This window comes from Rhizobium sp. BK602 (genome assembly GCF_014195095.1).
Taxonomy (GTDB): Bacteria; Pseudomonadota; Alphaproteobacteria; order Rhizobiales; family Rhizobiaceae; genus Rhizobium.
This window is the reverse complement of record NZ_JACIBC010000013.1, coordinates 54,398-109,927: the sequence shown is the minus strand read 5'-3', so window position 1 is coordinate 109,927 and position 55,530 is coordinate 54,398. Positions and strand designations below refer to the sequence as shown.

56 protein-coding genes (2 of these 56 only partly in view) are annotated in these 55,530 nt (G+C 63.7%); 20 read left to right on the top strand and 36 right to left on the bottom strand.

The window, feature by feature from the left end; genetic code table 11:
• Window positions 1-108 carry the 3' portion of an MFS transporter gene (locus FHX11_RS28955; RefSeq protein ID WP_184364639.1) on the top strand. 1,230 nt of this gene lie to the left of the window's left edge, so 108 of the gene's 1,338 nt are visible here — the last part of the coding sequence; the start codon falls outside the window, past its left edge; its stop codon occupies window positions 106-108.
• Window positions 109-162: 54 nt separating this feature from the next.
• Here FHX11_RS28955 and FHX11_RS28950 read toward each other — a convergent pair whose 3' ends face one another.
• Window positions 163-867: an LrgB family protein gene (locus FHX11_RS28950; protein ID WP_184364637.1), complete on the bottom strand. Its 705-nt coding sequence runs from the start codon at window positions 865-867 to the stop codon at window positions 163-165.
• Window positions 854-1,261 (bottom strand): CidA/LrgA family protein, encoded by a 408-nt coding sequence (locus FHX11_RS28945; RefSeq protein WP_184364635.1) that lies wholly within the window; start codon window positions 1,259-1,261, stop codon window positions 854-856. The genes FHX11_RS28950 and FHX11_RS28945 overlap by 14 nt, the downstream gene beginning before the upstream one ends.
• A 100-nt stretch (window positions 1,262-1,361) precedes the next feature.
• Here FHX11_RS28945 and FHX11_RS28940 point away from each other — a divergent pair, with 100 nt between their 5' ends.
• The 4 genes from FHX11_RS28940 to FHX11_RS28925 all read left to right on the top strand — a co-directional run bounded on the left by FHX11_RS28940 (window position 1,362) and on the right by FHX11_RS28925 (window position 6,251).
• On the top strand, window positions 1,362-2,246 hold the full coding sequence (locus tag FHX11_RS28940; RefSeq protein WP_184364632.1) for a LysR family transcriptional regulator: 885 nt from the start codon (window positions 1,362-1,364) through the stop codon (window positions 2,244-2,246).
• A gap of 120 nt (window positions 2,247-2,366) precedes the next feature.
• Complete coding sequence (locus FHX11_RS28935; RefSeq protein ID WP_184364630.1) at window positions 2,367-3,383, top strand: iron ABC transporter substrate-binding protein; 1,017 nt, start codon at window positions 2,367-2,369, stop codon at window positions 3,381-3,383.
• Between the two features lie 256 nt (window positions 3,384-3,639).
• A complete protein-coding gene (locus FHX11_RS28930) occupies window positions 3,640-5,193 on the top strand; it encodes an iron ABC transporter permease (protein ID WP_246781192.1) in 1,554 nt (517 codons plus the stop codon).
• On the top strand, window positions 5,190-6,251 hold the full coding sequence (locus tag FHX11_RS28925) for an ABC transporter ATP-binding protein (protein WP_184364628.1): 1,062 nt from the start codon (window positions 5,190-5,192) through the stop codon (window positions 6,249-6,251). The genes FHX11_RS28930 and FHX11_RS28925 overlap by 4 nt, the downstream gene beginning before the upstream one ends.
• Window positions 6,252-6,374: 123 nt before the next feature.
• Here FHX11_RS28925 and FHX11_RS28920 read toward each other — a convergent pair whose 3' ends face one another.
• The 4 genes from FHX11_RS28920 to FHX11_RS28905 all read right to left on the bottom strand — a co-directional run bounded on the left by FHX11_RS28920 (window position 6,375) and on the right by FHX11_RS28905 (window position 11,138).
• Window positions 6,375-8,210 carry an adenine deaminase C-terminal domain-containing protein gene (locus tag FHX11_RS28920; protein ID WP_184364625.1) on the bottom strand — a complete coding sequence of 612 codons (1,836 nt, stop codon included), beginning with the start codon at window positions 8,208-8,210 and terminating at the stop codon, window positions 6,375-6,377.
• On the bottom strand, window positions 8,207-9,130 hold the full coding sequence (locus tag FHX11_RS28915; RefSeq protein WP_184364689.1) for a nucleoside hydrolase: 924 nt from the start codon (window positions 9,128-9,130) through the stop codon (window positions 8,207-8,209). The genes FHX11_RS28920 and FHX11_RS28915 overlap by 4 nt, the downstream gene beginning before the upstream one ends.
• 81 nt (window positions 9,131-9,211) lie before the next feature.
• On the bottom strand, window positions 9,212-10,600 hold the full coding sequence (locus FHX11_RS28910) for a dipeptidase (RefSeq protein WP_184364623.1): 1,389 nt from the start codon (window positions 10,598-10,600) through the stop codon (window positions 9,212-9,214).
• Window positions 10,601-10,721: 121 nt separating this feature from the next.
• Entirely contained in the window at window positions 10,722-11,138 is a 417-nt protein-coding gene (locus FHX11_RS28905; protein WP_184364621.1) for a MarR family transcriptional regulator, read from the bottom strand.
• Window positions 11,139-11,585: 447 nt separating this feature from the next.
• Between FHX11_RS28905 and polA the strand changes: the two genes are divergently transcribed.
• Window positions 11,586-14,588, top strand: a complete 3,003-nt coding sequence (polA, locus tag FHX11_RS28900) for a DNA polymerase I (RefSeq protein WP_184364606.1) — start codon at window positions 11,586-11,588, stop codon at window positions 14,586-14,588.
• 63 nt (window positions 14,589-14,651) lie between these two features.
• On the opposite strand, the gene phnN is transcribed toward polA, so the two are convergent.
• The 15 genes from phnN to phnG all read right to left on the bottom strand — a co-directional run bounded on the left by phnN (window position 14,652) and on the right by phnG (window position 27,635).
• Window positions 14,652-15,254 (bottom strand): phosphonate metabolism protein/1,5-bisphosphokinase (PRPP-forming) PhnN, encoded by a 603-nt coding sequence (gene phnN, locus FHX11_RS28895; RefSeq protein ID WP_184364601.1) that lies wholly within the window; start codon window positions 15,252-15,254, stop codon window positions 14,652-14,654.
• Window positions 15,251-16,390 (bottom strand): alpha-D-ribose 1-methylphosphonate 5-triphosphate diphosphatase, encoded by a 1,140-nt coding sequence (locus tag FHX11_RS28890; protein WP_184364590.1) that lies wholly within the window; start codon window positions 16,388-16,390, stop codon window positions 15,251-15,253. Before FHX11_RS28890 ends, phnN begins: the two co-directional genes overlap by 4 nt.
• Before the next feature lie 10 nt (window positions 16,391-16,400).
• A complete protein-coding gene (locus tag FHX11_RS28885; RefSeq protein WP_184364583.1) occupies window positions 16,401-17,093 on the bottom strand; it encodes a DUF1045 domain-containing protein in 693 nt (230 codons plus the stop codon).
• 191 nt (window positions 17,094-17,284) lie between these two features.
• On the bottom strand, window positions 17,285-18,631 hold the full coding sequence (phnE, locus tag FHX11_RS28880; protein WP_184364578.1) for a phosphonate ABC transporter, permease protein PhnE: 1,347 nt from the start codon (window positions 18,629-18,631) through the stop codon (window positions 17,285-17,287).
• Between the two features lie 9 nt (window positions 18,632-18,640).
• Window positions 18,641-19,609, bottom strand: coding sequence for a phosphonate ABC transporter, permease protein PhnE (gene phnE, locus FHX11_RS28875; RefSeq protein ID WP_184364576.1), 969 nt, complete (start codon window positions 19,607-19,609; stop codon window positions 18,641-18,643).
• 67 nt (window positions 19,610-19,676) lie between these two features.
• Window positions 19,677-20,582 carry a phosphonate ABC transporter substrate-binding protein gene (phnD, locus tag FHX11_RS28870; protein ID WP_184364564.1) on the bottom strand — a complete coding sequence of 302 codons (906 nt, stop codon included), beginning with the start codon at window positions 20,580-20,582 and terminating at the stop codon, window positions 19,677-19,679.
• An 89-nt stretch (window positions 20,583-20,671) separates the two neighbouring features.
• Entirely contained in the window at window positions 20,672-21,526 is an 855-nt protein-coding gene (gene phnC / locus FHX11_RS28865; protein ID WP_184364559.1) for a phosphonate ABC transporter ATP-binding protein, read from the bottom strand.
• Window positions 21,527-21,750: 224 nt separating this feature from the next.
• Window positions 21,751-22,314: a pyridoxamine 5'-phosphate oxidase family protein gene (locus tag FHX11_RS28860; RefSeq protein WP_184364546.1), complete on the bottom strand. Its 564-nt coding sequence runs from the start codon at window positions 22,312-22,314 to the stop codon at window positions 21,751-21,753.
• A gap of 89 nt (window positions 22,315-22,403) precedes the next feature.
• Window positions 22,404-23,021 carry a DapH/DapD/GlmU-related protein gene (locus FHX11_RS28855; protein WP_184364540.1) on the bottom strand — a complete coding sequence of 206 codons (618 nt, stop codon included), beginning with the start codon at window positions 23,019-23,021 and terminating at the stop codon, window positions 22,404-22,406.
• Window positions 23,018-23,725, bottom strand: a complete 708-nt coding sequence (phnL, locus tag FHX11_RS28850; RefSeq protein WP_184364535.1) for a phosphonate C-P lyase system protein PhnL — start codon at window positions 23,723-23,725, stop codon at window positions 23,018-23,020. The genes FHX11_RS28855 and phnL overlap by 4 nt, the downstream gene beginning before the upstream one ends.
• A gap of 10 nt (window positions 23,726-23,735) precedes the next feature.
• Window positions 23,736-24,512 (bottom strand): phosphonate C-P lyase system protein PhnK, encoded by a 777-nt coding sequence (gene phnK, locus FHX11_RS28845; protein ID WP_184364522.1) that lies wholly within the window; start codon window positions 24,510-24,512, stop codon window positions 23,736-23,738.
• On the bottom strand, window positions 24,509-25,420 hold the full coding sequence (locus FHX11_RS28840) for an alpha-D-ribose 1-methylphosphonate 5-phosphate C-P-lyase PhnJ (RefSeq protein WP_184364516.1): 912 nt from the start codon (window positions 25,418-25,420) through the stop codon (window positions 24,509-24,511). The genes phnK and FHX11_RS28840 overlap by 4 nt, the downstream gene beginning before the upstream one ends.
• Window positions 25,417-26,526: a carbon-phosphorus lyase complex subunit PhnI gene (locus tag FHX11_RS28835; RefSeq protein WP_184364509.1), complete on the bottom strand. Its 1,110-nt coding sequence runs from the start codon at window positions 26,524-26,526 to the stop codon at window positions 25,417-25,419. The genes FHX11_RS28840 and FHX11_RS28835 overlap by 4 nt, the downstream gene beginning before the upstream one ends.
• Window positions 26,527-26,529: 3 nt before the next feature.
• Window positions 26,530-27,159, bottom strand: coding sequence for a phosphonate C-P lyase system protein PhnH (gene phnH, locus FHX11_RS28830; protein ID WP_184364503.1), 630 nt, complete (start codon window positions 27,157-27,159; stop codon window positions 26,530-26,532).
• On the bottom strand, window positions 27,159-27,635 hold the full coding sequence (gene phnG / locus FHX11_RS28825; protein WP_184364499.1) for a phosphonate C-P lyase system protein PhnG: 477 nt from the start codon (window positions 27,633-27,635) through the stop codon (window positions 27,159-27,161). The genes phnH and phnG overlap by 1 nt, the downstream gene beginning before the upstream one ends.
• A 104-nt stretch (window positions 27,636-27,739) precedes the next feature.
• Between phnG and phnF the strand changes: the two genes are divergently transcribed.
• Window positions 27,740-28,474: a phosphonate metabolism transcriptional regulator PhnF gene (gene phnF, locus FHX11_RS28820; protein WP_184364484.1), complete on the top strand. Its 735-nt coding sequence runs from the start codon at window positions 27,740-27,742 to the stop codon at window positions 28,472-28,474.
• A gap of 22 nt (window positions 28,475-28,496) precedes the next feature.
• On the opposite strand, the gene FHX11_RS28815 is transcribed toward phnF, so the two are convergent.
• The 8 genes from FHX11_RS28815 to mepA form a co-directional block, all read right to left on the bottom strand.
• Window positions 28,497-28,793 carry a type II toxin-antitoxin system RelE/ParE family toxin gene (locus FHX11_RS28815; RefSeq protein ID WP_184364478.1) on the bottom strand — a complete coding sequence of 99 codons (297 nt, stop codon included), beginning with the start codon at window positions 28,791-28,793 and terminating at the stop codon, window positions 28,497-28,499.
• Window positions 28,790-29,080, bottom strand: a complete 291-nt coding sequence (locus FHX11_RS28810; RefSeq protein WP_184364473.1) for a hypothetical protein — start codon at window positions 29,078-29,080, stop codon at window positions 28,790-28,792. Before FHX11_RS28810 ends, FHX11_RS28815 begins: the two co-directional genes overlap by 4 nt.
• Before the next feature lie 104 nt (window positions 29,081-29,184).
• Entirely contained in the window at window positions 29,185-29,820 is a 636-nt protein-coding gene (locus tag FHX11_RS28805) for a 2,3-bisphosphoglycerate-dependent phosphoglycerate mutase (RefSeq protein ID WP_184364468.1), read from the bottom strand.
• Between the two features lie 122 nt (window positions 29,821-29,942).
• Window positions 29,943-30,767, bottom strand: a complete 825-nt coding sequence (gene dapB / locus FHX11_RS28800; RefSeq protein WP_184364464.1) for a 4-hydroxy-tetrahydrodipicolinate reductase — start codon at window positions 30,765-30,767, stop codon at window positions 29,943-29,945.
• A 14-nt stretch (window positions 30,768-30,781) separates the two neighbouring features.
• A complete protein-coding gene (locus FHX11_RS28795; RefSeq protein WP_184364458.1) occupies window positions 30,782-32,575 on the bottom strand; it encodes an ABC transporter ATP-binding protein in 1,794 nt (597 codons plus the stop codon).
• 185 nt (window positions 32,576-32,760) lie between these two features.
• Window positions 32,761-33,783, bottom strand: coding sequence for a glucokinase (locus FHX11_RS28790; RefSeq protein WP_184364453.1), 1,023 nt, complete (start codon window positions 33,781-33,783; stop codon window positions 32,761-32,763).
• Window positions 33,784-33,816: 33 nt separating this feature from the next.
• Window positions 33,817-34,197 carry a methylglyoxal synthase gene (locus tag FHX11_RS28785; RefSeq protein ID WP_184364447.1) on the bottom strand — a complete coding sequence of 127 codons (381 nt, stop codon included), beginning with the start codon at window positions 34,195-34,197 and terminating at the stop codon, window positions 33,817-33,819.
• 101 nt (window positions 34,198-34,298) lie between these two features.
• Window positions 34,299-35,345: a penicillin-insensitive murein endopeptidase gene (gene mepA / locus FHX11_RS28780; protein ID WP_184364443.1), complete on the bottom strand. Its 1,047-nt coding sequence runs from the start codon at window positions 35,343-35,345 to the stop codon at window positions 34,299-34,301.
• A gap of 440 nt (window positions 35,346-35,785) precedes the next feature.
• Here mepA and FHX11_RS28775 point away from each other — a divergent pair, with 440 nt between their 5' ends.
• From FHX11_RS28775 to FHX11_RS28735, 9 genes are all read left to right on the top strand, one after another.
• The gene (locus tag FHX11_RS28775) at window positions 35,786-36,391 is read left to right on the top strand and encodes a TetR/AcrR family transcriptional regulator (RefSeq protein ID WP_210292632.1); all 606 of its coding nucleotides are present in this window, start codon (window positions 35,786-35,788) and stop codon (window positions 36,389-36,391) included.
• A 107-nt stretch (window positions 36,392-36,498) separates the two neighbouring features.
• A complete protein-coding gene (locus FHX11_RS28770; RefSeq protein WP_184364434.1) occupies window positions 36,499-38,337 on the top strand; it encodes an extracellular solute-binding protein in 1,839 nt (612 codons plus the stop codon).
• 172 nt (window positions 38,338-38,509) lie between these two features.
• Window positions 38,510-39,601: a microcin C ABC transporter permease YejB gene (locus FHX11_RS28765; protein ID WP_184364430.1), complete on the top strand. Its 1,092-nt coding sequence runs from the start codon at window positions 38,510-38,512 to the stop codon at window positions 39,599-39,601.
• Window positions 39,601-40,752 (top strand): ABC transporter permease, encoded by a 1,152-nt coding sequence (locus FHX11_RS28760; RefSeq protein ID WP_184364685.1) that lies wholly within the window; start codon window positions 39,601-39,603, stop codon window positions 40,750-40,752. Before FHX11_RS28765 ends, FHX11_RS28760 begins: the two co-directional genes overlap by 1 nt.
• Window positions 40,749-42,386 (top strand): ABC transporter ATP-binding protein, encoded by a 1,638-nt coding sequence (locus tag FHX11_RS28755; protein ID WP_184364425.1) that lies wholly within the window; start codon window positions 40,749-40,751, stop codon window positions 42,384-42,386. Before FHX11_RS28760 ends, FHX11_RS28755 begins: the two co-directional genes overlap by 4 nt.
• Before the next feature lie 11 nt (window positions 42,387-42,397).
• Window positions 42,398-43,357: a glyoxylate/hydroxypyruvate reductase A gene (locus FHX11_RS28750; RefSeq protein WP_184364420.1), complete on the top strand. Its 960-nt coding sequence runs from the start codon at window positions 42,398-42,400 to the stop codon at window positions 43,355-43,357.
• 171 nt (window positions 43,358-43,528) lie between these two features.
• Window positions 43,529-44,833, top strand: coding sequence for a nicotinate phosphoribosyltransferase (gene pncB / locus FHX11_RS28745; protein WP_184364414.1), 1,305 nt, complete (start codon window positions 43,529-43,531; stop codon window positions 44,831-44,833).
• 85 nt (window positions 44,834-44,918) lie between these two features.
• Window positions 44,919-45,203 carry a CopG family transcriptional regulator gene (locus FHX11_RS28740; protein WP_184364409.1) on the top strand — a complete coding sequence of 95 codons (285 nt, stop codon included), beginning with the start codon at window positions 44,919-44,921 and terminating at the stop codon, window positions 45,201-45,203.
• 47 nt (window positions 45,204-45,250) lie between these two features.
• Window positions 45,251-45,484 (top strand): type II toxin-antitoxin system RelE/ParE family toxin, encoded by a 234-nt coding sequence (locus FHX11_RS28735; protein ID WP_246781191.1) that lies wholly within the window; start codon window positions 45,251-45,253, stop codon window positions 45,482-45,484.
• A 12-nt stretch (window positions 45,485-45,496) separates the two neighbouring features.
• On the opposite strand, the gene FHX11_RS28730 is transcribed toward FHX11_RS28735, so the two are convergent.
• The gene (locus tag FHX11_RS28730) at window positions 45,497-46,447 is read right to left on the bottom strand and encodes a hypothetical protein (protein WP_184364402.1); all 951 of its coding nucleotides are present in this window, start codon (window positions 46,445-46,447) and stop codon (window positions 45,497-45,499) included.
• Window positions 46,448-46,623: 176 nt separating this feature from the next.
• Here FHX11_RS28730 and FHX11_RS28725 point away from each other — a divergent pair, with 176 nt between their 5' ends.
• Complete coding sequence (locus FHX11_RS28725) at window positions 46,624-48,795, top strand: mechanosensitive ion channel family protein (protein ID WP_184364400.1); 2,172 nt, start codon at window positions 46,624-46,626, stop codon at window positions 48,793-48,795.
• 123 nt (window positions 48,796-48,918) lie between these two features.
• Here FHX11_RS28725 and FHX11_RS28720 read toward each other — a convergent pair whose 3' ends face one another.
• On the bottom strand, window positions 48,919-49,977 hold the full coding sequence (locus FHX11_RS28720) for a LacI family DNA-binding transcriptional regulator (RefSeq protein WP_184364398.1): 1,059 nt from the start codon (window positions 49,975-49,977) through the stop codon (window positions 48,919-48,921).
• A gap of 149 nt (window positions 49,978-50,126) precedes the next feature.
• Between FHX11_RS28720 and FHX11_RS28715 the strand changes: the two genes are divergently transcribed.
• Complete coding sequence (locus FHX11_RS28715) at window positions 50,127-50,426, top strand: hypothetical protein (RefSeq protein ID WP_184364396.1); 300 nt, start codon at window positions 50,127-50,129, stop codon at window positions 50,424-50,426.
• 20 nt (window positions 50,427-50,446) lie between these two features.
• Here FHX11_RS28715 and FHX11_RS28710 read toward each other — a convergent pair whose 3' ends face one another.
• From FHX11_RS28710 to FHX11_RS28695, 4 genes are all read right to left on the bottom strand, one after another.
• Window positions 50,447-51,175, bottom strand: a complete 729-nt coding sequence (locus tag FHX11_RS28710; RefSeq protein ID WP_184364394.1) for an SDR family NAD(P)-dependent oxidoreductase — start codon at window positions 51,173-51,175, stop codon at window positions 50,447-50,449.
• Entirely contained in the window at window positions 51,172-52,293 is a 1,122-nt protein-coding gene (locus tag FHX11_RS28705) for an alkene reductase (RefSeq protein WP_184364392.1), read from the bottom strand. The genes FHX11_RS28710 and FHX11_RS28705 overlap by 4 nt, the downstream gene beginning before the upstream one ends.
• Before the next feature lie 136 nt (window positions 52,294-52,429).
• Window positions 52,430-53,236, bottom strand: a complete 807-nt coding sequence (locus FHX11_RS28700; protein ID WP_184364390.1) for an alpha/beta hydrolase — start codon at window positions 53,234-53,236, stop codon at window positions 52,430-52,432.
• Between the two features lie 108 nt (window positions 53,237-53,344).
• Window positions 53,345-53,776, bottom strand: a complete 432-nt coding sequence (locus FHX11_RS28695) for a helix-turn-helix domain-containing protein (protein ID WP_184364388.1) — start codon at window positions 53,774-53,776, stop codon at window positions 53,345-53,347.
• A gap of 95 nt (window positions 53,777-53,871) precedes the next feature.
• On the opposite strand from FHX11_RS28695, the gene FHX11_RS28690 reads away from it, so the two are divergent.
• The gene (locus FHX11_RS28690; RefSeq protein ID WP_184364386.1) at window positions 53,872-54,201 is read left to right on the top strand and encodes an antibiotic biosynthesis monooxygenase; all 330 of its coding nucleotides are present in this window, start codon (window positions 53,872-53,874) and stop codon (window positions 54,199-54,201) included.
• A gap of 98 nt (window positions 54,202-54,299) precedes the next feature.
• Here the strand turns inward: FHX11_RS28690 and FHX11_RS28685 are convergent, their stop codons facing one another.
• Window positions 54,300-54,926 (bottom strand): TetR/AcrR family transcriptional regulator, encoded by a 627-nt coding sequence (locus tag FHX11_RS28685; RefSeq protein WP_184364384.1) that lies wholly within the window; start codon window positions 54,924-54,926, stop codon window positions 54,300-54,302.
• Between the two features lie 73 nt (window positions 54,927-54,999).
• Between FHX11_RS28685 and FHX11_RS28680 the strand changes: the two genes are divergently transcribed.
• A protein-coding gene (locus FHX11_RS28680; RefSeq protein WP_246781190.1) for an alpha/beta fold hydrolase crosses the window boundary here: on the top strand, window positions 55,000-55,530 show its 5' portion. 381 nt of this gene lie beyond the right edge of the window; the window shows 531 of its 912 coding nt (coding positions 1-531); its start codon is at window positions 55,000-55,002; its stop codon lies off the right edge, out of view.

Below are 55,530 nucleotides of genomic sequence, written 5' to 3'. Positions count from 1 at the left end.
TCCAGCCAGTTCGGTCTGGTCTATACCAGCCTCTACCTGCTCTCCGGCGTCGTCTGCACGCTGGTTGCGATCTTCTTCAGCAAGACGCTGGAAACCCGCGACAACTGAGCAGTTCCGGAGGGAAATATCGAAAAGCCGCGGTGCGAAAGCATCGCGGCTTTTTCATGCGGCATGTATCAGCCACGCGATCAGCGGCGCTGCCAACACATTGGTCAATCCCACCAGCACCATGACGAGACCGGCGATCGATCCCTCCTCCCGGCCGATCTCGTGAGCTTTCACAACGCCGATGCCATGCGCGCCCATGCCGAACAGCGCGCCGCGGGCCATGCCCGATCTGAGCGGCAGCAGCCGCAACAGAGCCTGCCCGACAACGGCGCCGAAGAGGCCGGTGATGACGACGAAAACGGCGGTCAGATTGGGCACGCCACCGATGTCGCCGGATACCACCATCGCAAAGGGCGTGCTGATCGATCGGGGCATCAGGCTCAGACGCAGACTTTCGTCGAGGCCGAAAAGGCTGGCGAGCCCCCAGGCCGAAGCCATGGCGGTGGCGCTGCCGACGGTGACGCCGAAGAGCAGGACGGGCCAATAGCGCGTGATGAGACCACGCTGCTCGTAGATCGGCACGGCAAAGGCGACGGTTGCCGGACCGAGCAGGGCAAGCAGCCAGCGGCTCTCGTGCATATAGTCCTGATAATTGGCATGCATTGCCAGCGCGATCGCGATCAGAACCGTCGGCGCCGCCACCAGCGGCGACAGCCACAGCGAAGGCCGGCGGCGATAGAGCGCCTTGGAGAGATAATAGAGGCCGATCGTCGCCAGCGGCCAGAAAAAGCCGGCGGCAACGGGCTCAATTGCGGACATGGCGGGATGCTCCCTGATGCATCATCAGCCGGTAGCCGATATCGATCGCCACCGCGGTGACGCCCATGACGATGATGGTGCCGACGAAGATGACGGCAAGTACCTTCAGGCCGACGATCCCGACAAATTCGCCGTGATCGAGCACGGCCAGTACGGCCGGCACGAAGAACAGCAGCATCTCGGCAAGAAACCACTCCGCGCCCTGCTTCATGCTCGTCATGCTGAGCTTTCCGCTCGCAAGCAACGCAAGTACCAGCAGCATACCGGCAATGGCGCCGGGTATCGGCAGGTGCACGATACGCACGATCGCCTCGCCCGCCCGCCAGAAGACCAACAACAGCAGGATTTGAGCCAGACGGTTCAGCGTTGGATGATTCCGCAGATCGATACGCATGGAAAAACTCGGGAAAAAAAGGATGGTCTGAAGATAGGTCCTTTCGCTGCATGAATAAAATGAATTGATTTCATTAAATTCAGTCCTGTAAGGAATGGAAATGGAGCTTCGGACATTGAGAGCCTTTGTCGAGGTCGTGCGCCAGGGTGGTTTTTCGGAGGCCGCCAAGGTGGTGTTTACGACCCAGTCCGCCGTGAGCAAGGCCGTGCGCCAGCTCGAGGATGAACTCGGCCTGCCACTGCTCAATCGCATCGGCCACCGCACGACGCTGACGGATGCTGGCGAAGTGGTCTACCGCCGGGCGGTCGCGATCCTGGCCGGTCGCGACGATCTGCTTGCCGAATTGGCGGAGTTGCGCGGCCTGGCACGGGGAACCCTGCGGCTCGGCCTGCCTCCGATCGGTAACGACGCGCTGTTTGCGCCGGTATTTGCCGTTTTCCGCAACCGCTATCCCGGCATCGAGATCAAGCTGGTGGAGCAGGGTGCCAAGCGGCTGGAGGAAATGGTGCTCGCCGGCGAGGTCGATCTCGGCGCCTCGCTCCTGCCGACGCTCGATGCATTCGAATGGCAGAGCGTGCGCTGCGAGCCCATGCATGTGCTCCTGCCCTCGACGCATCCGCTCGCGGGCCGCCAGACGGTGCCGCTTACCGCGCTCGAGGGCAATCCGTTCATTCTGTTCGAAACTGGCTTCGCATTGAACGGCATCATTCTCGATGCCTGCCGCGTGGCCGGTTTCGCGCCGGACATCGTCGCCCGCTCGAGCCAGATCAATTTCATCGTCGAGCTTATCGCCGCCGGTCTCGGGGTCGGCTTTCTGCCGCGGCTGATCGCCGGGCAGCGCCAGCGTCCGGGCACCAGCCATGCCCTTGTCGTCGAGCCGGGAATGGAATGGCACATGGCGTGGATATGGCGGCGGGGCGGTTATCTATCGCATGCCGGCAGAGCATGGCTCGAGCTTGCCGCAGAGGTCGCGGCGAAAACTTGACTCCATTTTCAAGCTTTTGTGATAAAGGAGCCTGAGTGTAAACTTGAAAACGATGGTCAGGAAAAATATAGGCTATCGCACCTCCGTCAGAGAACGGGGCTTTCAAGCGAGAGGACGCCCATGAAATTTTCCGTCATCCATCTTTCCAGCGCGCTGGCACTTGTCGCGGGCCTCGCGGTCGCTCCGCTGATGGCGAAGGCCGCCGATTCCGAAGGCATCGTCGTCTACAATGCCCAGCACGAGACCCTGACGCAGGCATGGGCCGATGGCTTCACCAAGGAAACCGGCATCAAGGTGACGATCCGCAACGGCAGCGACATGCAGTTCGCCAATCAGATCATCGAGGAAGGTGCCGCGTCTCCCGCCGACGTCTACCTGACGGAAAACTCGCCGGGGATGACGCTGGTCGATGCCAACAAGCTTTTCGCGCCGGTCGATGCCGCCACGCTGGCGCAGGTGCCGGAAACCTTCAAGGCCGCCGATGGCAACTGGGTCGGCGTTGCCGCCCGCTCGACGGTCTTCGCCTATGACAAGACCAAGCTGAAGGAAGCCGATCTGCCGAAGTCGCTGCTTGATCTTGCCGATCCCAAGTGGAAGGGCCGCTGGGGCGCCTCGCCGGCCGGCGCCGATTTCCAGGCGATCGTCAGCGCGCTGCTCGAGCTGAAGGGCGAGGATGCCACCAAGGCCTGGCTGAAGGCGATGAAGGAAAACGCCACCCCCTACAAGGGCAACAGCGTCGCCATGAAGGCCGTCAACGCCGGCGAGGTCGAAGGCGCGGTGATCTATCACTATTACTGGTTCGGCGATCAGGCCAAGACCGGCGAAAACAGCAAGAATGTCGAGCTATACTACTTCAAGAACCAGGACCCGGGCGCCTTCGTCAGCATTTCCGGCGGCGGCGTTCTCGCCTCCAGCCAGCACCAGAAGGAAGCCCAGGCTTTCCTGAAATGGATCACCGGCAAGGGCGGCCAGGCCGTTCTGCGCGACGGCAATTCCTTTGAATATGCCGTCAGCACCGGTGAAGCCTCCAATTCCAAGCTGGTGCCGCTTTCGGACCTGCAGGCGCCGAAGGTCGAGCCTTCCAAGCTGAACAGCAAGAAGGTCACCGATCTGATGACGGAAGCCGGGCTGATCTAACGCATGATCCCGCGCCGAAGCCCCGCGAAGCGGAAAGTGCGAAGCGGTTTTCGGATAGGCTTATGCGTCAATAAAGAGCACGGCTCTTGCATGTGATCCGCCTGCCCTGCTAGGGGCATGCGGATGGCCTCTCGGCCGTTTCGATCCGGGCAATCGCCTTCCCGCGGCGGTTGCCTTCCTGTTTCAGGGCGTGAAAGGCAGCGTGGATTTGCTGCAGAAGAATACATATGCCGCGCCGACCGCTCAGGCCGCCGCTATGTCATCATCCCCGTCGATGGCTGCGCCTCACGGCCGCATTCCGCATGCCTCCGTCGTCGCCCTGGCATCGGTCGTCGCGCTTCTGAGCCTCGTGCCGCTCGGCTTCATCCTCTGGATCACCGTCGAGACCGGCTGGGCGCAAGTCGTCGCGCTCATCTTCCGCAACCGTGTCGGCGAATTGCTGACCAACACCGTTCTGCTGGAAGTCTGCACCATCCCGCTTTGCATCCTGCTCGCGGTTACGCTCGCCTGGCTGACCGAGCGCACCAATATTCCCGGCGCCCGCATCTGGGCCTGGCTTGCGGTCGCGCCGCTTGCCGTGCCGGCCTTCGTGCACAGCTATGCCTGGGTCAGCCTGGTGCCCGGCATGCGCGGGCTGTGGAGCGGCGTTCTGGTCTCGGTGCTCGCCTACTATCCCTTCCTCTATCTGCCCGTGGCGGCCGCGCTGCGGCGGCTCGATCCGGCGATCGAGGATGCCGCCGCTTCGCTCGGCCTCGGTCCCTGGCGCGTCTTCTTCCGGGCGATCCTGCCGCAGCTTCGGCTCGCCATTTGCGGCGGTTCGCTGCTGATCGGCCTGCATCTCCTGGCGGAATACGGTCTTTACGTGATGATCCGCTTCGATACGTTTTCGACCGCGATCGTCGATCAGTTCCAGTCCGCCTATAACAGCCCGGCCGCCAATATGCTCGGCGGCGTTCTCGTCTTCTGCTGCCTGCTGCTGCTCGGCTTCGAAGTATTGGTGCGTGGCAACGAGCGCTATGCCCGCGTCGGCTCCGGCGCCGCCCGTCCGGCGGACCGGCGCCGTCTCGGCTGGTTCGTCGTCCCGGCCGTGGCGCTGCCGGTGGCCGTGGCGGTGCTGACGCTCGGTGTGCCCTTCGTGACGCTGGCGCGCTGGCTCTATCTCGGCGGCGCCGGCATCTGGCGCATGGATACGGTCGGCAGCGCGTTCGTGCAGACCATCGGCCTGGCGATCGCCGGCGGATTGCTCGCCACCATCGCCGCCATTCCGATGGCCTGGCTCTCGGTGCGCGCACCCGGCCGGCTGCAGCGCATCCTTGAAGCCTGCCATTATTATGTCGGCTCGCTGCCGGGCGTCGTCGTTGCCCTGGCGCTGGTGTCGATCACGGTCAGGGTGATCCTGCCGCTTTACCAGACCTTCGCCACGCTGCTGCTCGCCTACGTCCTCCTGTTCCTGCCGCGCGCCATGGTGGGCTTGCGCGCCAGCATCGCCCAGGCCCCGGTCGAGCTCGAACGCGCCGCCATGGCGCTCGGCCGCACGCCGGGCCAGGCCGTCCGGCAGATCACCATGCGCCTCGCCGCTCCCGGCTTCGCCGCCAGCGTCGCCCTCGTGGCGCTCGGCATCACCAATGAACTGACGGCGACGCTGATGCTGTCGCCGATCGGCACCGATACGCTGGCGACGAAATTCTGGTCCTTGACCAGCGAGATCGATTACGTTTCCGCCGCGCCCTATGCCTTCATGATGGTCGTATTGTCGCTGCCGCTCACCCTTCTCCTCTATGTGCAATCCAAGCGGACGGCCGGACAATGACCTTTCTGGCGATCAAGAACATCAGCAAGCACTATGGCCCCGTCCATGCGCTCGATAATATAGACCTCTCGGTTGCCGCCGGCAGCCGCACCGCCATCGTCGGCCCCTCCGGTTCCGGCAAGACGACGCTGCTGCGCATCATCGCCGGCTTCGAGATCCCCGACGCCGGACAGGTGGTGCTGGAAGGCGAGACCCTGGCCGACGGCACCGACGCCGTGCCCGCCCACCGGCGCGGCATCGGTATCGTCTCGCAGGACGGCGCCCTGTTTCCGCATCTGAGCGTCGCGGAAAATATCGGCTTCGGCATGGAGCGGGGCGCCCATGACCGCGAGCAGCGGATCAAGGGGCTCATCGACATGGTGGAACTCGATCGCGGCATGCTCGACCGCCGCCCGCACCAGCTCTCCGGCGGCCAGCAGCAGCGCGTGGCGCTGGCGCGCGCCCTTGGCCGCAAGCCGAGGCTGATGCTACTCGACGAGCCCTTTTCGGCGCTCGACACGGGCCTGCGCGAAAACATGCGCAAGGCGGTCGCCCGCGTGCTGCAGATCGCCGGCATCACGACGATCCTGGTGACGCACGATCAGGCGGAGGCGCTGTCCTTCGCCGATCAGGTCGCGGTTCTGCGCGACGGCAAGCTGGTGCAGGCCGGAACGCCGCAGACGCTCTATCTCAATCCGCGGGACCGCGAGACCGCGGCGTTTCTCGGCGACGCCATCCTGTTGCCGGCAGATCTTGGCGATGGTTCCAGCACTTGCGCGCTCGGGACGATTCCAGTCGACAGCGACGGCCGGTCTGGGCGTGCCGAGATCATGCTGCGGCCCGAGCAGCTGCGCCTGAGCACCATCGAGGGTGAGGGTACGGGCCTGGCCTGCGTCGGCAAGGTCACCGATATCGAATTCGGCGGCGCCGTCTGCACCGTGACGGTCGTTCTCTCCAGCGCCAATGGTTCGGAAACGCTGAACATCAAGAGTTCCGGCGTCGGCCTGCCCGAGATCGGCAGCATGGTATCGGTTACCGTGCTCGGTAAGGCGCATGTCTTCGAAAAGCCGGGCAGCTGAGCTGCTTCCGATGGAGCGAGAGGGACGTAAAAATACCTTCTCCCCCGCGGGGAGAAGGTCGAGCGAAGCTTGGGTTGATGGGGCGTTGTACCCGTAAGGGTCGCTCTTCGCGTTCGCTCAGAGCTATTGCTCCTCGCCCCCCTCATCCGCCCTGCCGGGCACCTTCTCCCCGAGGGGAGAAGGCAATACCGCCGTCTCCAGCACCTGTCCGGTCACGACATCGGCAATGCCGCGATCCGTCTGGTGCGGGCCGATATTGCAGGCGAGCGTTGCCCCGAAGCAGGCCTTGAAGACGAGGTAGGGCGGCTGCCAGTCGACGATGGTCTCCATCGCTTCGCGGATGGCGCCGAAGGCCTGGGCGATGTCTGTGAGAGGCGCGTCGCTGACGAGGCCGGACAGCGGCAAGGGCAGAACGGCCTTGATCTCGCCGTCACAGGCGACCGCCAGTCCGCCGCCGCCGGCAATGACGGCATTGGCGGCGAGCGTCATGTCCCGGACATTGCGGCCGAAGACCGTCAGGTTGTGGCTGTCGTGCGAGACCGTGGTGCAGAAGGCGCCGCGCCATTCGCCCCAGCCGGTGAGGAAGCCGACGCGCGGCTTGCCTTCCGCTCGGTCGTGACGATGGGTGACGGCGATCATGGTGGTGCCCGCTGGCGGCACGACAAATCCGTCCACGACATCGGCTTCGATCTCGCCCCATTGCGTGAAGCGCGGCCGGTCGATGGTCGCGAGCCGGACGCGGCTTCCACTCGCCGGGACACGAAAATCGTCTTCCGTGAGCGGCGCAATCTTGACCGAGTTGCGAAGCGGATCGGCGTCCAGCGGCGCGATCTTGCCCACCATCGCGCCGGCTTCGGCGATGACGATGCCATTGGCGATCACTTGCCGCGCCTCGAAGGTCCGGAGGTTTTCGAAGATCGCGATATCGGCGCGGCGGCCGGCGGCGATCAGGCCGAGATCGCTGCGGCCAAGCCGCATCGCGGCGTTCAGCGTCGCCGCTCGCAAGGCCCATTCCGGCTTCAGCCCATCGCGCACCAGGCGGCGGACCACATCGTCGAGGCCGCCGTTGAAATGCAGCTCGTCGGGGAAGACGTCATCGGTGCAGAGCGTCACCGTCTGCGGCAGGAAACCCAGCCGGTCGATGATATCGACGAATTGCTGGAGAAGGTGGTCGTGCGAGCCGCGCAATTCGATCGTCAGGCCGGCCGAAAGCTTGGCGAGGAAATCGGCGCCGGAGGTGAGTTCGTGGTCGGAGGTCACGCCGGCGGTCATGAAGGCATTGAGATCGGCGCCCTCGAGGCCGCGGGCATGGCCGCAGACGAGCTTGCCGGATTGCAGCCCGGCGCCGACGATGGCGGTTGCGCGCGGATCGCCGTCGATGACGCCGCGCATGGTCATGACTTCGGCGACGCCGCCGATCTCCGGCCAAGCGAGCATCTCGGTCATGGCGGCGGCGTCGAAATCGGCGCCCGCGAGCTCCAGGCCGGGTGCGGACGGCACGCAGGACGGTGCAAGCGGGATCACCCGCAGCGGCAGCGACCGGCTCGCCTCGACCGCCCAGCCCACGCCGTCGAGGCCATGCACATTGCCGAATTCATGCGGGTCCCAGACGATGGTGGTGACGCCGCGCGGCAGTACGGCCTCTGCATAGGCGGCCGGCGTCACCATCGAGCTTTCGATGTGCATATGCGTATCGATCAGCCCCGGCGACAGGAAAGAGCCGGACGCATCGATCGTCTCCAACGCATCCGAACGGCTGGCCGGCGTGTGGACGCTGGCGATCAGCGGGCCGACGATGCCGATATCGGCGGCGCGGATCTTGCCGGTCACCATGTCGACCACCTGCCCGCCGACGATCAGCAGATCGAAGGGCGCGTCGCCGCGGGCGGCCGCAACCGCGCGGGCGCGCAGATCGGGCTCGTTGAGGTCGGCGGGTTCGTGCCGGTATTGTCCAGTCATCGGCGTGCCTCGCGGATCAGGGCGTCGAACAGAATGGCGCGCGCCGCCTCGGCGTCGATCTCAGCGGCGAAATGGGCGTTGAAGGCGGCATGCGAGGCGCGGGTCTCGACGACGGTGCGTCCGCGTGTGTGCTGCCCCGAAAGCTCGACATCGATGCGGGCATGCTGGAGCTTCGCGATCTCGGGCGCGACGAAAATCGCGGCGGCCGTCGGATCGTAGATCGCCATGGCCGGCCGGCCGCGGCTGATGCCGATATCGACATAGCCGCCGAGAAGGTCGGCCAGAAGCGCGGCGTTCCTGCCCGTCGCCGCCCGCACCCGGTCGACATCATCAGGCCAGGCGAGCACCTTGCGGCAGATGTCGAGGTCGACCATGCGCAGCGGCAGGCTATGGGCGAGCACGATCGCCAGCGCCTCGGGATCGGCATAGGCGTTGAACTCGGCCGAAGCGGTGTGATTGCCCGATGTCACGCCGCCGCCCATCCAGGTGAGCTCGTCGATACGGGCGGCAAGATCGGGGCGGGCGAGCGCGAGCGCCGCGATGTTGGTGAGCGGTCCGAGCGCCAGAATGCGCTTTTGCCCGCTGCCGTCCGCCAGCCAATCGCAAAGCGCGGTGAAAGCGTCGCTCGCCGGCAGCTCGTCCGCCGGCGGCAGGGTCTTGCCCAGGGTCGGCATGCCGCTTGCCCCGAGAATGCGCTGCGCCGTTTCCAGCTTGCAAAGCACCGGCAGTTCGCGACCCGTATGGATCGGGAACGTCCAGCCGAAGGCGGCGGCGGCTCCGGCCGCATTGGCGCGCACCTGCGCAAGCGGCGCGTTGCCGCTCACCAGCGAAACGCCGTCGATCGCAAGGCTCGAATGGGTCACCACCAGAATGGCGGCGATATCGTCGAAGCCCATGTCGGTATCGATCCAGATCCCCATGGCCGTGCGCCTGTCGAATTCGAGTTGAGGAGAGGGTGCCGTCATGGGACGCGCGTCCGGATCGCGCGTCCCGCCGGTCACTCAGGCTGCGAGCGCGTCGAGGATGCGGACCCAGGAGCGGATGCCCTTGTGGTAGGACCGCAGCTCGTATTTCTCGTTCGGCGAATGGATGCGGTCGTCGGAAAGACCAAATCCGACCAGCAGCGACTCCATGCCGAGCATCTTCTGGAAATCGCCGACGATCGGGATCGAGCCACCCATGCCGATGACGATGGCCGGTTTCGGCCATTCGCTGGAAAGCGCGTTCTTCGCCTTGGTCAGGACTGGCGAATCGTAGGAAAGCTGGATGGCCGGCGAGGCGCCATGTTCCAGGAATTCCACCGAGCAGTCGGCCGGGATCTTCGAGCGGACATAGGCGCGGAAGCTGTCGCGGATCGCCGCCGGGTTCTGCTGACCGACCAGGCGGAAGGAGATCTTCGCCGATGCCTTGGCGGCGATCACGGTCTTGAAGCCGGCGCCGGTATAGCCGCCGGTGATGCCGTTGACCTCCGCCGTCGGCCGCGCCCAGATCAGTTCCATCACCGAACGGCCCTTTTCCCCCGAGGGAATGGACAGGCCGACTTCGCCGAGGAACTTCTCCGTCGTCATCCCGAGCGTCTCCCAGGAGGCCTTGATGTTGCTCGGCGTTTCCTCGACGCCGTCATAGAAGCCGTCGAGCGTGACGCGGCCGGTCTCGTCGTGCAGGCCGGCGAGAATCTCGGAGAGAATGTGGATCGGATTGGCGGCGGCACCGCCGAACATGCCCGAATGCAGGTCGCGATCGGCGGCACTGACGATGATCTCCTCGCCGACGAGGCCGCGCAGGCCGGCCGAGATCGCCGGCGTATCGCCATCCCACATGCCGGTGTCGCAGACCAGCGCATAATCCGCCTTCAGCTCGGCGGCATTGGCCTCGAGGAAGGGCTTCAGCGACGGCGAGCCGGATTCCTCCTCGCCCTCGAACAGGATGGTGACGCGTACCGGCAGCGCACCCTTGACTTCCTTGTAGGCGCGGACGGCCTCGACGAAGGTCATCAGCTGGCCCTTGTCGTCGGAGGTGCCGCGCCCCGTCAGGATCTTGCGGCCATTGCCGAGATCCTTGATGGCGGGTGCGAAGGGATCGCTGTCCCACAGCTCGATCGGATCGACCGGCTGCACGTCGTAATGGCCGTAGAACAGGACATGCGGCGCATCGGCGCTAGCCGCCTCGTGATGGGCGACAACCATCGGGTGGCCGGGCGTGTCGCGCACCGAGGCGGAAAAGCCGAGCTTGGTCAGGTAGGAGACGAGCCATTCCGCGGCCTTGCGGCATTCCGGCTTGTAGGCCGGATCGGTCGAGATGGAGGGGATGCGCAGCAGTTCGAACAGATTGTCGAGGCTGGACGGAAGGTTCTGATCCGCGCGATCCAGAACGGGCGATACATCGGTCATGTCCGACTCCTTACATGGAAATTGGCTGGACGATAGACCAAAGCCCGCGCGGTTTCGAGGCGGAAAACCTCGAAAATTTCGGGCGTTTCGTCGCTGGCCCCGGGGGCGCTTGCCGAGCCGTCTAGAGATGCTTGGCGTTTTCCAGGATGCGGCGGATATATTCGAGAAGCAGCTCGCGTTCGAAGTTGCGGAAGCCGCGGAACAGGTCCTTGTCCGCCGCCATCGCCGCCTCGACGGCCTCCACCTGCATCGCAGCCGCCCGGCCGGTGAGGAAGATCAGCTGCGCGCGCTTGTCGGAAGGATGCGGCCGGCGCTCCACCAGCCCGTCGCGCTCCATGCGCGACAGCGTATTGGCCATCGTCGCCTGTTCTATGTCGACACGCTCCAAAAGCTGCTTCTGCGTCAGCCCGTCTTCCGACCACAATTCCAGCAGGATCGGAAACTGGCCGGGCGAAAAGCCGAGCCTGACCGCGCGCTGTTGCAACGAGCGGGCAAATCCCTTTGCCATCTGGTTGGCAAGGTAGGCTGCGGAGTCCATCCGGTTAAATCCCATGATTGTAAGTATGCCAGTATTCCATGCCAAAACAATCGGCAATTCTTGCGCGGGTTCACCGGGCGTCTGCCGATTCAAGCGGCATTTCCGGCCAGCTTTGCGGGTCTTGTCGTGGGGTGTTTGCATAGAAAAGCCGCCATGGCCTGGAGGGGGCGCCATGGCGGCTCTGAAAAGGGGGACAAAGGCCCGGAGAGGGGGATAGGCCTTTGTCCAAGTCTGACATGGCGGGGGACAGGCCGGTTGTCAGACCCTCGGCGTAATCAATCGCCGGTGAGTATGAGATGAGGCTGCAAATATGGTTTTTCAAGGGAGCACGCAGATTAGATTGATTAAAAATTGGTAACGTTTCAGTGAGAGATTTCGCCGGTCCGCGCGGCCTCCGACGGAACTTTATATGGACGTTGGAGGAGCGCCACGCTATCCATGCTTCCCATGAAAAAAGGTGATCATCTCTTCCTCGTCGACGGCTCCGGATTCATTTTCCGGGCCTTCCATGCATTGCCGCCCCTGACGCGCAAATCCGATGGTTTGCCCGTCGGCGCCGTCTCCGGTTTCTGCAACATGCTGTGGAAGCTTTTGACCTCGGCGCGCGATACGTCGGTCGGCGTGACGCCGACCCATTTCGCCGTCATCTTCGACTATTCGTCGAAGACGTTCCGCAAGGACATCTTCCCTGAATACAAGGCGAATCGCTCGGCGCCGCCGGAGGAGCTGATCCCGCAATTCGGCCTCATCCGCCAGGCGACGCGCGCCTTCAACCTGCCCTGCATCGAGACCGATGGTTTCGAAGCCGACGATATCATCGCCACCTATGCCCGCCAGGCCGAGGCGACCGGTGCCGACGTCACCATCATCTCCTCCGACAAGGATCTGATGCAGCTCGTCACGCCGACGGTCCACATGTATGACAGCATGAAGGACAAGCAGATCGGCATTCCCGACGTCATCGAGAAATGGGGCGTGCCGCCGGACAAGATGATCGACCTGCAGGCCATGACGGGCGATTCGGTCGATAACGTGCCGGGCATCCCCGGCATCGGCCCGAAGACGGCGGCGCAGCTTCTGGAGGAGTTCGGCGACCTCGACACGCTGCTCGCTCGCGCCGGCGAGATCAAGCAGCAGAAGCGCCGCGAGAACATCATCGCCAATGCCGACCTCGCCCGCATTTCGCGTCAGCTGGTGATGCTGAGGACCGACGTGCCGCTGGAACTGCCGCTCGACGCGCTGGTGCTCGAGCCGCAGAACGGCCCGAAGCTGGTCGGCTTCCTGAAGGCGATGGAATTCACCTCGCTGACGCGCCGTGTCGCCGAGGCCTGCGATTGCGATCCTGCGGCCATCGAGCCCTCCGATGTCACGGTCGAATGGGGTGACACCGCCCACGGTCCGGATCTGGATGTCGGCGACAATGTCGAGCTGGTTGCCGGCGGCACCGTTTCGGCCGAGGGCGCCTCCGTTCCGGCGCCGGCGGTCAAGCCGCGCCTGGCTGTGGAAGGGCTGAGCGAACCGGCCGACCTCGCCAAGGCGCGCGCTGCAAGCTTCGCCACCGCGCCGATCGATCGTTCGAAATATGTCACCATCCGCGACGTCGCGACCCTCGACCGCTGGATCGCGGATGCCCGCGAAACCGGCCTCGTCGCCTTCGACACCGAGACGACGTCGCTGGATGTCATGCAGGCCGAAATCGTCGGCTTTTCGCTGGCGATCGCCGACAACAAGGACGACCCCACGGGCGCCTCCATCCGCGCCGCCTATGTGCCGCTCAACCACAAGAACGGCATCGGCGACCTGCTCGGCGGTGGGCTGGCGGACAATCAGATCCCGCTGCGCGACGCCCTGCCGCGGCTGAAGGACCTGCTGGAGGACACCTCCGTCCTCAAGATCGCGCAGAACCTGAAATACGATTACCTGCTGATGAAGCGCTACGGCATCGAGACCAAGGCCTTCGACGATACGATGCTGCTCTCCTACGTGCTCGACGGCGGCGCCAACGCCACGCATGGCATGGACAGCCTGTCGGAGCGCTGGCTCGGCCACACGCCGATCGCCTACAAGGATGTTGCCGGCAGCGGCAAGTCCAACGTCACCTTCGATCTGGTCGATATTGATCGCGCCACGGCCTATGCCGCCGAGGATGCCGATGTGACGCTGCGCCTCTGGCTGGTGCTGAAGCCGCGGCTGGCGGCCGAGAGCCTCGCCACCGTCTACGAGCGTCTGGAACGGCCGCTGGTGCCGGTGCTCGCCCATATGGAAGAGCGCGGCATCACCATCGACCGGCAGATCCTGTCGCGTTTGTCCGGCGAGCTGGCGCAGGGCGCCGCACGGCTGGAAGACGAGATTTATACGCTGGCCGGCGAGCGCTTCAATATCGGCTCGCCCAAGCAGCTCGGCGATATCCTCTTCGGCAAGATGGGCCTTGCCGGCGGCAGCAAGACCAAGACCGGGCAATGGTCGACCTCTGCGCAGGTGCTGGAAGACCTGGCGGCGGCCGGCTTCGAGCTGCCGCGCAAGATCGTCGACTGGCGCCAGCTTACCAAGCTGAAATCGACCTATACGGATGCGTTGCCAGGCTATGTCCATCCTCAGACCAAGCGCGTCCACACCTCCTATTCGCTGGCTTCGACCACGACCGGGCGGCTGTCTTCCTCCGAACCGAACCTACAGAACATTCCGGTGCGCACGGCGGAAGGTCGCAAGATCCGCACCGCCTTCATCTCGACGCCCGGCCACAAGCTGGTCTCGGCCGATTACAGCCAGATCGAGCTGCGCGTGCTGGCGCACGTCGCCGATATCCCGCAGCTCAAGCAGGCCTTCGAGGACGGCATCGACATTCATGCCATGACGGCGTCGGAAATGTTCGGCGTGCCGGTGGAAGGCATGCCGAGCGAGGTGCGCCGCCGCGCCAAGGCGATCAACTTCGGCATCATCTACGGCATTTCCGCCTTCGGCCTTGCCAACCAGCTCTCCATCGAGCGCTCGGAAGCCGGCGACTACATCAAGAAGTATTTCGAGCGCTTCCCCGGCATCCGCGACTATATGGAAAGCACCAAGCAGGCGGCGCGCGACAAGGGCTATGTCGAGACGATCTTCGGCCGTCGCATCCATTTCCCGGAAATCCGCTCCTCCAACCCCTCGGTGCGCGCCTTCAACGAGCGTGCATCCATCAACGCGCCGATCCAGGGTTCGGCCGCCGACGTCATCCGTCGCGCCATGATCAAGATGGAACCGGCGCTGGCCGCGGACGGCCTTGGCGACCGCGTGCGCATGCTCTTACAGGTGCATGACGAACTGATCTTCGAGGTCGAGGACGCCGATGTCGAGCGCTCGACGCCGGTCATCGTTTCGGTCATGGAAAATGCCGCGATGCCGGCGGTCAACATGTCGGTGCCGCTGAAGGTGGATGCGCGGGCGGCGAACAATTGGGATGAGGCGCATTGAGATACGAGCGGGCGTGGCCTATCCCGCCAAGGGCGAGATAGGCCTTTTCGCGTATGCCGCTCTTCACATCCCAATCAACGCTTCCAGCACCGCAATGATGGCGCGCTCGGCATCCTCCAGCGTGCCGCTATTGTCGATATCGGCCACGTCGTAACTGCCTTCAACCGTCAGCGAACTGCGCTCCAGACGCTTCATCACATCCTCGCGGCTCTCGCGGCCGCGCGCCGTCAGCCGTTCCGCAAGAACGTCGCGCCGCGCCGTAATATTGATGATCTTCAGCCTTGGAAACACAGCCTGGAAGCGGTGCAACACCGAACGCGAACCATTGGCGATGACCAGATTGCCGCGCGCGAGCTCGTCCATGACGTCGGCGGGAATGCCGTATTTCAGGCCATGCGCCTCCCAGGAGACGGCGAAGGCGCCGGCCCGTTCCATGGCGTCGAAATCGGCGTCGGAGACGCTTTTGTGATCCTCGTTGCCGGGATCGCCCGCGCGGGTGATGACGCGGCGGACGAAATGGACGTCCGGCCGGCCGGCGAAATGCCGGGCGGCGAGGTTCATCAGCGTATCCTTGCCCGCGCCGCTCGGGCCGACGACCACGGCCATGATGCCGACGGTATCGGCTCTTAGATCATTAGCCGGCTTGGTCCTCGCCTCCAGCGTCATGCCACGCGCCGTCCTTCCCGCCAGACGGAGCGCGTCACCGGCACGCCGTGATCGCGGCGAACGCGCACGAGATCGGCGCGCAGGCCCTCGGCGATGCGGCCGCGATCGTCGAGGCTGACGGTCCTGGCGGGCGTTGCCGTCACCATGGCGATCGCCCGCGGCAGCGAGATGCTTTCGACCTCGTCGGCGAGGATGAAGGGCGCATGCAGCAGGCTGAGCGGCACATAGTCGGACGAGAGCACGTCGAGCACGCCGAGCTCGGCGAGATCGCGGGCGGCGATATTGCCGGAATGCGACTTGCCGCGCACGATGTTCGGGGCGCCCATCAGCACGCTCATGCCGGCGCCGTGCGAAGCCTTGGCGGCGTCGATGCTGGTCGGGAATTCCGCCAGGCGCACGCCGTAATCGACCGCCTCGTCGACATGGGCGAGCGTGGCGTCGTCATGGCTGGCGATGGTGATGCCGCGCTCAGTGCAGACTTTGGAAATCGCGTCGCGGTGCGGCTTCGCATATCTGGCCGATTCCGCCTGCCGCTTGGCCACGAAACGGGCAAAGGCCTCGTCGCTCAGGCCGCGCTTCTTCTGGTAGTAGAAGATGTACTGGTCCATGGTCTGGAACTGGCGCTGGCCGGGCGCATGATCCATCAGCGAGACCAGACGGACATAGGGGTCCTTCTCGAAATCCTGGAAATGATCGAGGACGTTGTCGGAGGAGACCTCGCAGCGCAGGTGGATCAGGTGGTCGGCGCGCAGCCGGTCCTCGCGCTGCGCCGCCTGGATGGCGTCGGCCATGTCGCGCATCTCGCCTTTTTCGAAGCCGCCATCCTCGTCCGAGCCCATGCGCAGGCAGTCGAAGACGGTGGTGATGCCGGAGGTGACGATCTGGGCGTCATGCGCCTGGATGGCCGCCGTCTTGTTCCAGCGCACGCCGGGGCGTGGCGAATAATGCGCCTCGAGATGGTCCGTATGCAGCTCGACCAGACCGGGGATCAGATAGTCACCCTCGATATCCTCGCCGACGGCGGACCGGCCCTCGGAAATATCGGCGATCCGCCCGCCGCGGATCAGCACGGAGCCGTCGACGATCTGGTCTTCAAGGACGATGCGGGCGTTGGAGAGGACGGTTTCTTTGGTCATGTCGGCTCTTTCACTTTTGGGCGCCGGCGAGCGGCAGCCAGGAACGGACGGTAAAGGGTGCGCCGCGCGCCTCTTCGACGAAGATGGCGAGGCCGGAAATGGCGAGCGGCTTGCCGATGTGGTCGGCGAAACGATCGCCGAGCAGGTCGCGGATGCCGGCCTGCTGTTCGGCGGCGATGCGGCCCGTCAGCGTCATATGAAAGCGGAACTCGTCGAAGACATAGGGATAGCCCCAGCGCAGCAGGTTTGCGCGCTCCGGCTCGCTCAATCCCTCCGGCTTGCGCCGTGCGATATCGGCTTCGGAAAGAGCGGCGCGGAATGGCTCGAACGTCTTGACCACCTGGGTGGCGAAATCCTGCAGCGGCGGGTGGAGCGTTCCCGGCACGAGTGCGAAGAACTGGCCGAGCTGGCCGAGCACCAGCTCGGGAATGGTGAAGGCCGGCGTGCGCGCGGCGAAATCGGCCGCCACGTCCAGAAGGTCGCGTTCCGTGACCGAGCTTGCCAGCTCGAAGGGCGCTTTCAGCGTCGCGTGAAAGCCGTAGCGGCTCGGCTCGGCGATGATTTCGGCATGGTTTGCGGGCACGACGCCGATAGCCTTGTCGGAAAAGATCTCATTGGAAAAGGCATCGCGGCCGAGCCAGAGGGAGGCAAGGGACGTCAACGGATCGTCTTTGGGCGGCGTGAAATAGAGAGCATAGCGCAAGGCTGTCTTCCTTGGAAAAATCGGCTGCGCGGGACACTGTTGGGTGATTTGCGACAAACCGCAAGAGCGGCAAGGCGGCAGCGAATCGAATCCGGCTAAAGCCGGCGCGACAAATGCAGTCTTGCCGGGCCTGCGCTACCGGATTCCCGTGACAAAATGATGATGCATTACGATTTTTCTTTCCGGCGCTTCTATCTGTTCCGCGTGCCCATCAATCGCGAGCGCAGCGCATTGGAGGCGGCATCGAACAGGAAGACGACGAGCAGGATCAGCAGCACCATATAGGCGACGTTTTCCCAGTTGGCATTGGTGCGCATCGCCTCCCAGAGTTTCAGGCCGATGCCGCCGGCGCCGACCGCGCCGATGATGGTGGCGCCGCGCACATTCGATTCCCATTGATAGAGCGTCTGGCTGACGAAAACCGGAACGATCTGCGGCACGATGCCATAGCGATGCACCAGAATGGTCGAGGAACCGGTGGACTTCACGCCCTCGCGCGGCTTGTTGTCGATATTCTCCAGTCCCTCGGAATAGAGCTTGCCGAGCGTACCGGTCTCGGTGAGAAAAATCGCGCCGCTGCCGGCGAGCGGGCCGGGGCCGAAGGCGCGGGTCAGGAACAGCGCCCAGATCAGCATGTCCACCGAACGCAGGAAATCGAAGAAGCGCTTCAGCACCTGGTTCAGCAGCCGGTTCGGCGTGATGTTACGCGCGGCGAGGAAGGCCAGCGGAAAGGCGACGACGGCGCCCAGTAGCGTGCCGAGGAAGGCCATGACCACGGTCTGGAACAGCTTGGTCCAGACGTCGCCATGCTGCCAGGCGGCATTGTTCCAGATATTGTCGAAGGCGAGCGAAAGGTTGGATTGCGCGGGGTCGAGCCGCGGGCCGGAGACGATCAGGCCGATCACCTCGCCGGCCGGCTTGTCGAAGAAGGGCGAATGGGTGTCGAAGACGAAATTGGCCCAGCCGATGAAGCGTTTGCGGATCTTCACGCGGTCCGTGGAGATGCTGACATCGCCGGCAAAGCCCATATTGGCGAGGATATTGTCGTCATAAACGGTCATCCAGTCGGGCACCGGCTGCGAGCCGACCACTTTCGGCACGTCACCGCTGATGTCGACCGGTACGGTGACGCCATGCGCCGTCAGGATCGCCTGTGTCGGGGTTACCGTGACGCTGCGGCTAGTGCCGCTGACCGAGACCGTCAGGCTGCCGTCGGCATTGGTCGTCACCCAATCGGGGTGGGGATTGTCGCCCAGCGGCGAGAAGCGCGGATATTTGACGCTGATCTTGTCGCCGGAAATGCGGAACTCCGGCTGTACGTCATAACTGACCCATTGGCTGAGATAGATGCCGACACGCTCCCAGCGCGCCTCCGAAATGACCTTCGGCAGGTCGAAGAACCAGACGGCGTAGATGCCGTAGAGGATGAGGCCGATGAAAACCATCAGCGCGCCGAAGCGCTGGCGGAAGGAGCGGTGCAGGATCTCCGGATAACGGGCTTCGATGTCCTGCATGCGGCCGGCGTCGATGACGGACATGGGCAATCCTCAATGCTGCAGAAGGAAGGCGTGTTCGCCGACGAGGCGGCGGCGCAGCCATGCGGAAAACTGATCGACGGCGATGATCGTCAGGAAGAGCAGCAGCACCAGCGCCAGCGTCTTGGCGCCGAAGCCGCGCGAGATCGCCAGTTTCAGCTCCTCGCCGATGCCGCCGCCGCCGACGGCGCCGATGATGGTGGAGGCGCGCACGTTGATCTCCACGCGCAGCAGCGCATAGGACATGAAATTCGGCAGCACCTGCGGCAGGGCGGCGAAGCGGACGCGCTCCGTCCAGCTCGCGCCGACGGCCCGCATGCCTTCATCCGGCTTCATGTCGATATTCTCGACGACCTCGTAGAACAGCTTGCCGAGCGCGCCGATCGTGTGCAGGCCGACGGCGATGATGGCGGCGATCGGGCCGATCGACAGGATCGCCGAGAACAGGCCGGCGATGACGATCTCCGGAAAGGCGCGCAGGAATTCCATGACGCGCTTCGTCACCAGCCGCACCGGGTTGGAAGGCGACATGTTGCGCGCGGCAAAGAAGCTGAGCGGCACGGCGAAGATGAAGCCGATGATGGTCGATACCAGCGCGATGTTGATCGTGATGATCATCAGCTCGAAATATTCGGGAATATAGAAATCGCCCCAGACATAGACGCGGCCGAGCGGGAAATTGAACTCCTCGCCGCCGGCGCCGTTCGCGCCGTTGGGGCTCGGCAGGTCGAAGAGCGCGCGATAGACATCGTTCCAATCCTTGGGGATGAGCCAGCTCAGGAAATCGAACAGATGCGGCAGGCGCTCGAAGAAATGGCCGGCATTGCTCTCGTCGGCGAAGCGGACGGAGCTGACGAAGGCGATGAACAGGATCGCTAGGCTGATGCCCGTATAGAGGCGGCGGCGGGCCACCATCCGGCTCCAGGCATCGCCGATCTCTCGGGCACTCTGCATCTGTGGCTGGGTATCGGCAATCGTCATCAAAAATACCGCCTTGAAAATAGCAAAGAGGCGGCCGTTACCGGCCGCCTCGCTGTCAGGAGAAAAATCAGCCGCCGATCGCAGCCTTGCGAACGTCGATAACGGCGTTGTAGAAGTCCGGCTTGACCTTGACGTAACCCTTGAAGTCGCCGCCTTCGATGGCGTTGAAGCATTTGGCGTCGGCGGTCGGCAGCTTCAGGAAGAAGTCGGTCAGCTTGGTCTGCCATTCGGTGCCGAGCGCGTTGCGGACGACGAGCGGGCCGTTCGGGATCAGCGGCGAACGCCAGACTTCGACCAGCTTGTTCGGATCGACGGTGCCCTTGTCGACTTCCTTGCGGAAGGTGCCGGAGGTGTAACCGTCCTTGAAATCGCCGATGCCCGAGGAATCGTCGACGGCGACGTCGACCTTGCCGTCATAGGCGGCGAGCAGGTTGTTCTCGTGGCCGCCGTTGAACTGGGTCGAGGCGAAGAACTTGTCGTTCGGGGCACCCGTGTCCTTCGGGATCTGCGTCAGCGGAACGAGATAGCCCGAGGTCGAGTCCGGATCGGCATAACCGAGCTTCTTGCCCTTGGCGTCCTTGATGGTCTTGATGCCGGAGGATTTCAGCGCGAGACCGATCGAGTAGTAGCCGGTCGAACCGTCGGCCTGCTGCGTGGTCAGGATCGGGGTGACGGCCTTCGGGTCCTTGATGGCGACGGCTGCGTAGCCGGAAGCGCCGAGTTCGGCGAAGTCGAGCGTGCCGCCAAGCAGGCCCTGAATGACGCCGTTATAATCGGCGGCCGGGAACAGCGATACCTTCTCGAAGCCGAATTCCTTCTTCAGGTGGTCGGAGAGGCAGGCATAGTTGCGCAGGCGGTCGGCTTCGTTTTCGCCGCCGAGAATGCCGACGCGGAATTCCTTGAGGTCCTGGGCAGCAGCGCCGCCAGCGAGCGCCAGAAGCGCCGTGGCTGCGAGAAGGGTCTTCTTCAACATGGGTCTATCTCCTGATTAACCGGTGTCCCCGGATGTCTTCGGTCTGGAAGAATGCGCCCTTGACGCGGGCCTTCGATCGCGGCCGTCTCTCAGAGACCGGCCAGTGCCAGCGGTTGCGTGCCGGCGGATGCGGTTTCCGCTGCCTGTGCGGAAGGATCGGAAAGCGTGATCGATGTCGACGTCATCGTCTCGTCGATGCCGGCGCCATCCTTGTCGGTGCCGTAGATTTCCTTGACGGCCGCGGCCGTCAGGTCGGAGGGCCTGCCGTCGAAGACGACGCGGCCGGCCGCCATGCCGACGATGCGTTCGCAATAGTTGCGGGCCGTGTCCAGCGTATGCAGATTGGTGATGACGGTGATGCCCTCGCGCTCGTTGATGTCGCGCAGCGCGTCCATGACGATCTTGGCGTTCAGCGGATCGAGCGAGGCGATCGGCTCGTCGGCCAGCATCATCTTCGGCTGCTGCATCAGGGCGCGGCAGATGGCGACGCGCTGCTGCTGGCCGCCGGACAGCGTGCCGGCCATCTGCAGGGCTGTCTGCTCGATGCCGAGGCGCTCCAGCGCCGCGATCGCCTCGATGCGCTCCTCGCGGGTGAAGACGGAAAGCAGGCTCATCACGGTCGAGCGCTGGTTGAGACGGCCGAGCATGACATTGGTCAAGACGTCGAGACGCGGAACGAGGTTGAACTGCTGGAAGATCATGGCGCAATCGCGCTGCCAGCTGCGTAGCGCCCGGCCGCTCAGCTTGGACACTTCGGTGCCGGCGAAATGGATCGAGCCGGAGGTCGGATCGGCGAGGCGGTTGATCATGCGCAGCAGCGTCGATTTGCCGGCGCCCGAACGGCCGATGACGCCGACCATCTGTCCTTGCGGAATGTCCAGCGTCACGGAATCGACGGCAAGCTTGTTTCCGAACCGGCGCGAAACATTCTTGAGCTCGAACATGAAGCTTTCCCTTTCGCCGCCGCCTGATCCGCGGCAAGCATTGATGTCGCGCTGCTAACCATGAATAGGCGCCGGTGCCCTGGCCAAAAATGGAATTTCGAGCGGCTGTGCGCCAAGTATAGGCAACGGATTATCGCCGCTTCATGAAGCTCGGATGTCGGATTTGTGTAAGTATTGTTACAATCCCCCGCTATTGGTGCGCCGGGAGATTCTTTTGAGCCGTGTTAGTTGCTTTCGGCGTCAAATAAACCTGTCGGCAGGCCGTCCATGCTGACGACGTTCTTCTCGCGCCAGTATTCCTGGATGCCGTCGGGACCCTTGGCATTGGCCCATTGGTCCATGCTTGGTCTTTCGCCTTCATAGGAAAAGAGCGGCACGCCGAAGCCGCAGGAGGTCTGGACGAGATCGAAATCCAGCCGGACGATCTGGCGCGCGCCGAGCGGCTCCTTGTCGTCATAATGGGCGTGCAGCAGCTCGCGGTATTCGGCCGTCTCCCGGTGAATGATCCTGCCGCGGCCGTAGAGGCGCAGGATCATCGGCGGTCCCTCGACGGCGCAGAACATGATGGTTAGCCGGCCATCGGCCTTCATGTGCGCCGAGGTTTCGTTGCCGCTGCCGGTCCGGTCGAGATAGATGGCGGCATTCGGCGAGATGATGCGCAGACACAGCGTCTCGCGCGGCGAGACATTCACGCGGGAATCCCTGGCGGCGGATGCCGTGAAGAAGATGTGCTGGCGCGCGATGAAGTCGCGCAGCCGGTCGTCGAGACTGGCGAATTGTTTTGCCATCAGGTTCCTCCTTCATGATCCCGCTCGAACAATATCCGAGGCTGAATTGTTTGGCGATTCCGGGCAGGCTTGGCCGTCCGGAATCGGCTTCATGCACCGTAGCGGCTCAAAAAATCCTCGGCGGAAAGGGCGCGGAAATCGGCCAGCGCCGTGCGCAGGGTAGCGTGATCCCAGTCCCACCAGGCAAGCTTGTCCATGCGCGCGCCGACCTCGGCGGTGAAACGCTCGCGGATGAGCTTGGCCGGCACGCCGCCGACGATCGCATAGGGCGCGACATCCTTGGAAACCACCGCGCCGGCGCCGATGACGGCGCCATTGCCGACGGTGACGCCCGGCAGGATGGTGGCGCCGTGGCCGATCCAGACGTCATGGCCGATGACGACGCGGTTCTCGCGCCGCCAGGTGAAGAAGTCGGTCTCCATATCGGCATCCGGCCAATAATCGGCGGCGCGATAGGTGAAGTGATGCAGCGTCGCCCGCCAGGTCGGATGGTTGGTGGCGTTGATGCGGACGCTGGCGGCGATGTTGACGAACTTGCCGATGGTCGCGCACCACACCGCGCCGTCCTGCATGATGTAGGAATAGTCGCCGATCTCGACCTCGTCGATGCGGCAGCGGTCGGAGACCTCGGTGTAGCGGCCGAGCGTCGAGTTGTTGACGCTCGCCGAAGGGCTGATGAAGGGCGCTTCGCCCAGTTTGCGGCTCATGCGGCGGCCTTTCTCGGCGAGAATTCGGAGACGTCGAGAATCCGGCTACCGACCGCCGCGCGCACCTCCTCGTCGTGGAAGATGCCGAGAAGCGCGACGCCGGCCTCCTTCTTCTGCTCGATCATCTCGACCACCACAGCGCGGTTCCTGGCGTCGAGCGAGGCCGTGGGTTCGTCGAGCAGAAGGATGGCGTGATCGGTGATGAAGCCGCGGGCGATGTTGACGCGTTGCTGCTCGCCGCCGGAGAAGGTGGCCGGCGGCAATTGCCAGAGCTCTTTCGGCAGGTTGAGCTGCGCGAGCAGTTCGGCCGCCTTTTCGCGAGCCTCGGCCGACGTCACGCCGCGCGCCAGGAGCGGCTCGGCGATGACGTCGATGGCGGCGACGCGCGGCACGGTGCGCAGGAACTGGCTGACATAGCCCATGGTGTGGCGGCGGACATCGAGCACGGTGCGCGGGTCGGCTTTGGCCAGATCGGTGATCCTGTCCTTGTGCATGACCAGGATCTGGCCGCTGTCGACGGCGTAATTGCCGTAGATCATCTTCAAGAGCGAGCTCTTGCCGATGCCGGAGGGACCGCCGAGCACGACGCATTCGCCGGCGGCGACCGAGAAGGACACATCGGCGACGACAGGCAGGCGGATGCCGTCACGCAGATGCATGGTGAAGCTCTTGAAGACTTCGGAAACGACGAGGGGAGTTGCCATGGTTCCTTCCTCAGACCTGCAGGATCGAAGAGACGAGCAATTGCGTATAGGGTTCGCGCGGATCGTCGAGCACGCGGTCGGTGAGACCATGCTCGATGACATGGCCATCCTTCATCACCATCATCCGGTGCGACAGAAGCCGGGCGACGGCGAGGTCGTGCGTGACGATGATCGCCGACAGGCCGAGATCGTTGACGAGGCCGCGTACGAGGTCGAGCAGGCGGGCCTGCACGGAGACGTCGAGGCCGCCGGTCGGTTCGTCCATGAACACCAGGCGCGGACCGGTCACCAGATTGCGGGCGATCTGCAGGCGCTGGCGCATGCCGCCGGAGAAGGCGCGGGGCTGGTCGTCGATGCGGTCGGCATCGATTTCGACCCGCTCCAGCCAGTCGATGGCGGTGTTGCGGATGTTGCCATAGTGGCGGTTGCCGATCGCCATCAGCCGCTCGCCGACATTGGCGCCGGCCGAGACTGTCATGCGCAAGCCGTCGGCGGGGTTCTGGTGGACGAAGCCCCAGTCGGTGCGCATCAGGAAGCGCCGTTCCGCCTCGTTCATGCGGAAGAGGTCGCGATAGGTCTCGTCGCGCATGTGGTATTCGACGCTGCCGGTGGTCGGCAGCAACCGTGTCGAGATGCAGTTCAGCAAGGTGGTCTTGCCCGAGCCGCTCTCGCCGACGATGGCCAGCACTTCGCCGGGCCAGAGTTCGAAGGAGACGTCGCGGCACCCGATGCGGCTGCCGTAGAACTTCGAGATATCCTTGACCTTGAGAAGCGGTGTGTCGCTCATTCGGCAGCCTCCTTGCTACCAGGCAGTCCATCGGTTGCCAGCCCATTTGGCGCCAGCATGGGGCCGACATGGCCATGGGCGCGGCGGTCCTCGCAGAAATCGGTGTCGGAGCAGACGAACATCCGTCCGCCCTTGTCGTCCAGGATCACTTCGTCAAGATAGACCTGCTCGGCGCCGCAGAGCGCGCAGGGCTTGTCGAAGCGCTGCACTTCGAAGGGATGGTCCTCGAAATCCAGGCTGACGACTTCGGTATGCGGCGGCACGGCGTAGATGCGCTTTTCGCGGCCGGCGCCGAACAGCTGCAGCGCATCCGACAGATGCATTTTCGGATTGTCGAATTTCGGCGTCGGCGAGGGGTCCATCACATAGCGGCCGGCGACCTTGACCGGATAGGCATAGGTGGTGGCGATGCGGCCGTTGCGGGCGATATCCTCGTAGAGCTTCACATGCATGAGACCGTATTCCTCGAGCGCATGCATCTTGCGGGTCTCGGTCTCGCGCGGTTCGAGGAAGCGTAAGGGTTCCGGGATCGGCACCTGATAGACCAGCACCTGGTTGGGGCCGAGCTTGGCTTCCGGAATGCGGTGGCGCGTCTGGATGATGGTCGCCTCCTCCGTGCGGGTGGTGACGGCGACATTGGCCACTTTCTGGAAGAAGGCGCGGATGGAAACGGCGTTGGTGGTATCGTCGGCGCCCTGGTCGATGACTTTCAGCACATCGTCCGGCCCGATGATCGCCGCCGTCAGCTGCACGCCGCCCGTGCCCCAGCCATAGGGCATCGGCATCTCGCGGGAAGCAAAAGGCACCTGATAGCCGGGAATGGCGATCGCCTTGAGAATGGCGCGGCGGATCATCCGCTTGGTTTGCTCGTCGAGATAGGCGAAGTTGTAGGTGGCGAGTTCGGTCATTCGGCTGCCTCCGTCATCGGGTCCATACCGCCGTCGCGGGCGGCTTCGAAATCGCGGCGCATGCGGCGCACCAGGTCGAGCTCGGCCTGGAAATCGACATAATGCGGCAGCTTCAGATGTTCGACGAAGCCGGTCGCCTGCACGTTGTCGGAATGCGAGATGACGAATTCCTCGTCCTGGGCGGGCGCGACGATGTCCTCGCCGAGTTCGTCGGCGCGCAGCGCCCGGTCGACCAGCGACATGGCCATGGCCTTGCGCTCGCTCTGGCCGAAGACCAGGCCATAGCCGCGTGTGAACTGCGGTGGCGCCTTGGCAGAGCCCTTGAACTGGTTGACCATCTGGCATTCGGTCACCTGGATGGAGCCGAGCGACACGGCAAAACCGAGCTCCGGCACGTCGAGCTCGACCTCGACTTCGCCGATGCGGATTTCGCCGGTGAAGGGGTGGTTGCGGCCGTAGCCGCGCTGTGTCGAATAGCCGAGCGCCAGCAGAAAACCCTCGTCGCCGCGCGCCAGCGCCTGCAGGCGCAGGTCGCGGGTCATCGGGAATTCCATCGGCTCGCGCGTCAGGTCGCCGGTCTCGTGGTCGATCGGCATGTCGCCGTCTGCCTCGATCAGTCCTTCTTCGGCGAGAATTTCGGAGACGCGCATCACGCGGTCGTCCTCGACGGTCCGCTGCATCGGCTCGTCCACCGGCTCGTCGGTCAGCAGGCTCGGATCGAGCAGGCGGTGGGTATAGTCGAAGGTCGGGCCGAGAAGCTGGCCGCCCGGCAGGTCCTTGTAGGTGGCGGAGATGCGGCGCTCGATCTTCATCGCCGCCGTGTCTAGCGGCCGTGAATAGCCGAAGCGTGGCAGCGTCGTGCGGTAGGCTCTGAGCAGGAAGATCGCCTCGATCATGTCGCCGCGCGCCTGGCGAACGGCGAGTGCGGCGAGCGTGCGGTCATAGAGCGAGGCTTCGGCCATGACGCGGTCGACGGCGAGCGCCAGTTGCGCGACGATCTGGTCGATGCCGAGCGCCGGCAGCGAGCGGTCGCCGCGGCGACGGTCGGCCAGCAGCCGATGAGCATTGGCGATGGCGGCTTCGCCGCCTTTTACGGCAACATACATGCGTCACATCTCCGTCGCGATGATCTTGGTGGTGCGCGGCAGGCAAAGGAACTGCCGTCCCGCCGTCAGAACGAGGTCGATGCCGCGCGGGAAGAGCGCGCGGTTGTCGTTCCAGCAGCGCAGGAACGTCTCCGGCAGGCCGACCGGCGCGATGATGCGGATGCCGGCAATGCCGGGACCCGAAAGCGCCAGCTCTTTGCCACCTTCGAGGCTGGTGATCTCGAGCACGATCGTCGTCGAGCGGTCGGGATATTCCTGCGTGCCGATATCGAACTGGTTGAGGGAGGCGAGGATCACGCCGGCTTCGATGAAGGCGAAGCGCGCTTCCAGTTTTTCCGGCGTCACCGGCGCGCCGGTGTGAAAGCCGAGCCATTCCGGCATGGTCGAGCGTGCGAGGCCGGACGAAAGCCAGGCCGGCGTGTCGTTGTCGCAGAGGGTGAGGCCGACTGCGCCGGCGGCGATGCCGAGAGGGGCGGGCGGGGCGATGTCGGCGGCGACCGTCTGCAAGGTTCCCGGACGCGCCATGGCGTCCATCATCATCTTGAAGACGCCCTGCGCGTCGAAGACCGGATTGCCGAAGCCGCCGCTCAATGCGTCGCTGTCGGGGATGGTGGAGCTATTGGAAAGGCTCATCAGTCTTCTCCGCGGACCATGGTGAAGAAATCGACGCGGGTGGCGGCCGTTTCCTCCGCCCGCTTGCGGTCGCGACTGGCGATCCGCTCGGTGACCGGCAGCAGGATCGCTTTCTCGACGAAATCCTTGGTGGCCGGCTGATGCCAGAGCGCGTCGAAGATCGCCGCCAGCCGCACCTTCTCGCGGTCGGTGCCGAGCGCATGCGCGTGTCCCACCGTGCCGGAGGCGAGCTTGACGGTGGCGCGCGTCACCGTGACCTCGCCGAGGTTGAAGGGCGAACCGCCGCCGCCGATGCGGCCGCGCACCATGACGAGCCCGGTCTCCGGCCCGCGCACGGGCTGGATCGCCGGTTTTTCCGGCAATGCTTCCCAGGCGGCATCGAGCTCGTCACGTTCGGCTCGTGCCAGAAGATCGGCCGTGCGCTTGCGTTCGCGACGCTCCTGCGCGGCTGCTTCCTGCCTTTGTGCTGAATTCATCGCGTCATCCCCAAATAATGTCTATTGATATAGACAACCATACAAGGTATGTTTTATATCTATTGGGGGGACGTGACAAGCGTATGACAGGGCAGGCGGGTGATATGGCGGGGCAGAAGGTACAGAGGCAGACGGGCGTGGCGCTCTGGCGGCAGATTGCCGACCGCATCCGCGCATCGATCAATCAGGGCGATTTCGATGAAACGGGCATGGTGCCGCCGGAAACGGTGCTCGCCTCGCAGTTCGGCGTCAACCGGCATACGGTTCGCAGCGCGCTCGCCGCCTTGGGGCAGGAAGGCATCGTTCGCGCCGTGCAGGGGCGCGGCACCCTGATCGAGCGTAAGGAACGGCTGAATTTCCCGATCTCGAAGCGGACGCGGTTTTCGCAAGGGATCGGCGACCAGGCGCGAGAGGCGCGCAGCATGCTGGTGGCGGCCAGCCGGGAAAGCGCCACGGCGGAGGTGGCGCGCTGGCTGAAGCTGGCGCCCGGCGCGGCTGTCGTCCGGCTGGAAACGATCGGCCGGGCCGATCATCGCCCCGTCTCGCGCGCCACTAGCTGGTTTCCCGCCGAGCGTTTCGCCGACATCGCCGAGATCTATCGTGACACCGGTTCGATCACCAAGGCGTTCCGCGAACTCGGCGTGGCCGATTATGTGCGTGTCGTCACGGAAATCACCGCCGCCCATGCGGAGGAAAGCGATCTCGCCGATCTCGAACTCTCCCCTGGCGCCATCGTCATGACGACGCGGGCACTGAACGCCGATCTCGACGGCGTGCCGGTGCAATATTCGATCTCACGCTTTGCAGCGGATCGGGTGCGGTTCACGGTGGAGAATTGAGGATGGTGTAAGTGGCTTCGAGTTAGGAAGCCGATCCCACATCGTTCGGCGGCCATTGCTGCGCGGCATGAAGAATGCGGATGATCCGCACTGTCTCGTCTACAAGATCATAGATCAGCAAATAGTTTCTATGCACGACAAGTTCTCGCGTCCCAGACACGCGGCCGGGTCGGCCGGTCAATGGATATGCAGCAAGCTGTGTCGATCGCTTGACGAAGAGTTCGTCGAGCGTGAGAGCCGCAGCGGCGTTGTCCGCCTCGATGTAGCTGTAGATTGCGTGTCGGTCGGCCCTTGCTTCGGGGGTCCAGGCAAGTTTCACGAGGATTGGCCGCTTAGCCTGCGGCGTGTTTCTTCTCGCATGGCAGCGAATTCGGCCTCGACGTCCTCTGCGGGGATGAGATTGCCGGCATTGGCGGAAGCAAGACCAGCCTGAACCTGCTGGCGGAACCAGACATCATAGTCGGCCTCGTCTTGCTGACGTTTCACATACTCTCGCATGAACGCCCGAAGCAATTGCGCGCCGGTTTGATCATGCGCTTTCGCCGCTTCGCTGAATGCGGACTTCAAGTCTTCTTCAACTCGAAAAGTAAATGTAGCGTCCGTCATAATCGCCCCATGTGTTACATGTGTAGTGCAATGTAACACATGGGGCTGGATTTTCCACCCCTCAGCCGTCGAGCGTCTGAGGGGCGGCTTTCCTGCTCAGGCGTTCAATGCGCGCCGGACATGTCGCCGAGCACTTCCTTGGAAGCGACGGTGGAGTCGGCGTTGAGCTTGTAGACCATCGGTACGCCGGTCGCGAGGTTGAGCGACAGGATCTGTTCCTTGGTCAGCCGGTCGAGGACCATGACCAGCGAACGCAGCGAATTGCCGTGGGCGGCGACAAGCACCTTCTGGCCGGCAAGCACGCGCGGCAGGATTTCCGTGAGGTAATAGGGCCAGACGCGGGCGCCGGTGTCACGCAGGCTTTCGCCGCCGGGCGGCGGCACGTCGTAGGAGCGGCGCCAGATGTGGACCTGCTCCTCGCCCCACTTGGCGCGGGCGTCGTCCTTGTTGAGGCCGGAGAGATCGCCGTAGTCGCGCTCGTTCAGCGCCTGGTCCTTGATGGTTTCGAGCCCCGGCTGACCGACTTCATCGAGGATGATCTTCAGCGTGTGCTGCGCGCGCGTCAATGCCGAGGTGAAGGCGATGTCGTATTTGATGCCGTAATCGGCCAGCGCCTTGCCGCCGGTCCTGGCTTCCTCGATGCCGAGCGCGGTCAGGTCGGGGTCCTTCCAGCCGGTGAAGAGATTCTTCAAATTCCAGTCGCTCTGCCCATGGCGAACGAGGACGAGAGTACCGCTCATAATGTCACTCCTTGGTAAAGCAATTCCAGGAAAAGTGCGTAGCGGTTTTCCGTCCGGAATTGCGAGACAATAAAAGGCCGGAGCGGTTCAGCAGTTCCATGCTGAACCGCTCCGGTATCGGATCAACGTGTGGAAAGCCCGAGGACATCGAGCATGGAATAGAGGCCGGGCTTCTTGTCGCGCGCCCAGAGGGCGGCCTGAAGCGCGCCGCGGGCGAACAGCGAGCGATCGCCGGCGCTGTGGGACAGCGTCAGGCGCTCGCCTTCGCCGGCGAAGATGACCGAGTGATCGCCGATGACGGCGCCGCCGCGCAGCGTGGCGAAACCGATGGCGCCCGCAGGGCGCGGACCGGTATGGCCGTCGCGCACCCGCACGGAATGATCGTTGAGATCGATGCCGCGCCCCTTGGCGGCGGCTTCGCCGAGCAAAAGCGCCGTGCCCGAGGGCGCGTCGACCTTATGCTTGTGGTGCATTTCCAGCACCTCGATATCCCAGTCGGCCGGCGGCAGTGCCCGCGCGGCCTGCTCGACAAGCACGCTCAGAAGGTTGATTCCGAGGCCCATATTGCCCGACTTGACGATGCGGGCGTGACGGGCGGCGGCCTTGAACTTGGCCTCGTCTTCCGCCGAGCAGCCCGTGGTGCCGATGATGTGGACGATGCGGGCCTGGGCGGCGAGGCCGGAAAAGGTGACGCTGGTGGCCGGCGTGGTGAAGTCGATGACGCCCTCTGCATGCAGGAAGGCCGCCAGCGGATCGTCGGTGACGGGGATACCGATCGGCCCCAGCCCGGCGATCTCGCCGGCATCCTTGCCGATGAAGGCCGAACCGGGACGGGCGACGGCGGCATGCAGGGTGACGCCTTCGGTGGCGTGAATGAGGCGGATCAGCGCCTGTCCCATGCGGCCCGCCGCGCCAACCACCACCAGCTTCATCGCATCGTCGCTCATGTCGTCTCTATCGTCTATTTACGGGAGTTGCCGGAAACGGCCGGCCGCTGAAGGTTGTTGAGGCGAGCGTAAAGGCCATTGTCGGCCTCCGCAAGCGTCTCGTGGTTGCCCTCTTCGACGACGCGCCCATTCTGCATGACAATGATCTTCTCGGCCCGGACGACCGTCGACAGGCGATGGGCGATGACGACGACCGTGCGGCCGCTCATGGCCTCGTCCAGCGCCTTCTGCACGGCGGCTTCCGATTCCGTGTCGAGCGCCGAGGTCGCCTCGTCGAGGAGCAGGATCGGCGCGTTGCGCACCAGCGCGCGGGCGATCGATACGCGCTGCCGCTGGCCGCCGGACAGCGTCACGCCGTTCTCGCCGACCGGCGTATCGTAACCCTGCGGCTGCGCGACGATGAAATCATGCGCATAGGCGAGCCTGGCCGCCTGTTCGACCTCGGCATCGCTCGCCTCGGGGCGGCCATAGCGGATATTGTCGCGGATCGTGCCTTCGAAGAGATAGGGCTGCTGGGAGACATAGGCGATCTGCTCGCGCAGCGACCGCTTCGTGACATGCGCTATGTCCTGCCCGTCGATATAAATGGCGCCGGCAGCCGGATCGTAGAAGCGCGGGATGAGATTGATGACGGTGGATTTACCGGCGCCTGAGGGGCCGACCAGTGCCGTCGTCTGACCGCCCTCGGCAACAAGGCTCACATCGTCGAGCACCGTGTCGTCGCCATAGGCGAACCGGACGTCGCGGAATTCGATGCGGGCATCGGTGACGACCAGCGGCTTGGCGTCCGGCAGCTCGCGCTGGCGCGGCTCCATGTCGAGCAGCTCATAGATCATCCGCGCGTTGACCACGGCGCGCTCCAGCTGCACCTGCAGCTTGGCCAGCCGCCGGGCCGGATCATAGGCGAGCAGCAGCGAGGTGGCGAAGGAGAAGAATACGCCGGGCGAGACGTTGTCATAGATCGAACGGTAGGCGGCATAGGCGAAGAGGCTGGCGATCGCGAAGCCCGCAACGGTTTCCATGAGCGGGCCGTTGCGCTCCGACAGGCGCGCGATCCGGTTCTGCCGATGCTCGGCGGCGGTGATCAGCTTGTTGATCTTGCGCTCGAGCTCGTTTTCCATCGTGAACGCCTTGACGATGGAAATGCCCTGGATGGTTTCCTGCATTGCCCCCAAAACATGGCTGTTCAGGACGACCGCCTCGCGCGTCGCGGCGCGAAGGCGCTTGGAAATATAGCGAAGCGCGATGAAAAGCGGCGGCGCGATCACGAAGAAGGCGATGCTGAGCACCGGGTCCTGGACGATCATCACGCCGAGCAGCGATATGAAGGTGAGAAAGTCGCGCGCCGTGGAGGTGATCGTCAGGTTCATCACGTCGCGGATGCCGGAGACGTTCTGGCTGATCCGCGCCGCGAGCTGCGCGGAGCGCGCCTCGCTGAAGAAGCCGACCGAGAGCGTCATCAGGTGCATGTAGAGGCGGCGCTGATAGCGCGCGATGATATTGTTGCCGATCTTGCTGAGGATGACCGACTGGAAATAGCCCGCGAAGCCACGCACCACGAAAACGAGGAATATGCTGACGCAGATCAGCCAGGCGTCCGAAATGTCACGATCGACGAAGGCCTTGTCGATGACCAGCTTCATGATGTAGCCGATATAGGCCGTCGAAAGCGCCACCAGGATCAGGCAAGCGATCGCAATGCTGTAGCCGCCGATATGGTCTCGGCCGTTTTCACCGATAATACGCTTCAGCATGCCGGTGATGGCTTCGCTGTCGACGTTGTTTTTCTTGGTGTCGGGTAGTTTCAAAAATCGGCTTCCTGTCTCAAACCAAGCGAGCCGCACCTGGCATATGCTTTCGCGGCTCTATAAAGAGTTAGGATGGCTTTGGCTAGATATGGCCTGCCGGGCTGGTTAAGAGGCAGGCCATGGAGCCTGCATCATTATAAGCGAATGACGCTTCGTCAAAAAGGCTGCCTGTAGTCCTGGCCGCATCAACGCCGCCAGCGGCGGCCGTCCGTCGACAGGCCGAAACTCGCCGGCAGGCGGGCATAGGCGGCGAGGCCGGCAAGCGCGGCAAGCGGGTGGATGACCACATGCGTCGGGATCGAGCGCAGCAAAGCGCTATGCGGCGCCTTGTCCTCGAAGGCGGCGCGGAATTCCGGCCCCTGCAGCGCCGGCAGGATTTTCTGCGAGATGCCGCCGGAAAGATAGACGCCGCCGCGCGCCATGAAGATCAGCGCCACGTCGCCGGCGACACGGCCGAGATAGGTGACGAACAGGGTCAGCGTCTCCTCGGCCTGGGCGTTGCTCTTGGCGAGCGCATGCGTGGTGACGTCGGCCGGTTCCTTGAGGCTGGGCTCGATGCCGTCGGTCTTGCAGATGGCATGGTAGAGATTGAGCAGTCCACGGCCGCAAATGACCTGCTCGGCGGAGATGCGGCCCTCGATGGTTTCCAGATGCGGCCAGATCGCCAGGTCGCGGGCGGTGCGCGGCCCGAGATCGATGTGGCCGCCTTCGCCCGGAACCGGAATCCAGGCATGCTGCGCATGGACGAGACCGGCGACGCCAAGGCCGGTGCCCGGCCCGAGCACGGCGCGCGAGGCGACCATGCCCTCCGTCGTCTCGCCGATCGTGTGGCGATGCTCCTCGGAGACGACGGCGATCGCCAGCGCCTGCGCCTCGAAATCGTTGATGATCAGCACATCCTCAATGCCGAGATTGGCGATCATCGTCTTCGGACGGATCACCCAGTCGCAATTGGTCAGCGGAATTTCATCGCCGCGCACCGGGCCGGCCATGGCGAGGATCGTCGAGCGCGGCCGTATTGCCGACTTGGCAAGGACGCTTTCGATTGCGGCGTCGATCGTCTCGAAGTCGGCGGTCCGCACATTGGGAAAATGCTCCGGCTCGGCCTTCGCCTCGGCAAGGATCGAGAAGCGGGCATTGGTGCCGCCGATGTCGCCGATCAGGATGGGAAATGGCAGGGGGGCATCGCTGTGATTGAGCTCGGGCATGGCCAGGTCCGTGGTCTGCCGCCGCAAGGCGGATTAAGGGTTCAGTGTTTTGATCAGCCGTTCGGCGGTGGATTCGTTGAGCGCCATCGGAATGTCGTAGAGAACGGCAAGCCGCGTCAATGCCTTCACGTCGACATCGTGCGGCATCGGGGTGAGGGGATCGATGAAGAAGATGAGCATGTCGATCTCGCCGGTGGCGATCATCGCGCCGATCTGCTGGTCGCCGCCGAGCGGACCGCTCTTCAGGCGGGTGACCTTGAGATCGGGACAGGCATCGAGCACGCGCCCGCCGGTGGTGCCGGTGGCGACGATATGCCAGCCGGTGAGCGCATCCTGGTTGCGCCGGGCAAATTCCGCCATCGCATCTTTTTTCTGATCATGCGCGATCAGCGCGATGCATTTGCCGCCGGCCATCAACCAATGCTCCCTAGTCTTTTAAATCGATTTGTTCCGCCTTCTATACCAAGAAACGGCCCTTTGAAAGACCGGGTCGGCCGGTGACGGCCGATCCCCTATCATTGCTGCGGGATGTTGCCGGGCGGCGTGCTGCCGCTGCCGGAACTCGAAACCGGCAGAGCGCCGGTTGCGGCCGTCGGTGCTACCGCCTTGGTGCCGAAGGTCGCGGCGCGGGCCGAAGGGACGGACGGTGCGTCCAGCACTGCCTGGCAGGCCTTGGGCAAATCGGAGACCATGACCTCGCGCGGTTTTGCCGGCGGCTTCGCGCCGGGCTTCGGCTTGGCCCAGGGCTCGGGGCCGAGCCACCAGGCCAGCGACTTGTCGCAGCCGTCGCCGGCGGCGACCGGCGCCTGCCCCGTGCAGCCGACCGAGCCGGCCGGGCAGCGGATACGGATATGGAAATGCGAATCGTGACCATATTCCGGGCGCAGCTTGCCGAGATTGGTGCGGTCGCCGGTCCAGGTGTCGCACATCTTCTTCTTGATCGCCGGATTGACGAAGATGCGCTCGACTTCGGGATAGCTGGCGGCGCGCATCAGGAGGCGGGCATGCGCCGGCGTCCAGACCCGGTCGTTGATCGTCAGGAACTTGTCCTTGGCCAGCATCGAGGTGAAGGGCAGGCTTTCGCGTTCGGCTGCCGTCAGCGTCCGCGGCGGCATCGGCGTCAGCCAGACATCGGCGTCGAGGCCGATCTGGTGCGAGGCATGGCCGTTGAACATCGGGCCGCCGCGTGGCTGCGCGATATCGCCGACCAAAAGGCCCGGCCAGCCGTCATTTTTCGCCGCGTCGCGCGACAGTCGTTCCAGAAGCCCGATCATTTCCGGCCGGCCCCAGCGCCGGTTGCGCGACAGGCGCATCGCCTGCCAGGTCGGCCCGTCGGTGGGCAAGGCCACGGCGCCGGAAAGGCAGCCCTTGGCGTAAAAGCCGATCGATTGCGGCGGTCCCTGGGTCGGCAGCGTCACCGCGCCGAAGATCGCCTTGGCGCTGCCGGGCGTCGGAGCGGCCTGCTGCGCCAGCGCGTCGCCGGCGATAAGACCCGCGCCGATCATGGTGGCAAGGGCAAGTTTGCTGAAGGTGTCGAAGGTCCGAACCAGGAGGGAAATCATATGGTTCCTTGAAAGGCTGCCGGCGCTGGCCGAAGTGATTTGCGCTGGAATCTACCGCATAACCCCGGAAATCGGAATCGATTTTCGGAATGCTTATTTGCCTTTTCTTAAATTCGCTCGCGCGACGGCCGTCGGCAAATCCACCCTGGGAAAGCCGGCGGTTTCGCAGGCGCCCCGGTTGACAGCACGGGTATGGATTGCGGAAAGTCGAATGGTCACAATGACCTTGGGTCCCGTCGCCGGTTCTGTTTTCCGGTGATGCGGCTCAGTTTCCGGCGATCGGCTGTGTGTTGGGGAGCGGCCGTCCAGACGGATCTGGGTTTGAACCCGAGGCGATTGCGATGATGTGACGGCCTGGGGATTGTAAGAAGGGGACATCAGGGGTGGGGACGCATGAGGATATCCTCATAACGGCTGACCGTGGGCAAAGCGCACGGACATTGAGCGAAGAACCGCAGACGCGGATACCCAAGCGCCGGCGCGGCCGTGATCGCGTCGCCGTGCTGCTGGAGGCATCCGCGAGGGTTTTCGTCCGCAAGGGCTACGAGGCCGCGACGATGACGGAGATCGCCGCCGAGGCGAACTCCTCGATCGGATCGCTCTATCAGTTCTTTCCGACGAAGCCGCTTCTGGCCGAGGCGCTACACGTCGACCGGCTGGAACGGCTGAAATCCGTGCTCGGCGAGATCGTGGAAAAAAGCGGCGGTCTTTCGCCGGCCGATAGCGGCGAGGCGATCTTCGACCGACTGGCCGCCTTCATAGAAACCTTTCCGGAATATCCGGTGCTGGCGGCGCGCCGCGATGTGCCGAAGGATCGCAAGATGCGCTCGCGGGCGGAGCTGAAGGAGCTGATCTGCGCCATCCTCAAGCGGGCGCAGCCGCCGGTCGGGGACGATGCTGCCCTGATGGCGGCGATCATTCTCGCCTTGCTGCGCATCGCCGTCCTTGCCGCCACCGAACCGGACACGGCCGAGGATGGCCAGGTCGTTCGTGAACTGCGGCTGATGCTGCGCAGGCGTCTCGAAGAGGCCGCCGCTCAGCGCTAATGCCGCGATTGTGACGGACGCGGGCGTGAAGAGGTGAGCGATTGCGTCCTGTTTTTTGCCCTCATTTGCCTTATGCTGATTCCGATCAAATCATCGGGAGATCATGAATGGCGTTGTCGCGGTTGAAAGCAGGCTTGGTTGTTTCTCTTTTCTGCCTGCTGGTCTCGCCGGCTCCATCCAGCGCCGATGAACCGCAATTCCGCATCGGCACCGCCGTTCTCGGCGACCTGAAATATCAGCCCGGCTTCAAGCATTTCGACTACGTCAATCCGGATGCGCCGAAGGGTGGTGAGGTGAAGCTCTCGGCGAGCGGCACGTTCGACACCTTCAATTCCGTCTTGTTCAAGGGTAATCCCGCCGACGGGCTGGAGCTGGTCTATGATACGCTGCTGAAGAAGGCCGACGACGAGGCCAATTCTTCCTATGGCCTGCTCGCCGAGGGCGTTTCCTTCCCCGATGACGTTTCGAGCGCCACCTTCCGGCTGCGCGCCGAGGCGAAGTGGGCCGACGGCACGCCGGTAACGCCCGAGGACGTCATCTTCAGCTTCGAGAAGTTCAAGGAACTCAATCCGCAGGTGGCGAGCTACTACAGCCATGTCGTGAGTGCCGAAAAGACCGGCGAGCGCGACGTCACCTTCCATTTCAATGAAAAAGGCAATGATGAGCTACCCTCGATCCTGGGCCAGCTTATCATCCTGCCGAAACATTGGTGGGAAGCCAAAGGTCCCGACGGCAAGCCGCGCGATATCACGCGCACGACGCTCGAGCCGGTCATGGGCTCCGGTCCCTACAGGATTGCCTCCCTGCAGCCGGGTGCCTCGATCCGCTACGAGCTGCGCGACGACTATTGGGGCAAGACCCTGCCGGTCAATGTCGGCGAGAACAATTTCGGCGCGATAAACTATGTCTATTTTTCCGATTACGACGTCGCGTTCGAGGCGTTTCGCAGCGGCGCCATCGATTTCTGGCAGGACAATTCGACGAGCCATTGGGTGACCGGCTACGATTTTCCGGCGGCCAAGGATGGCCGCATCAAGCGTGAGGAATTGCCCAATACGCTGCGCTCGGTCGGCATCATGCAGGCGTTCGTTCCCAATATGCGGCGCGACCGCTTCAAGGACGAGCGTGTCCGCGAGGCGCTGAACTATGCCTATGATTTCGAGGAGCTGAACCGAACACTTTCCTTCGGCAAGCTGACGCGCGTCGACAGCTTCTTTTTCGGCACGAAATTCGCCTCCTCCGGTCTTCCGCAAGGGGAGGAGCTCGATGTTCTGAACAGTGTCAAGGACAAGGTGCCCGCGGACGTCTTTAGCGTGCCCTATGCCAATCCCGTCGGCGGCGATCCGCAAAAGACGCGCGAAAACTTTCGCAAGGCCGTCGCCCTGTTCAAGGAGGCGGGCTGGATTCTCAAGGACAATCGGATGGTGAACGCGCAGACCGGCCAGCCGTTTTCACTGGAGCTCCTGCTGAACAATCCGTCGCTGGAGAGGTCGGTGCTGCCCTACGTACAGAATCTGAAGCGCATCGGCATCGATGCCAGTGTCAGGACGGTCGATCCGTCGCAATATATCAACCGTATCCGCAGCTTCGATTATGACATGATCTGGGTCGTCTGGGCGCAGACGCTGAACCCCGGCAACGAGCAGGCCGATTTTTGGGGCTCGGCCTCCGCCGACCGGCAGGGCTCCCGCAACTATGCTGGTATAGCCGACCCCGGCGTCGATGCGCTCATCCAGAAGGTGATCTTCGCAAAGACCGTACCGGAAAAGGAAGCGACGGTCAGGGCGCTCGACCGTGTGCTGCTCGCCCACCATTATGTCCTGCCGACTTTCTACGGAACGACGACCAGAATAGCCTATTGGGACAAATTCGCTCGCCCGTCGGAGCTGCCCTATTACTCCATCGGCTTCCCGGATATGTGGTGGTTGAAAAGTGCCGCAAAATGAGCGGCTCTTGCAATGGCGTGCGTGCTGGGCTCCAAATGGCCCATGCCGATTCGGCAATTTCAGCGTGATAGGACGGCGCCGGCTCTACGCGGCGGAAGGGAATAAGCGAGTTGAACGACGGATGGATGAAGGCCGGGGCGGGCATGTTCCTCGATGAGGGAGTGACGGGCTGATGGGCGCTTATATCCTCAGGCGTCTGCTGCTGATGATCCCGACCATCGTCGGCATCATGGCGATCTCCTTCACCATCGTGCAGTTCGCGCCAGGCGGCCCCGTCGAGCAGGTCATCGCGCAATTGACCGGCCAGGGCGACAATGCCAATGGCCGCCTGTCCGGCGGCGGCGACATGCTGAACCAGCCGGGCGCCGATGACAGCAGTTCGAAATATCGCGGCGCCCAGGGGCTCGATCCGGAGCTGATCGCCAAGCTCAACAAGCAGTTCGGCTTCGACAAGCCGCCGCTCGAGCGCTTCGGGCAGATGATGTGGAACTACATCCGCTTCGATTTCGGCGAAAGCTTCTTCCGCAATACCTCGGTGATCGATCTGATCGGGCAGAAGCTGCCGGTGTCGATTTCGCTCGGTATCTGGATCTTGATCTTCTCCTACGCCATCTCGATCCCGCTCGGCATCCGCAAGGCGATCCAGGACGGATCGACCTTCGATGTCTGGACCTCGGGCATCATCATCGTCGGCTATGCCGTGCCGAGCTTCCTCTTCGGCATCATGCTGATCGTGCTCTTCGCCGGCGGCTCCTTCTTCGACTGGTTTCCGCTGCGCGGCCTCGTTTCCGATAATTTCGCCGATCTCAACTGGTGGCAGAAGATCCTCGACTATTTCTGGCACCTCGTCCTGCCGCTGATCTCGCTGTCGCTCGCCGCCTTCGCCACCACGACGCTGCTCACCAAGAATTCCTTCATCGAGGAAATCAAGAAGCAATATGTCATCACCGCCCGCGCCAAGGGCCTGAGCGAGCGGCGGGTGCTCTACGGCCATGTCTTCCGCAACGCCATGCTCATCGTCATCGCCGGCTTTCCCGGCGCCTTCATCTCCGCCTTCTTCACCGGCTCGCTGCTGATCGAGAATATCTTCTCGCTCGATGGCCTGGGACGCTTGAGCTATCTCTCCGTCGTCCAGCGCGACTATCCGGTCGTCTTCGCGACGCTCTACATCTTCTCGCTGCTCGGCCTCTTCGTCGGCCTGATCTCGGACCTGATCTATACCTGGATCGACCCGCGCATCGATTTCGAGCGGAGGGACGTATGATGGATGCGTCGAGCAACGCGTCGCCCGCAGCGGTGAAACCGCCGCGCAAGGGTCTTTTTTCCCCGACCAATATGCGCCGCTGGCAGAATTTCAAGGCGAACCGCCGCGGCTACTGGTCCCTCTGGCTGTTCCTGATCCTGTTCATCTTTAGCCTCGGGGCGGAATTCATCGCCAATGACCGGCCGATCCTCGTCTCCTACAAGGGCGAGATGCTGGTGCCGGTGCTGGTCGATTATCCCGAGGAGAAGTTCGGCGGCTTCCTGGCGCAGACCGATTATCGCTCGCCGGATATCGAGGACGAGATCAACGCCCATGGCTGGATGATCTGGCCGCCGATCCACTATTCCTACCAGACCGCCAATTCCAATCTGCCGCAGGGAAAATCCGCCCCGACGCCGCCCTTCTGGCTGATGAGCAAGGAGCAGCGCTGCTCCGGCTATCCGCAGGGCGTCGCCGATGCGAACTGCACCTGGAGCAATCTCAACTGGCTCGGCACGGACGACCAGGCGCGCGATGTCTTCGCGCGCATGATCTACGGCTTCCGCATCTCGGTGCTGTTCGGCCTGGCGCTCACCATCTGCTCGGCGGTCGTCGGCATCGCCGCCGGCGCCGTCCAGGGCTATTTCGGCGGCTGGACGGATCTTCTGCTCCAGCGCTTCATCGAGATCTGGTCGTCGATGCCGGTGCTTTATATCCTGCTGATCATCGCCTCGGTGCTGCCGCCCGGTTTCTTCATCCTGCTCGGCATATTGCTGCTGTTTTCCTGGGTGGGCCTGGTCGGCGTCGTGCGCGCCGAATTCCTGCGCGCCCGCAATTTCGAATATGTGCGCGCCGCCCGCGCGCTCGGCGTCAACAACCGCACCATCATGTATCGCCACCTGCTGCCGAACGCCATGGTCGCGACCCTGACCTTCGTGCCCTTCATCTTGTCCGGCTCGATCACCACGCTGACCTCGTTGGATTTCCTAGGCTTCGGCATGCCGCCGGGCTCGCCGTCGCTGGGCGAGATGATCGCCCAGGGCAAATCCAACCTGCAGGCCCCCTGGCTCGGCCTTTCCGCCTTCTTCACCATGTCGATCATGCTGTCGCTGCTGATCTTCATCGGCGAAGCCGTGCGCGATGCCTTCGATCCGAGGAAGACGTTCCGATGAGCGAGAATTCCACTCCGCTTCTTTCCGTCCGCAATCTCTCCGTCGCCTTTCATCAGGGCGGCCGGACCTCGACGGCCGTCGATGGCATCTCCTTCGATATCGCCAAGGGCGAAGTGCTGGCACTGGTCGGCGAATCCGGTTCCGGCAAGTCGGTTTCGGCCAATTCGATCCTGAAACTGCTGCCTTACCCGTCCGCCAGCCACCCTTCCGGCGAAATCCTGTTCAAGGGCAAGGACCTCTTGAAGGCATCGGACAACGAGCTGCGTGCTGTGCGCGGCAACGACATCACCATGATCTTCCAGGAGCCGATGACCTCGCTCAATCCGCTCCATACGATCGAAAAGCAGATCGGCGAGATCCTTGCGCTGCACCAGGGCATGGCCGGCCAGACCGCGCGCGACCGCACGCTGGAGCTTCTGAACCAGGTCGGCATCCGCGAGCCGGAGAAGCGGCTGAAGGCCTATCCGCATGAGCTCTCCGGCGGCCAGCGCCAGCGTGTGATGATCGCCATGGCGCTTGCCAACCGTCCCGAACTGCTGATCGCCGACGAGCCGACCACGGCGCTCGACGTCACCGTGCAGGCGCAGATCCTCGAGCTGCTGCGCGAGCTCAAGGGGGTGCACGGCATGTCGATGCTGTTCATCACCCATGATCTCGGCATCGTCCGCAAATTCGCCGACCGCGTCTGCGTGATGACCAAGGGCAAGATCGTCGAGACCGGCACGGTGGAGGAGGTCTTCACCAATCCGCAGCACGATTATACCCGCCACCTGCTGGCCGCCGAGCCGCGCGGCGAGCCGCCGGTCAGCGATGCCGGCAAGCCCGTCGTCATGGAAGGCAAGGACATCAAGGTCTGGTTCCCGATCAAGGCCGGGCTGATGCGCAAGGTGGTCGATCATGTGAAGGCCGTCGACGGCATCGATCTCAAGCTTCGCGCCGGCCAGACGCTCGGCGTCGTCGGCGAAAGCGGTTCCGGCAAGACGACGCTCGGCCTGGCGCTGGCGCGGCTGATCTCCTCGCAGGGCCACATCAGCTTCGTCGGCAAGGACATCGCCGATTATTCCTTCAAGGCGATGCGGCCACTGCGCAACCAGCTGCAGGTCGTCTTCCAGGACCCCTATGGCTCGCTCAGCCCGCGCATGTCGGTCGGCGAGATCATCGCCGAGGGGCTGAAGGTGCACGAGACATCCCTGTCGGCGGAAGAGCGCGACCAGCGCGTCTGCTGGGCGCTGGAGGAGGTCGGTCTCGATCCGATGACCCGCTGGCGTTTCCCGCATGAATTCTCCGGCGGCCAGCGCCAGCGCATCGCCATCGCCCGCGCCATGGTGCTGAAGCCGCGCTTCGTCATGCTGGACGAGCCGACCTCGGCGCTCGACATGAGCGTGCAGGCCCAGGTGGTCGATCTGCTGCGCGACCTGCAGCAGCGGCATGATCTCGCCTATCTCTTCATCAGCCACGATTTGAAGGTGGTGAAGGCGCTCGCCAACGACCTGATCGTCATGCGCTTCGGTAAGGTTGTGGAACAAGGCCCTTCCGGGGAGATCTTCCGGGCGCCGAAGGAGGCCTACACCAGGGCGCTCCTCGCCGCCGCTTTCAACATCGAGGCCGTGCCCACCGCCGCCATCCAGCAGTGAAGACCGTCGCCATGCCGAACAGAAGCCCCGTTCTCGTCGATCTGAAGTTCAATCCCGAGGCCGTCGCCGCGGCGCTGAAGACCGCTTTTGCCGATCGCGGCAGCATCAATCTCGCCGATCCCGCCAATCGGCAAGTGGATCTGAGCCATGTCGACTATGCGCTCCTGTGGAAGCCCGACGCCGATCTCTTCGAGCGTGCGCCCAATCTCAAGGTGCTCTTCTCCGGCGGTGCCGGCGTCGATTCCATGATGAGCATCGCCGACCTGCCCGACATTCCGATCGTCCGCTTCGTCGATCCCAGCCTGACGGCGCGCATGAGCGAATGGGTCGTCCTGCAATGCCTCATGCACCTGCGCCATGCCGTCGATCACCTCAGGAACCAGCGCGATCGTGTCTGGCGCAAATATGTCGCCCCCGAGGCGCGCGAGGTCACGGTCGGTATCATGGGTCTCGGCGTTCTCGGCCGCGATGCCGCCGCCAAGCTCAGGGTCATGGGCTTCAACGTCATCGGCTGGTCGCGGGGCAAGAAGCAGATCGACGGGGTGGAAACCTTCGATGCCGGCGAACTCGACAGTTTTCTCGCCCGCACCGATATGCTCGTCGGCCTGCTGCCGCTGACGCCGGAGACGGCAGGCTTCTACAACGCCGCACTTTTCTCGAAGCTTCGCCGGGATGGCGCGCTCGGCGCGCCGGTGTTCATCAACGCCGGACGCGGCGGTAGCCAGGTAGAGGCCGATATTGTTTCGGCGATCGGTTCCGGCCTGCTCGGCGGCGCTTCGCTCGATGTCTTCGGTGTCGAACCCTTGCCGGCGGATGATCCTCTGTGGGGGCTGGAGAAGGTCGTCATCACCCCGCACGACGCCGCGCTCTCGGAAGAATATGCCTTACTGCGCCATGTCGAGCAGCAGATCGCCCGTTTTGAAGCCGGTGAGCCGCTGCAATATCTGGTGGATCACGGCACGGGTTACTGAGCGCTTTCGGGGCGATCTATGGCGCGCACGTTTATTGATATCAATTTTCTTTCAGCGACTGGACTTTCTCTCAACATTTTTTGATAAGAGGGGCATTATGCCCGCCCGAGGACATCAAGCGGCAGGCGTGGAGCGCGATGTCCGGGCGCAGGGAGACGGGGCAGGAACGACATGACCAAGACGGATATCGCCACCCGTGTCTATAACCATACCTGGAAGCTCGATCCGATCGTTCGCAGCCTGATCGATACGGACTTCTACAAGCTATTGATGCTGCAGATGATCTGGAAGCTCTATCCGGACGTCGACGCCACCTTTTCGCTGATCAACCGCACCAAGAGCGTTCGCCTCGCCGAGGTGATCGACGAGAAGGAGCTGCGCGAACAGCTCGATCATGCCCGTACCCTCCGGCTTTCCAAGAAGGAAGCGATCTGGCTGGCGGGTAACAGTTTCTATGGCCGCGCCCAGATCTTCGAGCCGGAATTCCTGGCCTGGTTGTCGAATTTCCAGTTACCGGACTATGAGCTGTCGAAGCGGGACGGGCAATATATTCTCGACTTCCACGGTTCGTGGAAGGAAACGACGATGTGGGAGATCCCCGCGCTCGCCATCATCAACGAGCTTCGTTCGCGCTCGGCTCTTAAGGCGCTCGGTCCTTTCACGCTCGATGTCCTTTATGCCCGTGCCAAGGCGAAGATGTGGGAGAAGGTCGAGCGGCTAAGGGAGTTGCCGGGCCTGCGCATCTCCGATTTCGGCACGCGGCGGCGCCATAGCTTCCTCTGGCAGCGCTGGTGCGTCGAGGCGCTGAAGGAAGGCGTGCCGCACGCTTTCACCGGAACGAGCAACGTGCTGCTGGCCATGGATTCCGATCTCGAAGCGGTCGGTACCAACGCGCATGAACTGCCGATGGTGGCCGCGGCACTTGCCAAGAACGACGAGGAACTCGGCAAGGCGCCCTACAAGGTGCTGCGCGACTGGAACCGCCTTTATGGCGGCAATCTGCTCGTGGTCCTGCCCGATGCCTTCGGCACGGCTTCCTTCCTGCGCAATGCGCCGGAATGGGTGGCCGACTGGACCGGTTTCCGCCCCGATAGCGCCCCGCCGATCGAAGGCGGCGAGAAGATCATCGAATGGTGGAAGAAAATGGGCCGCGATCCGCGCCAGAAGCTGCTGATCTTCTCGGACGGCCTGGATGTCGACGCGATCATCGCCACCTACAAGCATTTCGAGGGCCGCGTGCGCATGGGCTTCGGCTGGGGCACCAACCTCACCAACGACTTCGCCGGCTGCGCGCCGACCGAGATCAAGGGCCTCAACCCGATCTCGATCGTCTGCAAGGTCATCGAAGCCAACGGCCGCCCGGCCGTCAAGCTCTCGGACAACCCGCAGAAGGCTACCGGCGAGCCGGCCGAGGTCGAACGCTACCTGAAATTCTTCGGCGCCGAGGACCGCGTCGACCAGAAGGTGTTGGTGTAGCGCTGCCATCTGGCCGAACCGGTGGATGGTTCTTCGCGCCGGGTCCTGTTACTATATGAACAGCATAGCTGCGCAGGAGAGCTCGATGTCGTCCGCCTTGAAAGCCAGTGTAGAGATTGATCCCGATGTGAACGAGCGGCTCGAGAAATTGGCGGCCAGCCGTCACCGTCAGCCGGCTCGACTGCTCAAGGAGGCCGTCGAACAATATGTGGAGCGTGAAGAGAAGCGCGACACTCTTCTGCGGGATGCGCGCCTTTCCTTGGATGAGTATCAGGCGACTGGTCTGCATGTGACGGGTGACGAAGTCATTGCATGGCTGGAGACGTGGGGCGATGAGGATGAGAAGGCCCCGCCTGAATGCCATCGGTAAGGTTGACGCAGCATGCTCTTCGCGATCTTGAGCGAATGAGAGAGTTTTTGCAGCGCAAGAATGCTGCCGCCGCGAAGAAGGCTTCGACGAGGATCATTCAAATGATCCAGATGTTGTCGAGCCAGCCCGATATGGGCCGGCCAGCGGAAGAGTCGCTTCAGGGGTTGAGGGAGCTCGTCGTCAAATTCGGGCGTGATGGCTATGTTGTTCTCTATCGGCACATCGGCGATGAAGTGCTGATAGCGGCTATCCGCCATGGTCGCGAAGACGGATACAAGTAACGCTTCACCTGCCTACTGCATCGTCCGCGCCACCCGCTTGAACAGCGACCATTTCCCATCCTCCCAGCGATACTGATCCGGCGAAATAACATAGGGCACGTCGCTGAGATCGGTGCTGATCAGCTCGAGGAGCCGCAGTCCCTGGGCATCGTTTTCGTGGGTGAAGAAGACCTTGTCACGGGAGAGGAAAGCGGCGATGGGGGCCGCGCCGCCGGATTGATCCTGCACCTGCGCCCAGAATCGCGGCAGAAAGGCGATGCTGGATTCGAACTGGCCGTCGATCTCGACATATTGGAACTGGCTGCGTTTGACGATCTGCACGCTGGTCTTGGACAGGAATTTCTGGAAATTGTCCTGCGCCGTTTCCGCCAGCTCGCCGGCATCGATGCCCCAGTTGTCGAGCATCGGGCTCATCACATAGCTGACCGTCGTCTCGCCATTGACCACGAAGAGTTTGACCAGATCCTCGGCTTCGTCGAGGTAGACGAATTGCGGGGGCTCGGGCTCGTCCTTGACCGCATGCATCATCTGCCGCCGCGCCACGTCGACGAAGCTGCGCGATTTCAGCACCGGCAGGACCTTGCCGAGCTCGTCGGCGCCGTCCAAGCCCTCCGTCATGTTGAGATAGTGAAGCAGGGCCTGTGCCCTTGCCGGCCCCTGTTTCTCCCGCAGCGCCAGCAGCGCGTTGTTGAGGAATTTGGTCAGCGTGTCGCCGTTGCGGCTGTGCAGGGTGAGGCTGCCGGCGCCCGGATCGTAATCGACCTTCAGCACCTCGCCGAAAAACGGCAGGCGCTCCCGCAGATAGGCGGCAAAATGCGCCTCGTCCCGCAGCGCCTCGTCGGGAATGTTGAGATCGAGACTCTTGATCGCCGGCTTGCTATCGGTTGGCGGCGAAGCCGGCTCGCTTATGCGTGCCTGCGGCCGTCTGGCCCTGCCGAAGAGCTTTTTTAGGACATTGAGCACGCGCCTATCCCCAGCCACCAAGCGGTTTCCGGCGAAACCTACCGTGCTGTGCGCCGACGCGCAATGCCGCCGCCGGCTGGATTGCGGATCTGTGTAAGTGCCTGCTTGTCCGCGTAAAAAAGGCGTATAGTGTGCGAATGGGGCCGGTCGGTCGAGTGCGGGGAAGGGCAGCATAGATGGGTATTGTCGGCGGTGGCAGGCGGTCGGTCTGGATATTGCTTCTGTGTCTGTTCGGATTTGCCGCGCCGGCCATAGCTCTCGCGCAGGCGCCATCCCCAACGCCTGCCGCCGTTGCCGCGCCGCCGCCGGAAAAGGTGCGTGAACTCATCCAGCTCATGAACGAGCCCGACGTCAAGCAATGGCTCGCGGCGCAGGTGAACCCTGCTCCCGCCGCAGCGGATACGTCCGGGGCGAGCGGCAGTGATCAGATGTCGGTGCTGTCGGGCATGCTGGGCCATACGCGGCATCATCTGGAGGTCGTGTCGGGCGCCGTCATGACCTTGCCGTCGGAAGTGATGACGGCGTCCCAGAAGCTCGAAGGCGAAGGGCAGGCGGTCGGCGTGCTGCGCATCGGCATCCAGGTGGTTCTGCTGTTCTTCCTCGGCATGGTGGCCGAACTGGTGGTCGCCCGCCTCATCAATGCCAAGCACACGCGGCTCACCGAGAGGGCGGCCGGCGAGGAGACCCCATTGCAGACGGCCCGCTTCCAGTTCATGGGCGGCGTGGTGCCGGCGATCGTCCATGGCCTGGCGACGCTCATCCCGCTGCTTGCCTTCGATTGGCCGCCGATCATCGAAAACTTCGCCATCGCCTGCGTCATCGCGCTGGTGTCCATCCGGCTGGCGATCGCGATCGGCAGGCTGGTGATGGAGCTGGCCGCCATGCGCCGCGCCAGCGATGTTCTCGATGAGGACGGCGGCGCCGCACGTATTGCCGAACGCCGCCGGGTGGCAAACTATTGGTACCGGCGCTGCACGCTGTTCGTCATCTATTTCGCCTGCGGCTGGGCGGTCATGCAGGCCGTCATGTCGCTCGGCTTCTCCTTCGGGGCCCGTGCCTTCATCGGCTATGCGCTGGGTATCGGTCTGTTCCTGATCGCGGTCGAAGCCGTCTGGTCGCGGCCCGTCGCGACGGAAAGGCGTGGAGCGAAGACCGTCTCCTGGCTGCTGACGATCTTTTTCGCGGCACTTTGGGGGCTTTGGGTCGCCGGTTTCGACGGCCTGCTGTGGGTCGGCATCTACGTCATTCTGCTGCCGAAGGCCCTTTCGGTCTCGACGCAGGCAATCGAGGCGCTGCATGATGCCGCCGACGGCATTTTCGGCACCGGCAAGCTTGCCAGCGTGCTTCTCGATCGCGGCGTGCGCGCGGTGATCATCGCCTTTGCCGCCCTCTGGCTCGGCCGGATGCTGGGCGTCGAGGCGAATGCGATGATGGGTGGCAGCGCATCGATGGTCGACCGTATCGCCCGTGGCGTTCTCGGCGGCATCGTCATCCTGCTCGTCGCCGATCTCGTCTGGCATCTGACGAAAACCTATATCGACGGAAAACTGGTGCAATCGTCGGCGCTGGCGACCGATTCCGAGGAGCTGAAGGCCAGCCGCGCCCGCCTGCAGACGCTGTTGCCGATCTTCCGCAATATCCTCGCCGTTGTCATCGGTATCATCGCCATCATGATGGTGCTGTCGGGGCTGGGCATCCAGATCGGGCCGCTGATTGCCGGCGCCGGCGTGGTCGGCGTCGCCGTCGGCTTCGGCGCGCAGACCATCGTCAAGGACGTCATCAGCGGCATTTTCTATCTCTGGGACGATGCTTTTCGCGTCGGCGAATATATCGAAAGCGGCAGCCACAAGGGCGTGGTGGAATCCTTCAGCCTGCGGTCCGTCAAGCTGCGCCATCAGCGCGGCCCGCTGGCGACCATCCCCTTCGGCTCGCTCGGCGCGGTCAACAACATGAACCGCGACTGGGCGATCGACAAGATCATCGTCAAGGTCACCTACGACACCGACCTGGTGAAGATGAAGCGGATCATCAAGGACATCGGTCAGCGCCTGCTCGACGATCCCGAACTCGCGCCCAACATTATCCAGACGCTGAAGATGAAGGGCGTCGAGCAGTTCGGCGATTTCGCGATCGAAATCCGGCTGGCAATCACCGCCAAGCCCAATGAACTCTCGGTCATCCGCCGCAACGCGCTCGCGATGATCAAGCAGTCTTTCGACGAAAACGGCATCCAGTTCGCCGTTCCGACCGTGCAGGTGGCAAGCGACAGGGATGCCGTCGCGGCCGCCGCCCGCCAGGTCGTCGAGATGCGGACGGCCGCCATCGAGAGCGGACAGCAGGCGGGATGAGAGGCGGCCTCGCTCGTCGTCCTGGAGCAATTCCAGGAAAAGCGCGGAACGGTTTTCCGTCCGGAATTGCGAGAAAACAAAGAGATAGCGCGGCTCAGCGTTTCCGTGAAAAGCTGAAGCGCTCTAGCCCTTCGGCGCCGCGGTGCTGCCGCGTACCACCAATGTCACGTCGATCGTCTCGCGCTCCGTCGGCATCGCGTCCTCGATGACAGCCCGCACCGAACGCGCGGCGATCTCGGCAAACGGCTGCGCCATCGTCGTCAGGCCCGGCACCATCATGGCGCCTTCCGGCACGCCGTCGAAGCCGATGATGGAGATGTCTTCGGGGACGGAAAGACCCCGTGCTTGGAGCCAGGTCATGGCCAGCATCGCGGCATTGTCGGACATGGCCAGAATGGCCGTCGGTGGTTCGGGCGCGGAAAACAGATATTCGAGACCCTGCTCGACGCTTGCTCTGTCGTTGTTCGTCTCATAGATCGGGACCTGCTGGCGCGGGATGCCGAAGCTCTCGAGCGCCTGCCAATAGCCGATCGCCCGATCTCGCGAGCTGGAATAGATCGCCCGCTCGACCTCGGCGACGCCGACAGGCCCGACATGATCATCGATAAATTCGATCGCTAGGATGGCGAAGCGCCGGTGACCGAGTTCGGCCAGATGTCGTACCGCGGCGGCAGCTCCGCCGACATTGTTCACGCCGATCGACGGGATCGATGGATCGTCGTCGTTCAATGCCAGGGCAATGAAGGGCAATTGCCGCTCGCGTGTGAGCTGCACCAGTTTCTCGCCGCCTTCCACGCACAGAAGGATGAAACCGTCGACCAGGGCGCTCTTGATGTTCCAGTCCAGCTTCTGCCGGTCCTTGGCCGAGACGAGCGCGAGGCCGGTGCCGCTGGCGTCGCAGACCTCGGCAATCGCAGCCAGGAAGGCTCTCGCCCAGGGATCGTTAAAAAAATAGGCAAGCGGTTCCACGGCGGCAACGCCGATCGCATTGACCTTTCCGGCCCGCAGCAATCGGCCCGTGAGGCTCGGACCGGGATATCCCAGACGCCTGGCCGTCTCGAGGACATGCTCGCGCACCTCCTCGCGCACCACGTCGGGCCGGCTGAAAACATTGGAGGCCGTCCCCTGCGATACCCCGGCCGCCTTGGCGACGTCCGCGAGCTTGATGCTGCCCTTGACCAATGATCTCTCCGTTTTCGCTTCAGGCAGTCTAGCATGAAATTGTATCGGTTCAATTCCGCTTGACAGTCAAATTTCCGGGCTTACGATTGAACCGATTCAATCTAAGGTCCGAATCGATGTTGAATCGATTCAAATCATAGGGCACAACGATGCTGACCAATCACTTCTTCAAGGATCTCTACGATGATCGCTGGGGCGATCCTAATGATCCGAACGCCGCCGAGCCGGCGTCTTTGCCCAAGGACGGGGAGCGCCCTGCTTCACGCGGCATTCTTGGTCGTCTCCACCGTCTTTTCGGCCGCGGGAGACGCCTCTCCGCATGGTCCTTCACGATCCCGGGCGGGATGCCTGAACCGGACCATGGCGCATTCGCCGGCCCTGGCGAGGATGACGAGGCCGTGCAGCCAAAATTCCTCAATGTCGCGAAGGCATTGTCGCGAAATTGCTAGGATCGTCCGGAGCGCCGGTCTCAGAAGGTTTCCTTATAGGGGCGCAGGTCGATTTCCTGCGTCCAGGCGGAGGGATGCTGGCGGTGGATATGCCAATAGGTCTCGGCGATGGCGTCGATGTTGAGCAGGCCATCCGTCTCCAGTTCCGGCCGCCGCGCGCGCAGCCTGTCGCCATCTATGCCGCCGTCGATGATCGTATGGGCGACATGCAGGCCGAGCGGGCCGAATTCGCGTGCCATGCTCTGGCTGATCATTCTGAGTCCCGCCTTGGCGGCGGCGAATTGCGCATAGCCGGCCTTGCCGCGCAGGCTGGCCGAGGCGCCGGTGAAGATCACCGTGCCGCGTCCGAGAGGGGTGAGGTGCCGCGCCGCCTCGCGTCCGACGAGGAAGCCGCCGAAGCAGCAGATGCGCCAGAATTCCTCGAATTGCGCGGCGGTGACGCCGCGAAAGCCGATCTGGCGGTTGATGCCGGCGTTGAAGACGACGAAATCCGGCGGCGCGATCCCGTCTCGCGGCGCGAAGGCATGCTCGAACAGCTGCATGACGGCCGCTTCGTCCGTTGCGTCGGTCGCCACGGCTTCGGCACTGCCGCCGGAAGCATTGATGGCATCGGCGACCCTTGCGATCTTTTCAGGCGTACGGCCGGCGACGACCACATGATAGCCCTTGCCGGCGAGTAGCCGGCAAAGTGCCGCGCCAAGACCCTTTTCGGCACCGACGCCGACGATGATTGCGCTCGGCGTGCTCATTCGGCGGCCTCCCTGGCGTCGAGCGCCGGATAATCCGTATAGCCCTCGGCTCCACCGCCATAGAAGGTCGGTCGGTGATAGGGATTGAGGGCCGCGCCGCGGCGGATGCGCTCCGGCAGGTCCGGATTGGCGATGAAGAGGCGACCGAAGGCGATGGCGTCGGCATGGCCGGCGGCAAGCGCCGCCTCGGCGGTCTCCGGCTTGAAATTGCCGGCGGCGATCAGCGTCCCGGACCAGGCGGGACGGAAGAGTTCCGCCGCCGAGGGTACGTTCTTGTGATCGACCTCGGCCTGGCCGGCGCCGCTGGCGCGCGGTTCGATCAGGTGCAGATAGGCGAGGTCGAGCCGGTCCAGTTCGCGGATGACATGGCCGTAGAGCCGGAGCGGATCGTCCTCGCCGCTGTCATTGGCGACGCCGAAGGGGGAGAGGCGGACGCCGACGCGATCCGATCCCCAGACGCCGGACACCGCCTCGACCACCTCGAGCAGCAGCCGTGTGCGGTTCTCGATCGAGCCGCCATATTGGTCGCTGCGCTGGTTCGAGCGCGCCTGCAGGAATTGCTCGATCAGATAGCCGTTGGCGCCGTGGATCTCGACGCCGTCGAAACCCGCCTGCTTCGCATTGGCGGCGGCCTGGGCATAGACGTCGATCAGCAGCGGCATCAGGTCGATATCGATCGCCTGCGGCGTTTCGAAGGGCACGCGCTCGAACGAGGCCGTGAAGGCCTGGCCGGATGCGGCGACCGCCGAGGGCGCGATCGGCGCCGCGCCGCCGGGCTGATGCGACGAATGCGAGATGCGGCCGACATGCCAGAGCTGCAGGAAGATGCGGCCGCCCTTGGCGTGAACCGCGTCGGTGACCGCCTTCCAGCCGGCGATCTGCCCCGGCGTATGGATGCCCGGCGTCGCCGGCATGCCCTGTCCGCTCGGCGAAATCTGCGAGCCCTCGGAAATGATCAGCCCGCCCGCCGAGGCGCGCTGCGCATAATATTCGGCATTCAGGGCCGAAGGCACGTTGCCCGGCTGACTTGCCCGCATGCGCGTCAGCGGCGCCATGACGACGCGATGCGCCAGTTCGTATGGACCGAGGGCGAGCGGCGAAAAGAGGGTAGCTGTCATGAAAATCACCTGCCTGGAACGGATGTGCTTCCCAGGACGGAAGGGTCGGCCAGCGGCGATTCGGTCCCAGGACTATCGAATAAGATGATGATCATCATTTATTCCAACAATCGGACGCGCGCAACTGAATCTCGCGCTAGAATGAAATCCCGGCGAGAAAAGCGAGCACGGCATCGTTGAATTGCGCAGGGCGCTGCACCGGCGCGAAGTGACTGACGCCGGGCAGGAGGATCAGCGCCGCGCCGGGAATGCTGCGGGCAAGATAGTCGGCATGCTCGCGCTTGATGAACTCGTCATGCTCGGCATGCACGATCGCGACCGGCGACCGGATCTCGGCGAGGTCGGCGGCGGTATAGTTCGGCTCCGTCCGCTGCATCCGCCCCACCGCCTCGACGAAGGCGTCGAACTGCTCCGGCGTCGCCGACAACGCGGCATAGTCCTTGACGTGCCGGGAAAAGCAGCGGTCGACGATCGGCGTCGGCACGAATTCCTTGGTGCCGCTCGGGTCCATGTTGCAGGCGAAATAGAAGACGCCGGCAATGCGCTCAGGCTGGGTTCTGGCAAGGATGAGGCCGGTGCACGCCCCGTCGCTCCAGCCGACGACAGCAGCCTTGGCGATATAGAGATGGTCCATTATCGCCAGCACGTCGGAGCCCATCAGCTCGTATGTGTAGGGCCGCGCGTCGCGCGTGCTGCGGCCATGACCGCGGCTGTCGATGACGATCACCCGGTAGCCAGCTTCCACCAACGCTGGCACCTGATGGCCCCAATTGCCGCTGTTTCCGAGACCGCCATGCAGCAGGATCACCGGCCGCCCGGCGCCATAGGCCGCATACCAGATCCGGACGCCGTCATGCTCGACATGGCCCTGGCGCGCTGTAGCCGCGAGGGGAGCGGCGCCATCGGCCGCGAATATCTCGAGATCGTCGTCCCTGAATTCCATGCTCGCCTCTCGCCATGATGAGATTCGCCCGGCACTTGCATGGCTGAAATCTAGGTCAGGTGATCCATCCGGCCAAGCCTGCTCTGAGGTTGCGATGGCTTGTCGACGTCACAAGCCTTCCCGGAGCGCGGCAAGGACCTCCACCGCTCGCGCGATATCCGCCGATTGGAAATCGACGGCGAGTGCGCCGATCCAGTCGCGGCGCAGCCGGTCGGCCGCGTCATAGGCATCGGCGCCCTTGCCGGTCAAAACGACCAGTTGCGCCTTCCTGTGCTGTGGATTGTCCCGGAAGGCCACCAGGCCGTCGCGGACGAGTTCGTTGACGATGCGCTGCACGCCCTGGCGCGCGACGCCGGCTTCCCTGGCGATCAGTGCGACGGTGCGTCCAGCCTTCGGCCGCGCAATGGCGCCGAGCACCTGCCAGCGCGCGCTCGTCAGGCCGATCGGCCCGACGATCTCGTCGCCCCTTGCGAGAAGCCGCCCGTTCAGGCGGAAGACTTCAAGGATCAGGCGGCCAAGTTCGTCTGCATCTGCCGGCATGGGCGCTTCCTTTGATTGCGGACATCGATATTGACAATATGTTGTCATTTATCGATGATGAGATCAATGGGAAACCTGCACTCGGAGTAAGACGAATGAAGACGGATTCGATTTTTCGCGTGGACAAGTTCGCGGTGCCGGCGCAATCGCGCGATGCTTTCATGACCCGGCTACGGGTTACGCACAAGGCGCTGGGGGATGCGGATGGATGCGTGCAGAACCTGGTTCTCGAACAGGTGTCCGGAACCGGAGAGTTCAATGTCGTCACCATTGTCGAGTGGCGCGACAATGCCGCCTACGAGACTGCCAGGCAGGCCGCGCAGCAGCGGCAGAAGGAGAACGGCTTCGATCCGCAGAGCTACTTCCGCGAATTGGGTATCAAGGCCGATCTTGGAAATTACACGCCAATGCTCGAACGGACCTAAAGCAATTGTAGGAAAAGTGCGAAGCGGTTTTCCGTCCGGAATTGCGTAAAAACAAGAAGTTAGAGCGTTTCGGCGATTCTGTGAAGCGCTGAAACGCTCTAGGGATCTAACGCCGTACAGGCCCGTCCAACGTCCGGTGCATCCCGCTTCGGCAGGGATGTGCGAATGAGGCGGGCGGCGGCGTCTCCCGCCGCTTCCATATAGCTTGGATCGCGATGAAGCAGGACGACGGCGAAGGCGCCGTCGAGCAGCAGGATCACCTGGCGCGCGAGCTGCCGGGGCTCTTTGACGGCTCCCTCCTCCTCGAAGATCGAACATAGCCAATCCTCGATCCGCTTCTTGTGCGCCCGGCCGGCCAGGATGGCCGGGTGTCCGGGCAGGTTGATCAGCTCGACGGAGGTGCGCAGGAAGCCGCAGCCCTTCCATTTGGGATGGCTGGCCGAGCGGGCGAGATTGCGGAAGATGCCTTCCACCTTGGCGGCGGCATCGCCGTCGGTCTCGGCGAACCAGCGCTGGAACAAGGCGAGGTTCGGCTGGTCGCGAGCCTCCAGATAGGCGGCGATCAGGTCGTCCTTGCTGCGGAAGTGATAATAGAGCGTCCGCTTGGTGACGCCGGCCTTTTCCGCGACCGCATCGACGCTGACGGCCCTGATCCCCTCGCTATGGAAGAGCTTGCCGGCGGCCGCGATGATGCGCTCGCGCGTTGGAGGGATCGTATCGCTCATGCCCTGATGTATACCGACCAGTGAATATACACAATGCAAGCCCTCTTCTATCCTCGCCGCCATGAACAGCACCATGCTTCGCCTTTCGGCTGGGGACGGCCATGCGATCGAGATCCGATGCCTGGATGGCGTGCGGCTCGGCGGCCATCTATGGCACGCGCCGGATGGCGGTCCGCGCGGCAGCATCGTCGTCAATCCCGCGACCGGCGTGCTGGCGCGCTATTACCATCGCTACGCCCGTTTCCTTGCCTGTCATGGCTTCGATGTGCTGACCTACGATTATCGCGGCATCGGCCTGTCGCGGCCCGAACGCCTGCGCGGCTGCGGCTATCGCTGGCGGGATTGGGGCGAGCGCGATGTCGATGCCGCCCTTCGTTTCATGCGCGACCGCCGGCGCGACGGGCCGCTGATGGTGGTCGGGCACAGCGTCGGCGGTTTTCTGCCTGGGCTGGCCGAAAGCGCGCCGCTGATCGACCGGATGCTGACGGTCGGCGCGCAATATGCCTGGTGGGGCGATTACATGCCGAGCCGGCGGCTTGCCCTCTTCGCCAAGTGGCATCTCGTCATGCCGGCCGCCACCGCGCTTTTCGGTTATTTTCCCGGC

Bases quoted from the DNA above. Each gene is read 5' to 3' on its own strand.
- FHX11_RS28950 (WP_184364637.1), bottom strand. From the start codon at position 867: ATGTCCGCAATTGAGCCCGTTGCCGCCGGCTTTTTCTGGCCGCTGGCG.
- FHX11_RS28945 (WP_184364635.1), bottom strand. From the start codon at position 1,261: ATGCGTATCGATCTGCGGAATCATCCAACGCTGAACCGTCTGGCTCAA.
- FHX11_RS28940 (WP_184364632.1), top strand. From the start codon at position 1,362: ATGGAGCTTCGGACATTGAGAGCCTTTGTCGAGGTCGTGCGCCAGGGT.
- FHX11_RS28935 (WP_184364630.1), top strand. From the start codon at position 2,367: ATGAAATTTTCCGTCATCCATCTTTCCAGCGCGCTGGCACTTGTCGCG.
- FHX11_RS28930 (WP_246781192.1), top strand. From the start codon at position 3,640: ATGTCATCATCCCCGTCGATGGCTGCGCCTCACGGCCGCATTCCGCAT.
- FHX11_RS28925 (WP_184364628.1), top strand. From the start codon at position 5,190: ATGACCTTTCTGGCGATCAAGAACATCAGCAAGCACTATGGCCCCGTC.
- FHX11_RS28920 (WP_184364625.1), bottom strand. From the start codon at position 8,210: ATGACTGGACAATACCGGCACGAACCCGCCGACCTCAACGAGCCCGAT.
- FHX11_RS28915 (WP_184364689.1), bottom strand. From the start codon at position 9,130: ATGGGGATCTGGATCGATACCGACATGGGCTTCGACGATATCGCCGCC.
- FHX11_RS28910 (WP_184364623.1), bottom strand. From the start codon at position 10,600: ATGACCGATGTATCGCCCGTTCTGGATCGCGCGGATCAGAACCTTCCG.
- FHX11_RS28905 (WP_184364621.1), bottom strand. From the start codon at position 11,138: ATGGACTCCGCAGCCTACCTTGCCAACCAGATGGCAAAGGGATTTGCC.
- polA (WP_184364606.1), top strand. From the start codon at position 11,586: ATGAAAAAAGGTGATCATCTCTTCCTCGTCGACGGCTCCGGATTCATT.
- phnN (WP_184364601.1), bottom strand. From the start codon at position 15,254: ATGACGCTGGAGGCGAGGACCAAGCCGGCTAATGATCTAAGAGCCGAT.
- FHX11_RS28890 (WP_184364590.1), bottom strand. From the start codon at position 16,390: ATGACCAAAGAAACCGTCCTCTCCAACGCCCGCATCGTCCTTGAAGAC.
- phnE (WP_184364578.1), bottom strand. From the start codon at position 18,631: ATGTCCGTCATCGACGCCGGCCGCATGCAGGACATCGAAGCCCGTTAT.
- phnE (WP_184364576.1), bottom strand. From the start codon at position 19,609: ATGACGATTGCCGATACCCAGCCACAGATGCAGAGTGCCCGAGAGATC.
- phnD (WP_184364564.1), bottom strand. From the start codon at position 20,582: ATGTTGAAGAAGACCCTTCTCGCAGCCACGGCGCTTCTGGCGCTCGCT.
- phnC (WP_184364559.1), bottom strand. From the start codon at position 21,526: ATGTTCGAGCTCAAGAATGTTTCGCGCCGGTTCGGAAACAAGCTTGCC.
- FHX11_RS28860 (WP_184364546.1), bottom strand. From the start codon at position 22,314: ATGGCAAAACAATTCGCCAGTCTCGACGACCGGCTGCGCGACTTCATC.
- FHX11_RS28855 (WP_184364540.1), bottom strand. From the start codon at position 23,021: ATGAGCCGCAAACTGGGCGAAGCGCCCTTCATCAGCCCTTCGGCGAGC.
- phnL (WP_184364535.1), bottom strand. From the start codon at position 23,725: ATGGCAACTCCCCTCGTCGTTTCCGAAGTCTTCAAGAGCTTCACCATG.
- phnK (WP_184364522.1), bottom strand. From the start codon at position 24,512: ATGAGCGACACACCGCTTCTCAAGGTCAAGGATATCTCGAAGTTCTAC.
- FHX11_RS28840 (WP_184364516.1), bottom strand. From the start codon at position 25,420: ATGACCGAACTCGCCACCTACAACTTCGCCTATCTCGACGAGCAAACC.
- FHX11_RS28835 (WP_184364509.1), bottom strand. From the start codon at position 26,526: ATGTATGTTGCCGTAAAAGGCGGCGAAGCCGCCATCGCCAATGCTCAT.
- phnH (WP_184364503.1), bottom strand. From the start codon at position 27,159: ATGAGCCTTTCCAATAGCTCCACCATCCCCGACAGCGACGCATTGAGC.
- phnG (WP_184364499.1), bottom strand. From the start codon at position 27,635: ATGAATTCAGCACAAAGGCAGGAAGCAGCCGCGCAGGAGCGTCGCGAA.
- phnF (WP_184364484.1), top strand. From the start codon at position 27,740: ATGGCGGGGCAGAAGGTACAGAGGCAGACGGGCGTGGCGCTCTGGCGG.
- FHX11_RS28810 (WP_184364473.1), bottom strand. From the start codon at position 29,080: ATGACGGACGCTACATTTACTTTTCGAGTTGAAGAAGACTTGAAGTCC.
- FHX11_RS28805 (WP_184364468.1), bottom strand. From the start codon at position 29,820: ATGAGCGGTACTCTCGTCCTCGTTCGCCATGGGCAGAGCGACTGGAAT.
- dapB (WP_184364464.1), bottom strand. From the start codon at position 30,767: ATGAGCGACGATGCGATGAAGCTGGTGGTGGTTGGCGCGGCGGGCCGC.
- FHX11_RS28790 (WP_184364453.1), bottom strand. From the start codon at position 33,783: ATGCCCGAGCTCAATCACAGCGATGCCCCCCTGCCATTTCCCATCCTG.
- FHX11_RS28785 (WP_184364447.1), bottom strand. From the start codon at position 34,197: ATGGCCGGCGGCAAATGCATCGCGCTGATCGCGCATGATCAGAAAAAA.
- mepA (WP_184364443.1), bottom strand. From the start codon at position 35,345: ATGATTTCCCTCCTGGTTCGGACCTTCGACACCTTCAGCAAACTTGCC.
- FHX11_RS28770 (WP_184364434.1), top strand. From the start codon at position 36,499: ATGGCGTTGTCGCGGTTGAAAGCAGGCTTGGTTGTTTCTCTTTTCTGC.
- FHX11_RS28765 (WP_184364430.1), top strand. From the start codon at position 38,510: ATGGGCGCTTATATCCTCAGGCGTCTGCTGCTGATGATCCCGACCATC.
- FHX11_RS28760 (WP_184364685.1), top strand. From the start codon at position 39,601: ATGGATGCGTCGAGCAACGCGTCGCCCGCAGCGGTGAAACCGCCGCGC.
- FHX11_RS28755 (WP_184364425.1), top strand. From the start codon at position 40,749: ATGAGCGAGAATTCCACTCCGCTTCTTTCCGTCCGCAATCTCTCCGTC.
- FHX11_RS28750 (WP_184364420.1), top strand. From the start codon at position 42,398: ATGCCGAACAGAAGCCCCGTTCTCGTCGATCTGAAGTTCAATCCCGAG.
- pncB (WP_184364414.1), top strand. From the start codon at position 43,529: ATGACCAAGACGGATATCGCCACCCGTGTCTATAACCATACCTGGAAG.
- FHX11_RS28740 (WP_184364409.1), top strand. From the start codon at position 44,919: ATGTCGTCCGCCTTGAAAGCCAGTGTAGAGATTGATCCCGATGTGAAC.
- FHX11_RS28725 (WP_184364400.1), top strand. From the start codon at position 46,624: ATGGGTATTGTCGGCGGTGGCAGGCGGTCGGTCTGGATATTGCTTCTG.
- FHX11_RS28715 (WP_184364396.1), top strand. From the start codon at position 50,127: ATGCTGACCAATCACTTCTTCAAGGATCTCTACGATGATCGCTGGGGC.
- FHX11_RS28710 (WP_184364394.1), bottom strand. From the start codon at position 51,175: ATGAGCACGCCGAGCGCAATCATCGTCGGCGTCGGTGCCGAAAAGGGT.
- FHX11_RS28705 (WP_184364392.1), bottom strand. From the start codon at position 52,293: ATGACAGCTACCCTCTTTTCGCCGCTCGCCCTCGGTCCATACGAACTG.
- FHX11_RS28700 (WP_184364390.1), bottom strand. From the start codon at position 53,236: ATGGAATTCAGGGACGACGATCTCGAGATATTCGCGGCCGATGGCGCC.
- FHX11_RS28695 (WP_184364388.1), bottom strand. From the start codon at position 53,776: ATGCCGGCAGATGCAGACGAACTTGGCCGCCTGATCCTTGAAGTCTTC.
- FHX11_RS28690 (WP_184364386.1), top strand. From the start codon at position 53,872: ATGAAGACGGATTCGATTTTTCGCGTGGACAAGTTCGCGGTGCCGGCG.
- FHX11_RS28685 (WP_184364384.1), bottom strand. From the start codon at position 54,926: ATGAGCGATACGATCCCTCCAACGCGCGAGCGCATCATCGCGGCCGCC.